The sequence below is a fragment of the Salinibacillus kushneri genome (genome assembly GCF_900111405.1).
GTDB classification, from domain to species: Bacteria; Bacillota; Bacilli; order Bacillales; family Alkalibacillaceae; genus Salinibacillus; species Salinibacillus kushneri.
The window spans coordinates 230,686-288,356 of the sequence record NZ_FOHJ01000004.1; the positions used below are offsets into that span (position 1 = coordinate 230,686).

55 protein-coding genes and 1 pseudogene (2 of these 56 only partly in view) are annotated in these 57,671 nt (G+C 37.2%); 5 read left to right on the forward strand and 51 right to left on the reverse strand.

Annotation, left to right across the window (positions count from 1 at the left end; translation table 11 throughout):
• Together BMX63_RS07755 and acnA are read right to left on the reverse strand one after the other, a co-directional pair.
• On the reverse strand, window positions 1-462 hold the 5' portion of the coding sequence (locus BMX63_RS07755; protein ID WP_177167239.1) for a redoxin domain-containing protein. 138 nt of this gene lie to the left of the window's left edge; 462 of the gene's 600 nt are visible here — the first part of the coding sequence; its start codon is at window positions 460-462; the stop codon falls past the left edge of the window.
• A 114-nt stretch (window positions 463-576) separates the two neighbouring features.
• The gene (acnA, locus tag BMX63_RS07760; RefSeq protein WP_093133711.1) at window positions 577-3,279 is read right to left on the reverse strand and encodes an aconitate hydratase AcnA; all 2,703 of its coding nucleotides are present in this window, start codon (window positions 3,277-3,279) and stop codon (window positions 577-579) included.
• Between the two features lie 254 nt (window positions 3,280-3,533).
• Here acnA and BMX63_RS07765 point away from each other — a divergent pair, with 254 nt between their 5' ends.
• A complete protein-coding gene (locus tag BMX63_RS07765) occupies window positions 3,534-3,665 on the forward strand; it encodes a small acid-soluble spore protein P (protein WP_093133714.1) in 132 nt (43 codons plus the stop codon).
• Here the strand turns inward: BMX63_RS07765 and selA are convergent.
• From selA to BMX63_RS07795, 6 genes and pseudogenes are all read right to left on the reverse strand, one after another.
• Window positions 3,651-5,057, reverse strand: coding sequence for an L-seryl-tRNA(Sec) selenium transferase (selA, locus tag BMX63_RS07770; RefSeq protein ID WP_342732125.1), 1,407 nt, complete (start codon window positions 5,055-5,057; stop codon window positions 3,651-3,653). The genes BMX63_RS07765 and selA overlap by 15 nt on opposite strands.
• A gap of 75 nt (window positions 5,058-5,132) precedes the next feature.
• Window positions 5,133-5,327 (reverse strand): annotated as a pseudogene (locus BMX63_RS18735) (SelT/SelW/SelH family protein); the annotation flags it as partial.
• A gap of 211 nt (window positions 5,328-5,538) precedes the next feature.
• Window positions 5,539-7,443, reverse strand: a complete 1,905-nt coding sequence (gene selB / locus BMX63_RS07780; RefSeq protein WP_093133720.1) for a selenocysteine-specific translation elongation factor — start codon at window positions 7,441-7,443, stop codon at window positions 5,539-5,541.
• A gap of 20 nt (window positions 7,444-7,463) precedes the next feature.
• Complete coding sequence (locus tag BMX63_RS07785) at window positions 7,464-8,594, reverse strand: PAS domain-containing sensor histidine kinase (protein ID WP_093133723.1); 1,131 nt, start codon at window positions 8,592-8,594, stop codon at window positions 7,464-7,466.
• A 246-nt stretch (window positions 8,595-8,840) separates the two neighbouring features.
• Complete coding sequence (gene gndA / locus BMX63_RS07790; RefSeq protein WP_093133727.1) at window positions 8,841-10,250, reverse strand: NADP-dependent phosphogluconate dehydrogenase; 1,410 nt, start codon at window positions 10,248-10,250, stop codon at window positions 8,841-8,843.
• 77 nt (window positions 10,251-10,327) lie between these two features.
• Window positions 10,328-10,828, reverse strand: coding sequence for a hypothetical protein (locus tag BMX63_RS07795; RefSeq protein ID WP_093133730.1), 501 nt, complete (start codon window positions 10,826-10,828; stop codon window positions 10,328-10,330).
• Between the two features lie 211 nt (window positions 10,829-11,039).
• Here BMX63_RS07795 and BMX63_RS07800 point away from each other — a divergent pair, with 211 nt between their 5' ends.
• Window positions 11,040-11,483, forward strand: coding sequence for a DUF2621 family protein (locus BMX63_RS07800; protein WP_093133733.1), 444 nt, complete (start codon window positions 11,040-11,042; stop codon window positions 11,481-11,483).
• Window positions 11,484-11,526: 43 nt separating this feature from the next.
• Here BMX63_RS07800 and BMX63_RS07805 read toward each other — a convergent pair whose 3' ends face one another.
• The 9 genes from BMX63_RS07805 to BMX63_RS07845 all read right to left on the reverse strand — a co-directional run bounded on the left by BMX63_RS07805 (window position 11,527) and on the right by BMX63_RS07845 (window position 17,950).
• Window positions 11,527-12,012 carry a CcdC family protein gene (locus BMX63_RS07805; RefSeq protein WP_093133736.1) on the reverse strand — a complete coding sequence of 162 codons (486 nt, stop codon included), beginning with the start codon at window positions 12,010-12,012 and terminating at the stop codon, window positions 11,527-11,529.
• Between the two features lie 38 nt (window positions 12,013-12,050).
• A complete protein-coding gene (locus BMX63_RS07810; protein WP_093133738.1) occupies window positions 12,051-12,413 on the reverse strand; it encodes a response regulator in 363 nt (120 codons plus the stop codon).
• Window positions 12,414-12,449: 36 nt separating this feature from the next.
• Window positions 12,450-12,872: a Na(+)/H(+) antiporter subunit B gene (locus BMX63_RS07815; RefSeq protein WP_093133741.1), complete on the reverse strand. Its 423-nt coding sequence runs from the start codon at window positions 12,870-12,872 to the stop codon at window positions 12,450-12,452.
• An 81-nt stretch (window positions 12,873-12,953) separates the two neighbouring features.
• A complete protein-coding gene (locus BMX63_RS07820; protein ID WP_093133744.1) occupies window positions 12,954-13,661 on the reverse strand; it encodes a cytochrome c biogenesis CcdA family protein in 708 nt (235 codons plus the stop codon).
• A 264-nt stretch (window positions 13,662-13,925) separates the two neighbouring features.
• Window positions 13,926-14,147, reverse strand: a complete 222-nt coding sequence (locus BMX63_RS07825; protein ID WP_093133746.1) for a YneF family protein — start codon at window positions 14,145-14,147, stop codon at window positions 13,926-13,928.
• Between the two features lie 72 nt (window positions 14,148-14,219).
• A complete protein-coding gene (gene sirA / locus BMX63_RS07830; protein ID WP_093133749.1) occupies window positions 14,220-14,645 on the reverse strand; it encodes a sporulation inhibitor of replication protein SirA in 426 nt (141 codons plus the stop codon).
• Window positions 14,646-14,783: 138 nt separating this feature from the next.
• Window positions 14,784-16,784, reverse strand: a complete 2,001-nt coding sequence (tkt, locus tag BMX63_RS07835; RefSeq protein ID WP_093133752.1) for a transketolase — start codon at window positions 16,782-16,784, stop codon at window positions 14,784-14,786.
• 202 nt (window positions 16,785-16,986) lie between these two features.
• Window positions 16,987-17,220 carry a DUF896 domain-containing protein gene (locus BMX63_RS07840; protein WP_093133755.1) on the reverse strand — a complete coding sequence of 78 codons (234 nt, stop codon included), beginning with the start codon at window positions 17,218-17,220 and terminating at the stop codon, window positions 16,987-16,989.
• A gap of 73 nt (window positions 17,221-17,293) precedes the next feature.
• A complete protein-coding gene (locus tag BMX63_RS07845; protein ID WP_093133758.1) occupies window positions 17,294-17,950 on the reverse strand; it encodes a YneB family resolvase-like protein in 657 nt (218 codons plus the stop codon).
• Between the two features lie 286 nt (window positions 17,951-18,236).
• On the opposite strand from BMX63_RS07845, the gene lexA reads away from it, so the two are divergent.
• A complete protein-coding gene (gene lexA, locus BMX63_RS07850; protein WP_093133761.1) occupies window positions 18,237-18,860 on the forward strand; it encodes a transcriptional repressor LexA in 624 nt (207 codons plus the stop codon).
• A 146-nt stretch (window positions 18,861-19,006) separates the two neighbouring features.
• On the forward strand, window positions 19,007-19,141 hold the full coding sequence (locus tag BMX63_RS18655) for a hypothetical protein (RefSeq protein WP_281242736.1): 135 nt from the start codon (window positions 19,007-19,009) through the stop codon (window positions 19,139-19,141).
• A 53-nt stretch (window positions 19,142-19,194) separates the two neighbouring features.
• On the opposite strand, the gene glnA is transcribed toward BMX63_RS18655, so the two are convergent.
• The 13 genes from glnA to BMX63_RS07915 form a co-directional block, all read right to left on the reverse strand.
• Window positions 19,195-20,532 carry a type I glutamate--ammonia ligase gene (gene glnA, locus BMX63_RS07855; protein WP_093133764.1) on the reverse strand — a complete coding sequence of 446 codons (1,338 nt, stop codon included), beginning with the start codon at window positions 20,530-20,532 and terminating at the stop codon, window positions 19,195-19,197.
• 19 nt (window positions 20,533-20,551) lie between these two features.
• Window positions 20,552-20,965 carry a MerR family transcriptional regulator gene (locus BMX63_RS07860; RefSeq protein ID WP_093133768.1) on the reverse strand — a complete coding sequence of 138 codons (414 nt, stop codon included), beginning with the start codon at window positions 20,963-20,965 and terminating at the stop codon, window positions 20,552-20,554.
• Window positions 20,966-21,066: 101 nt separating this feature from the next.
• Window positions 21,067-22,341, reverse strand: a complete 1,275-nt coding sequence (locus tag BMX63_RS07865; protein ID WP_093133771.1) for a methionine gamma-lyase family protein — start codon at window positions 22,339-22,341, stop codon at window positions 21,067-21,069.
• Window positions 22,342-22,343: 2 nt separating this feature from the next.
• A complete protein-coding gene (hflX, locus tag BMX63_RS07870) occupies window positions 22,344-23,591 on the reverse strand; it encodes a GTPase HflX (protein WP_093133774.1) in 1,248 nt (415 codons plus the stop codon).
• Window positions 23,592-23,610: 19 nt separating this feature from the next.
• Window positions 23,611-24,537, reverse strand: a complete 927-nt coding sequence (locus BMX63_RS07875; RefSeq protein ID WP_093133778.1) for an AAA family ATPase — start codon at window positions 24,535-24,537, stop codon at window positions 23,611-23,613.
• Between the two features lie 192 nt (window positions 24,538-24,729).
• On the reverse strand, window positions 24,730-24,954 hold the full coding sequence (gene hfq, locus BMX63_RS07880) for an RNA chaperone Hfq (RefSeq protein ID WP_093133780.1): 225 nt from the start codon (window positions 24,952-24,954) through the stop codon (window positions 24,730-24,732).
• 32 nt (window positions 24,955-24,986) lie between these two features.
• Entirely contained in the window at window positions 24,987-25,928 is a 942-nt protein-coding gene (gene miaA / locus BMX63_RS07885; RefSeq protein ID WP_093133783.1) for a tRNA (adenosine(37)-N6)-dimethylallyltransferase MiaA, read from the reverse strand.
• A gap of 193 nt (window positions 25,929-26,121) precedes the next feature.
• On the reverse strand, window positions 26,122-27,957 hold the full coding sequence (gene mutL / locus BMX63_RS07890) for a DNA mismatch repair endonuclease MutL (RefSeq protein ID WP_425441464.1): 1,836 nt from the start codon (window positions 27,955-27,957) through the stop codon (window positions 26,122-26,124).
• A 37-nt stretch (window positions 27,958-27,994) separates the two neighbouring features.
• The gene (gene mutS / locus BMX63_RS07895) at window positions 27,995-30,583 is read right to left on the reverse strand and encodes a DNA mismatch repair protein MutS (protein WP_093133788.1); all 2,589 of its coding nucleotides are present in this window, start codon (window positions 30,581-30,583) and stop codon (window positions 27,995-27,997) included.
• A gap of 214 nt (window positions 30,584-30,797) precedes the next feature.
• Entirely contained in the window at window positions 30,798-31,361 is a 564-nt protein-coding gene (gene cotE, locus BMX63_RS07900; protein WP_093133791.1) for an outer spore coat protein CotE, read from the reverse strand.
• A gap of 539 nt (window positions 31,362-31,900) precedes the next feature.
• Window positions 31,901-32,329, reverse strand: coding sequence for a YlbF/YmcA family competence regulator (locus tag BMX63_RS07905; RefSeq protein ID WP_093133793.1), 429 nt, complete (start codon window positions 32,327-32,329; stop codon window positions 31,901-31,903).
• A 1-nt stretch (window position 32,330) separates the two neighbouring features.
• Window positions 32,331-33,905, reverse strand: a complete 1,575-nt coding sequence (miaB, locus tag BMX63_RS07910) for a tRNA (N6-isopentenyl adenosine(37)-C2)-methylthiotransferase MiaB (protein ID WP_093133796.1) — start codon at window positions 33,903-33,905, stop codon at window positions 32,331-32,333.
• A 122-nt stretch (window positions 33,906-34,027) separates the two neighbouring features.
• Entirely contained in the window at window positions 34,028-34,432 is a 405-nt protein-coding gene (locus BMX63_RS07915; RefSeq protein ID WP_177167240.1) for a thiol-disulfide oxidoreductase DCC family protein, read from the reverse strand.
• Between the two features lie 54 nt (window positions 34,433-34,486).
• Between BMX63_RS07915 and BMX63_RS07920 the strand changes: the two genes are divergently transcribed.
• On the forward strand, window positions 34,487-35,404 hold the full coding sequence (locus BMX63_RS07920; protein WP_093133801.1) for a TIGR01777 family oxidoreductase: 918 nt from the start codon (window positions 34,487-34,489) through the stop codon (window positions 35,402-35,404).
• A 129-nt stretch (window positions 35,405-35,533) separates the two neighbouring features.
• Here BMX63_RS07920 and BMX63_RS07925 read toward each other — a convergent pair whose 3' ends face one another.
• The 21 genes from BMX63_RS07925 to dapG all read right to left on the reverse strand — a co-directional run.
• Window positions 35,534-36,400, reverse strand: coding sequence for a 2-oxoacid:ferredoxin oxidoreductase subunit beta (locus tag BMX63_RS07925; protein ID WP_093133804.1), 867 nt, complete (start codon window positions 36,398-36,400; stop codon window positions 35,534-35,536).
• Window positions 36,387-38,150: a 2-oxoacid:acceptor oxidoreductase subunit alpha gene (locus BMX63_RS07930; RefSeq protein WP_093133808.1), complete on the reverse strand. Its 1,764-nt coding sequence runs from the start codon at window positions 38,148-38,150 to the stop codon at window positions 36,387-36,389. Before BMX63_RS07930 ends, BMX63_RS07925 begins: the two co-directional genes overlap by 14 nt.
• 130 nt (window positions 38,151-38,280) lie before the next feature.
• Window positions 38,281-39,201: a dipeptidase gene (locus BMX63_RS07935; protein WP_245732768.1), complete on the reverse strand. Its 921-nt coding sequence runs from the start codon at window positions 39,199-39,201 to the stop codon at window positions 38,281-38,283.
• A gap of 86 nt (window positions 39,202-39,287) precedes the next feature.
• On the reverse strand, window positions 39,288-39,548 hold the full coding sequence (gene spoVS / locus BMX63_RS07940) for a stage V sporulation protein SpoVS (RefSeq protein WP_044157499.1): 261 nt from the start codon (window positions 39,546-39,548) through the stop codon (window positions 39,288-39,290).
• A gap of 199 nt (window positions 39,549-39,747) precedes the next feature.
• On the reverse strand, window positions 39,748-40,545 hold the full coding sequence (locus BMX63_RS07945) for a TIGR00282 family metallophosphoesterase (protein ID WP_093133813.1): 798 nt from the start codon (window positions 40,543-40,545) through the stop codon (window positions 39,748-39,750).
• 195 nt (window positions 40,546-40,740) lie between these two features.
• A complete protein-coding gene (gene rny / locus BMX63_RS07950; RefSeq protein WP_093133816.1) occupies window positions 40,741-42,306 on the reverse strand; it encodes a ribonuclease Y in 1,566 nt (521 codons plus the stop codon).
• Between the two features lie 250 nt (window positions 42,307-42,556).
• A complete protein-coding gene (gene recA, locus BMX63_RS07955) occupies window positions 42,557-43,606 on the reverse strand; it encodes a recombinase RecA (protein ID WP_093133818.1) in 1,050 nt (349 codons plus the stop codon).
• A gap of 186 nt (window positions 43,607-43,792) precedes the next feature.
• Entirely contained in the window at window positions 43,793-45,055 is a 1,263-nt protein-coding gene (locus BMX63_RS07960) for a competence/damage-inducible protein A (RefSeq protein WP_245732769.1), read from the reverse strand.
• Window positions 45,052-45,630 carry a CDP-diacylglycerol--glycerol-3-phosphate 3-phosphatidyltransferase gene (pgsA, locus tag BMX63_RS07965; protein WP_093133821.1) on the reverse strand — a complete coding sequence of 193 codons (579 nt, stop codon included), beginning with the start codon at window positions 45,628-45,630 and terminating at the stop codon, window positions 45,052-45,054. Before pgsA ends, BMX63_RS07960 begins: the two co-directional genes overlap by 4 nt.
• Window positions 45,631-45,702: 72 nt before the next feature.
• A complete protein-coding gene (locus BMX63_RS07970; RefSeq protein WP_093133823.1) occupies window positions 45,703-46,677 on the reverse strand; it encodes a helix-turn-helix domain-containing protein in 975 nt (324 codons plus the stop codon).
• A 6-nt stretch (window positions 46,678-46,683) separates the two neighbouring features.
• Window positions 46,684-47,478 (reverse strand): DUF3388 domain-containing protein, encoded by a 795-nt coding sequence (locus tag BMX63_RS07975; protein ID WP_093133826.1) that lies wholly within the window; start codon window positions 47,476-47,478, stop codon window positions 46,684-46,686.
• Window positions 47,479-48,097: 619 nt separating this feature from the next.
• Complete coding sequence (locus BMX63_RS07980; protein WP_093133829.1) at window positions 48,098-48,358, reverse strand: DUF3243 domain-containing protein; 261 nt, start codon at window positions 48,356-48,358, stop codon at window positions 48,098-48,100.
• A 79-nt stretch (window positions 48,359-48,437) separates the two neighbouring features.
• On the reverse strand, window positions 48,438-49,157 hold the full coding sequence (gene ymfI / locus BMX63_RS07985) for an elongation factor P 5-aminopentanone reductase (RefSeq protein WP_093133832.1): 720 nt from the start codon (window positions 49,155-49,157) through the stop codon (window positions 48,438-48,440).
• Window positions 49,158-49,178: 21 nt separating this feature from the next.
• Window positions 49,179-50,462: an EF-P 5-aminopentanol modification-associated protein YfmH gene (gene yfmH, locus BMX63_RS07990; protein WP_093133835.1), complete on the reverse strand. Its 1,284-nt coding sequence runs from the start codon at window positions 50,460-50,462 to the stop codon at window positions 49,179-49,181.
• Window positions 50,459-51,742 carry an EF-P 5-aminopentanol modification-associated protein YfmF gene (gene yfmF / locus BMX63_RS07995; RefSeq protein ID WP_093133838.1) on the reverse strand — a complete coding sequence of 428 codons (1,284 nt, stop codon included), beginning with the start codon at window positions 51,740-51,742 and terminating at the stop codon, window positions 50,459-50,461. The genes yfmH and yfmF overlap by 4 nt, the downstream gene beginning before the upstream one ends.
• Window positions 51,743-52,046: 304 nt before the next feature.
• Window positions 52,047-52,772, reverse strand: coding sequence for a GntR family transcriptional regulator (locus BMX63_RS08000; protein ID WP_093133841.1), 726 nt, complete (start codon window positions 52,770-52,772; stop codon window positions 52,047-52,049).
• A 279-nt stretch (window positions 52,773-53,051) separates the two neighbouring features.
• A complete protein-coding gene (locus BMX63_RS08005) occupies window positions 53,052-55,418 on the reverse strand; it encodes an FtsK/SpoIIIE family DNA translocase (protein WP_093133844.1) in 2,367 nt (788 codons plus the stop codon).
• Window positions 55,419-55,616: 198 nt separating this feature from the next.
• Window positions 55,617-55,826 (reverse strand): YlzJ-like family protein, encoded by a 210-nt coding sequence (locus BMX63_RS08010; RefSeq protein WP_093133847.1) that lies wholly within the window; start codon window positions 55,824-55,826, stop codon window positions 55,617-55,619.
• Window positions 55,823-56,578, reverse strand: a complete 756-nt coding sequence (locus tag BMX63_RS08015) for a ClpP family protease (protein WP_093133850.1) — start codon at window positions 56,576-56,578, stop codon at window positions 55,823-55,825. The genes BMX63_RS08010 and BMX63_RS08015 overlap by 4 nt, the downstream gene beginning before the upstream one ends.
• Window positions 56,579-56,668: 90 nt before the next feature.
• Window positions 56,669-57,541 (reverse strand): 4-hydroxy-tetrahydrodipicolinate synthase, encoded by an 873-nt coding sequence (dapA, locus tag BMX63_RS08020; RefSeq protein WP_093133853.1) that lies wholly within the window; start codon window positions 57,539-57,541, stop codon window positions 56,669-56,671.
• A 26-nt stretch (window positions 57,542-57,567) separates the two neighbouring features.
• On the reverse strand, window positions 57,568-57,671 hold the 3' portion of the coding sequence (gene dapG / locus BMX63_RS08025) for an aspartate kinase (protein WP_093133855.1). 1,108 nt of this gene lie beyond the right edge of the window; the window shows 104 of its 1,212 coding nt (coding positions 1,109-1,212); its start codon lies off the right edge, out of view; it ends in the stop codon at window positions 57,568-57,570.

Here is a 57,671-nt window from a genome sequence, read left to right on the forward strand (position 1 = left end):
TAAATCCTGATCCAGCGGAATAGGAAAGCTTAGATTAAATTCGTCAATAAAATCCTTTACGTTGTCTTTCGAAGTCTCATAACCTGTGACATTGACAGCTAATATTTTCATCTTATCTCCGAACTTTTCATGAAATGTCTGCATTTCTGGCATTTCTTTTTGACAAGGCTTGCACCACGTTGCCCAAAAATTAAGCATGACCTTTTGGCCAATAAAGTCAGACAATTGGACTTGTTTGCCATCAATCGTTTGTAATGTAAAGTCAGGAGCTGGGTTTCCAATCTCTACAGATGTGGTGTTTTCTGAATCATATTTATCAGGTACAGCTACTGCAACATCATTAAAGTCTTCATCAGATTTTGTATCCTTTTCTTTTGTTTGTTCTTGTGTGAAATTATAAATAACGATGGCAAGCATGAATAATATAATCACAGGTCCAATCAAACGTTTGATAAGTTTCATTTGTCTCCTGCTCCATTTCATCGATAAGTTTCTTTAACAATTGTATCAAATGAGTGTTTTTATACAAGGAAAAGCACCCCTATTTATAGAGGTGCTTACATATCATGAGTTTTTTTATTTTAGTTTATTACGCAATACCATTTGAAGAATACCGCCATGACGATAGTAGTCAACCTCTACATCACTGTCAAAACGGGCAATTACTTCAAATTCTTTCGTATTGCCTTCTTCATCAGTGGCTGTAACTTTAACCAAGTCATGTGGTTTAACCGATTCGTCGATTTGAACATCATACGTTTCTTTACCTGTTAAACCAAGAGATTCAATGCCTTCTTCATCTTTAAATTGAAGAGGCAGCACACCCATCATAACAAGGTTGGAACGATGAATTCGCTCAAAACTTTCTGCAATTACTGTCTTAATACCTAATAGATTAGTACCCTTCGCAGCCCAATCACGGGAACTTCCCATACCGTAATCGTTACCAGCGATAACCATTAAACCAGTGTTATCTTCCTGATACTTCATGGCAGCATCATAAATTGGCATGATGTCTTCTGTTGGCCAATAAGTTGTGTAACCACCTTCAGTACCTGGCGCGATTTCGTTACGAATACGAATGTTACCAAATGTACCACGCATCATCACTTCATGGTTACCACGACGGGATCCATATGAATTAAAGTTACGTGGAGAGACCCCTTTATCAATTAAATATTTACCTGCGGGCATATCCTTTGGAATTGCACCGGCTGGTGAAATATGGTCTGTTGTAACTGAATCGCCAAATTTACCAATTACACGTAAATCATTTAATGGTTTTACTGTTTCTGGGTCCTTCGCTAACCCTTCAAAGAATGGAGGGTTTTGAATATAGGTAGATTGTTCATCCCACTCATAAAGTGGTTCATCAGTTGTATCAATTTCATTCCATTTTTCGTTTGAGTTAAATACTTCCTCATATTCTTTACGGAAGATTTCTGGTGTAACAACCTTGGAAATTTCCTGTTTTACTTCTTCACTGGAAGGCCATATATCTTTAAAGTAAATATCATTACCATCCTGATCTTTACCAAGCGGATCATTTTTAAGATCAATATCCACTGTACCAGCAAGCGCATAGGCAACAACCAATGGTGGTGATGCAAGATAGTTTGCTTTTACAAGTGGATGGATACGACCTTCAAAGTTACGGTTACCAGACAGAACAGAAGCAGCAGTTAAATCACTTTCTGCAATGGCTTCTTCAATTTCAGGAAGAAGTGGTCCGGAGTTACCAATACAAGTCGTACAGCCATAGCCAACCAGGTTAAAGCCAAGTTTATCAAGGTACTCCATTAATCCTGCATCTTCTAAGTAACGTGTAACAACCTTAGAACCAGGTGCTAGTGAAGTTTTTACATATGAAGGTACTTCGAGTCCTTTTTCAACAGCGTTTTTAGCAAGTAAACCTGCACCTAACATTACATGTGGATTAGATGTGTTTGTACAGGAAGTGATAGCAGCTATTGCCAGTGCACCTGTCTTCATAACCGTTGTATCACCATTGTTGAACTTAACGGTAGCCTCTTTATCCTTCTCATTTTCATCTAATCCGAATCCGTGATTACCCGCAGGAGCTGTTAGTGCCTGATTGAACGATTCCTTCATCTTGGATAATGGAATACGGTCTTGTGGACGTTTAGGACCAGAAAGGTTTGGTTCAAGCTCAGATAAATCAATTTCCACAAGGTCAGTAAATTCAGGATCTTCCTGATCTGGTGTATAAAATAATTCATTTTGTTTACAATAAGTTTCAACAAGTTTAATTTGCTCTTCTGTACGTCCGGTTAAACGAAGATATTCCAGAGATTCCTCGTCTACAGGGAAAAAGCCACAGGTTGCACCATATTCTGGTGCCATGTTTGAGATTGTTGCACGATCTGCAAGTGGCATTTCACTAAGGCCAGGACCAAAGAACTCAACAAATTTACCTACAACTTTTTTCTCACGAAGTGCTTGTGTAACTCTTAGGGCTAAGTCGGTTGCTGTTGTACCTTCCGGGAATTTACCAACAAGCTTCACACCAATAACTTCAGGTGCTGGAACATAAGAAGGCTGACCAAGCATACCGGCTTCAGCTTCAATACCACCAACACCCCATCCAAGTATACCCAAGCCATTAATCATGGTGGTGTGAGAGTCTGTACCTACTAGAGTATCCGGAAATGCTTCATACTCACCATCTTCATTTTCGGTAGAATGGACAACGTTTGCAAGATACTCTAAGTTTACCTGGTGAACGATACCCGTTGCAGGTGGAACAGCACGATAATTATCAAAAGCTTTTTGAGCCCAATGAAGGAATTCATAGCGTTCCTTATTTCGATCAAATTCAAGCTCCATATTTAAATTTAGTGCATCTGCAGATCCATATTTATCAACCTGAACAGAGTGATCGATAACTAAATCAACAGGGACTTCAGGATTAATTTGGTCTGGACTTCCTCCCATATCTACCATAGCTTTACGTAAGGAAGCTAAATCCACTACGGCTGGTACACCTGTAAAGTCTTGTAAAATGACACGAGATGGCTTAAATGGTACATCTACATTACCATCCTTCGTTCCCCACTTTGCTAATTTTTCTACATGTTCTTCTTTAATCAAACGACCATCCATCTGTCTAAGAACTGATTCAAGAAGAACACGTACAGAAAAAGGCAAGCGAGAGATTTTTCCAATTCCTGCATTCTCTAGCGCTTTCAAATCATAATAGTGGTAAGTTTTGCCATTAATTTCAAAGTTCTTTCTCGCATTAAAAGCGTTATCTGCCATATCTTTTACCCCCTCTAATAGATTATGTACAGCCATATTGGCTTCTTTTCCTATTAAACTTTCATCCCCATTGGCAGTATGCACTCTCATTTTAAATCAAAATGTTTAAGAAGTAAAACCTTTTAAAAAACTTTCTAAAAACATTTGCTTTTCACATTTATCTACGCTGACTTGAACCTTAAAAACAAAGGTCCTGTATCATGGATATAAATTAAGATCTCTTCATACCCTACAGTTGAAAGGAGGCATTTCATTTGACTGAAGAAAAAAATTCAAAGTTAAATCGACAAGCTAAACAACCATATGGTGTGCCTATGAAAGGTTCTAAAAAAGTAAAGAACCGTAATCATACCAGACAGAAAAAAGGAGCATCACATGACCTTTAATTCCTGATTAAGTTCAGAAAAGGTCTGATGTAATTGTTCAATATCTGATGAATCTAATGTCCTAAAGTCCAAAAATAGCTGTTCATCTAAAAAGCGACCGATAACAGGTGTTCTGTGGTTACGCAATCTATTCTCCAGTTTTTCAGGAGATAACACCTCACATTGTACCGTTACACCAATGCTTTCGATTTGTTCTTCCGGCATGGTCCCCCCGCCAATGGTTGCATAACTATTTCGGATATCAAACGAAAACATGGTGTATAAATGGCTCTTTTTCATAAATGCCTGTACCTGTTCTTTAATTTCCGAAGCAGATCTTAAAATATCTCTTACAGCAGGAATTTGATATAAAGCTGCTTGGGTACCTTTAGCGTATGATTTAAGTGTTGTTTCTAAAGCAGCCAATGTCATTTTGTCTACCCGTAATACTCTTGCCAGCTGATGTTGTTTCAAGCGGTCAATGAGCTCTTTCTTTCCAGCAATAATACCGACTTGCGGTCCACCTAAAAGCTTATCTCCACTGAAAGAAACCAGATGAGCCCCTGCTTCTAATACATCCTTTACAACAGGTTCATCCCCTACTCCTTGATCCTTAAAATCAATTAATGCTCCACTTCCTAAGTCTTCATAATAAATCAAATCATTTTGATCCGCTATTGAGGCAAGTTTTTTTGTTTTAATCTGTTCTGTAAATCCTACTACTTTAAAATTACTTGTATGTACTTTTAAAATCATCGCCGTTTGTTCGCTAATTGCATTCAAATAATCATATTCATGGGTTTTATTCGTTGTCCCGACTTCAACCAAATTTGCATCACTTTCAGACATTATAGATGAAACACGAAAGCTTCCGCCAATTTCTACAAGCTCTCCTCTTGAAACAATCACCTCATGATCCTTAGCTAAAGCCCGTAAAGTTAAATAGACACTCGCTGCATTATTATTAACAACAAGTGCTCCTTCAGCACCTGTTACTTCTTTTATAATCTCTTCTACGATTTGGTGTCTTGAGCCTCTATGACCTTTAGTCACGTTATATTCCAAATTCGAATAATGTTTAGCTACTTTAACTACATGGTCTATGGCTTCTTCTGACAATCTTGCTCTTCCTAAATTTGTATGTAAAATGGTTCCCGTAGCATTTATGGCAGGCTTCAGGTTGTCCTCTCCCCACTCTATACATTTCTTCTTGACCTGGTTAATAATATACTGTTCTAAATCCCCTGCACGAGTTATCTGCAACTTATTTGCAAGGATTAAGTGACGAACATCATCAATTTCTAATTGTATCCAATGCTTTATTTTTTCTCTTGTCAAATCAAGACGCTCCTGTATGGCTATGATGTCGGAATTCCTTTGAATCTCATGAACAGGGGGAATTTGCCTAAGCATCTCTTTCACTGGTATAACCTCCATGTTGAACGATTTAAAAAGCATGCCCTGCCTCACAGATACAGAATGCATGCTTTACAAAAAATTGAATTCCTCTATCCTCCCGATTATTTGTTTAAAATCAGGAAATTGCCCGGCTTCCTTTTTGGAGTATATTTTATGATGATTAACTGTAATTTCGAAAACTCCACCAGAACCAGGAATAAGCTTCATCTCTTTTATCTCATGTCGAAAATAACTAAATAATTCGTCTGCAAAACTCGCAGCTTTCGGTGCATAGTTTCACATCATACAAAATTCAACGGAAATATGTAAAGTCATAACACAAACACTCCTTTATTACTCATATTTTAATCAATCGTATGTAATAATACAAACAGTAAGGAGTATTATTCAAAACATCCAAATCCCTGCGATAAAAAAATAGAGGGGCTACCTTCTATTAGCTATCCTCTATTTTACGCATGGCGTTCAATTAATTTTAGTTTGGACGGCCTATCCATTTACGGTTTCCATCTGCCCTTTCCGTAAATTGCAAGGAATCCATAAGTTCTAATAAGGGAATTAAATATTTTCGCGACACATTCCATACATCTTTAGCTTCTTTAAGCGTAAAGTACTCTTCGGTCTGTTTACTTAATCGTTTAACTTCAGCATGTAATACATTCGCATGGATAATGTGCTTATCAGTTAACAAATAGGCCAGTTGCTGGTTAATTAAAAACGTCTTAAAGTCCTCATGCAATTCTTCAGGAATCCCTTCTTCCTTTAAATAGAATTCCAATTCCTGTACCTGAATTTGATCCTCATATAAATGGTTTATAATATTCTCCATCCTTCTTTTCCACTGGGATGGCATAGATGGGGAGAAGGAATATAAGGAAATATATTGCTTATATTGCTTTAAACGTTTTTCTTTTGTCCATTGGTCCAATAACCATTCAAGTACTTTATTAGGTGTCTGATTAAACTGAAAGAGTTCAGGTTTATTCATTCCTGATTTTAATGGATAACTATGGTGATAATCTTCTAGTCTTCCAAAAATATCGTTCCACAATTCTTCAACAGTCATTGATGAGGCAAAATACCCTTCAACTTGTACAATTCTCCCACTTTCTTTTAATTCATGGAGGATTTCATCCAGTTTTGTTTTAGAGAAGGATAACTTACGCATCAGTTCAGGTTGTTTTAGCCATTTTTCTTCTTGAAGCAGCTGCCTAACAAGAGTCCCTGGTGAACCTTCTTTAAGCTGCTGAAGCCTCTGAATGGTATGGGAACCAAATTTATATTTCTCTCCATTGGGATTCATAATCCAACCACCACCAAGAGTTTCTACTGGTGTTGCACGACGCAGGACAAAACGATCACCGCGATTTACCACAATAGGCTCTTGCAGACGTACCTGACAAAGAATTTCCTCTTTTTTCGGCTGAACTTCATTTCGATCAAAAAATACTATTTTTCCATATACCTCATTTGCTCCAGTATGGAGTTTAATCGGAGTACGTTGCTTAACAGGGTGGTTTATATCTCCTAAGAGTTGAAGAGATACATCAATGATATCCGTTTCATCAAAATATCCAGGATTTTTAACTAACACATTTCCACGATCCAAATCCTCTTTTGAAACACCAGAGATATTAATGGCGGCACGTTGCCCCGCTACTGCTTCTTCTACATCCTGGTTATGAACTTGAATTTGTCTTGCTTTGGCTTCTTTTGCCAAACCAGGCAATACGAAAAAGCGTTCACCCCTTCGAAGGGAGCCTTCATAAATCGTTCCACGAACAACAGAACCAATCCCCTTCATCGTAAATACTTGATCAACTGGCATGCGAAAAGGGCTATGAGTATTCCGTAAAGGAGTTTCTTGTAAAGACTCTACTATTTTCTCCTCCAAATTTGAAATACCCTCCCCTGAAAGACTATCGACAAAAACAATTGGGGATTGACTAAAATTGGTTTCTGTTAAATGTTCCTTAACATCATCAGTGACGAGCTGTAACAGCTCGTGATCCACTTTGTCGATTTTTGTAATCGCAATAATCGCCTGATTTATGTTTAATAGCGATAAAATAGCCATGTGCTCTTTCGTTTGGGGCATAATACCTTCATCAGCAGCAATCGTGATAATAACCAAATCTATCCCCGCCACACCAGCAATCATCTGACGTATAAATTTTTCGTGTCCGGGTACATCTACAATAGATACGTTGGCATCTGTTCCTTTCAGCTTCAAAGGGGCAAAACCTAGCTCGATTGAAATATTTCGCTCTTTTTCTTCCTTCAAGCGATCCGTATCAATTTGTGTTAATGCCTTTGTGAGCGTAGTTTTTCCATGATCAATATGTCCGGCCATGCCTATAGTGTAATTTCGTTTATTCATGCTTCATCACAAACTTCCTTTTACCTTGAATGATTTGGCAGCGTTACATGTATAATGGTACCCTTTTCAGGTGCGTTTGAAATTTCCAAATCTCCATGATGCTCTTTTATAATTTGATTGGTAATCATAAGCCCTAAACCCGTACCATTTTCTTTTGTAGTGAAAAAAGGTTCATGAATTTTATCCAAAATCTGTTCAGGAACTCCAGGGCCTTCATCCTGAACTTCTATAATCAAATTTGATTCTGCTTGAAAGCCTCTTACCTGAATCACTCCACCCTCCTCCATTACTTCAATAGCATTTTTAATTAGATTGATAACAACCTGTTTAATTTGTGAAGGATCGCATTCCAATAAAATTTGATCAGATTCAGTAGTAAGGTGAATATCAATATCATACAGCTTTGCCTGGGAACGCATCAAGGTACAAACATCATTTAGCAAGCTTTGAAGTGATACGGTTTTTCGATGATGGGGTTGGGGTTTGGAGATATATAATAGTTCAGAAGTAATTGATTCCATTTTTTCAATTTCTTCCTTCATAATTTTAAAATATTGTCCATCGACATCTACACCAGCTTCCATCAATTGCAAAAATCCTTTTAAAGAGGTTAATGGATTACGAATTTCGTGAGCAATACCTGCAGCTAATTGGCCAGCAACATTCATTTTTTCAGATCGAGCCAAGTGTTCCGTAGTTTCCTTCATTTTCGAAATGTCTTCAGAATATGCAATAAAATAGTCTTCATTTTTGTATCGTATACGACTAATAACCGATTCGATCCAAATATAATGGCCATCTTTATGCTTAATTCTATAGGTTAGCCTGACCTTACAGTTCGTTTCTTCAGGAACTTTTGAACGTACATATATGTAGTCTTCTGGATGTAACCATGAAAGAATATTGGTGCGCGTAACCTCTCCTTTTTCATAGCCAAGTATTCGATGGATATTGCTGGAAATATAACAAAAGTCCCCATTAATAGCTTTGACGGAAAAAATTTGATTACTTTCCGAATCAATCCATTCTAAGAATGGTATAGGAAGCATACCTACCTGCTGAAAATCCTCATCTTTAACAAGTGCTTCATTACTTTTATGATGGTGAATGTCTGGTAGACTTCCATTCATAATTTGATTACTCTTTTTCATCCTTCTCCCTCCATTCTTTCCATTAATCAAATGAAAAGAAGTATCATTTTCAGCTGTTTATGATAAATGAATGTTTGAAAGAGGGTGTTCCTATTTTCCATTTTTATTTCTATTTTTTACTATTATCTCTCTACAATAAGAAAAAATCAACTATTGCACAACTGAATCATCCATTTGAAACTGGTATTAAGTCCCCTTATGAAAAATCCCCCCCTGCCCATTAACAGAGGGGAACGTTTTATCAGTTTATAACCAATTTGTATGGAAAACTCCTTCTTTATCCTTGCGCTCATAAGTGTGTGCGCCAAAATAATCCCGCTGTGCCTGAATAAGATTGGCTGGCAAGTCTTCTGAACGATAACTGTCAAAGTAAGCAATAGCACTAGAGAAGGTTGGTACAGATATTCCATTTTGAATAGCAATGGAAACCACTTCCCGTAATGCAGATTGATAGCCTTCAGCAATTTCTTTAAAATATGAATCAAGGAGTAAGTTTTCTAATTCTGGTTCACGGTCATAGGCTTCTTTGATTTTTTGTAAGAATTGTGCACGAATAATGCAGCCACCGCGCCAAATCATAGCAATATCTCCATAGTTTAAATCCCAGCCATATTCTTTGGAGGCAGCACGCATTTGAGCAAAGCCTTGCGCGTATGAACAAATTTTACTCATATATAAAGCCTTCCGAACAGCCTCTATAAGCTCCTGTCGATCTCCTTCATAAGCTGAAATTTCAGGACCATTCAAGGTTTTGCTGGCCTTCACACGTTCATCTTTTAAAGAAGAGATAAATCGTGCAAAGACAGATTCAGTAATAAGTGGTAAAGGCACGCCTAAATCTAATGCATTTTTACTCGTCCATTTTCCGGTACCTTTTTGTCCGGCTTTGTCCAGAATAACGTCAAGCATTGGCTTACCGGTCTCATCATCTACTTTGGTAAAAATATCAGCAGTGATTTCTATAAGATAGCTGTCCAATTCTCCCTTATTCCATTCAGCAAAGACTTCATGTAATTCATCTTCATTCATTCCGAGAACATGCTTCAAAATGTAATAAGCCTCTGCTATTAATTGCATGTCCCCATATTCAATACCGTTATGAACCATCTTTACAAAGTGTCCTGCACCATTGGGACCAATATAGGTTACACATGGATCCCCATCCACTTTGGCAGAGATAGCTTCTAATATAGGAGCCACTAAATCATACGCTTCTTTTTGTCCACCTGGCATAATGGAAGGGCCTTTTAGCGCACCTTCTTCTCCCCCGGACACACCTGTACCGATAAAATGAATACCTGCTTCCTCAAGCTCCTTGTTTCGGCGAATGGTATCCTCATATAAGGTATTGCCACCATCAATAAGGATATCCCCTTTATCCAGATGTGGTAATAAGGCTTCAATGGTTGTGTCAGTTGCTGGTCCAGCTTTAACCATTAAAAGAATCTTACGAGGTCTTTCAAGTGATTGAACAAATTCTTCTACACTTCTGGTCCCGACAAAATTTTTGCCTTTCGCCTCGTTATGTAAAAAGTCATCGGTTTTCTCGGCAGTACGATTATAAACTGAAACAGAGTACCCTCTGCTTTCAATATTTAAGGCTAAATTCTTACCCATAACCGCTAGCCCAATAACACCAATTTGTTGTTTTGACATTATCCTTCAAATCCTTTCTGCGATGTATTGTAATGTTGGTGAAAACGCCTAAATCTTAACTCTATTTTATTGTATCACTACACCTTAAACGAATACAAAATAGACGATTGTCCTTTTTGTGTTTCATGGGGTAAAACATGATTATATTCCTGCTCATGTTCTGTAAATCCAGTCTTTTTTACTGCTTCCGTTAGGCAAAGCAATCCCAGAGTAACAAAAATAATTGAATATAAGTTGAATTCTCCTAATGTGATATAATAAAAAAACTTCGCAAAAACGACGGCAGGATATACCATTCCAAAGATTAGAAAAACCATTGGTGTTAATACTTTCGAAGGAATCATAAAAGGTCCTGTATGATTTATCTGTCTAATCATTTGCAGCGTGTTCCATTGTAATAAAAGAATAGCCATTAAATAAATCGTAAATAGGTTAATATAATGAATTATCATAACCGGCAGTTCCTCAGAAAACGGAAATCTCACATTCTCTTGAAGCTTTATATAGCATAACCATTCGCCAAGACCAAAACCTATTATACCCAAAATATACCCCACTGCATTCATTTTCCCCTTCACCATTTTACCCCTTTTGTATTGTAGTACACTCTACTTAAAAAGCTATATTCAGTTTAAACCGATTTATTACCTAAAATTTTCATATCATAGATTTACATAATGTTATTATAGTTTACTATAAGTGGTATTATAGAATTTAAAAAGAAAATATGCTATATTATTTAAATAAAGATAAGGAGAAATAATACATAAATAAATTGTAGGTGGGAGCATGTCTGACTTATTTATTACCTTTATCATTATCTGGACATTTATATTGTTGGGATTAATGGGTATTGGCGGATTTTTCATGTTTCGAAAGTTTTTGAAGCGGTTACCTAAAGAAGATGGAAAATCAACGCTTGATTGGGAGGAATATTATGTTGAACAAACCGTTCATTTATGGGAAGACAAGGAGAAGGATTTGTTAAATGAACTAGTATCCCCTGTTCCCCAGTTATTCCGGGATGTAGCAAAACAAAAAATAGCCGGAAAAATTGGACAATTGGCGTTGGAAAGAAATTATAAGAAAATCACCGAAGATATCCTGATTGAAGGATACATATTAGCTACACCAAAACGTGATCATAAATTTTTAATGAAGAAATTAGATGAAAAAAACATCGATTACACCCCATACTTATCACTTTTGGAGCCGAATTATAAGAGCCATTAATTAAGCCCGTTACATTTTCGTGTAACGGGCTTAATTATATCCTTTATATCATGATGCTTTTCTTTTGTTCGAGCGTCTTTTTTAATTTTAAATATTTGATAAGCATGGCTATGCGCCAGGACAAAATCATACCAAAGGCTAATATAAAGAACATACCACTAGTCTCACCAAAAGAAATGGTTTGCCCAATGATTGTTTTTAATAATAATCGAAGAATTAAGAGACCAAATAAAATCAATACAAAGGCCTTTGAAGGAACGAGATAAATGTCATCTTCTTGAATTTCAAATTTTGATGTCATGATTAAAAACACCGAAAAAATCGCACCTACAACAAAAGCCTCTATCAATTGCATCCAACTAATATGGAATACAGGTAAAACAAACATCAATGCTCCCGTACTCATAAATAAAGGAGGCAAAATAATCTTTTTAATGGATGCCGGTTTTTTCGCTGCTTTCATTCGTACAAAAATCATTGTAGTTGCCATTATAAAAGCAACAACCGTACTTGAAACAATCCAGAACATTTTTTTCACTCTTTCCGTACGAACTCTACTTATTGATCCTAACCATTTAATACCCTATCAATAGTATCTAAAACCCGGGATTCATCAAAAGGCTTAACGATGAAGTCTCTTGCTCCTAATTGAATAGCCTGTACGACCACTCGTTGCTGTCCTACAGCTGAGCACATAATAATCTTCGCACCCGGATTTTTTTCTATAATGGCCTCTGCTGCATCCATACCATCCAAGTTTGGCATTGTGATATCCATTGTAACGAGATCAGGCTGTAAATTCTTATAAAGTTCAATCGCTTCCTGTCCATCAGCAGCTTCACCAACTACCTCATGTCCACCTTTTGTTAAAATATTTGATAAGGTTAATCTCATAAACTGAGCATCATCCACTATCAGGACTTTTCCCATACGAATCTCTCCCCATTATTTCCCATCTATTTCTCTTTATTCATCCCCTGCTATCGTTAGCATAATCGTTAACGTGACACCTATAACCGTTAAGTAAACTCCCAAATCAAATAACATAGCTGTTGCAAGTTCGATATCCCCGAAAAGTGGCAAATGAAAGTGTCCATATGTTTGACTTAGAAATGATTCTCCGAATACAAACGATCCTACCCCAGTTAAGGCCGCAATTAGTAATCCTGCTGGAATCATCAATTTAAAATTAACCGGAATAATCTTTGCTATGGGCTCTAAACCGTAAGCCATATACATGAGTACAATGGCTGCAGATGTCATCAATCCCCCAATAAACCCTCCGCCAGGTGATTGGTGTCCGGCTAAAAATAAATAAATGGAAAAACCGAGGAGTATAAAAGCAATAAGCGCTGTTGTCGTTCTTAGTATTAAATCGTTTGTTCTCATGACAAACCTCCCTACGTTTTCCTTCTAAATTCTATCTTAATATAAAATTAATCATTTTAACAACTTTTTTATCTAATAGTATTAAAAACCTTGAAAGTCAAAAAGACCTGATAAATAAGCGGTTATTATTCTCATCCAATCGAAAAAAAGTGCTATTCCCATAACAATCATAATGTATCCGCCGATTTTTACAATTCTGGCACTATTTCGTTTAATCCAGCCTAATTTGCCTATAAAGAAAGATAGAAGTAAAAATGGAATAGAAAAGCCTAATGAATAAGCCGTCATTAAAATAACTCCTGTGTCTGGATTTGTTGCCGCTAAACCGATGACTGCCGCTAAAATCGGTCCGGTACAAGGTGTCCAGCTCATGGAAAAAGCCATCCCAATCAGAACAGAACCTATATAGCCGGTTGGTCTGTTTTTGAATGATACTTTACGTTCTTTCATTAAAAATTCAAAATTAAATAAACCAACCATTACTAAACCAAAGAATACCATTAGTATGGCACCGACTTGACGAATATAATCCCGATATTGGATTAACAGCTCTCCTAAAGTAGTGGCTGCAAATCCTAAAACGACGAATATAGCTGAAAATCCGATTAAAAAGGAAATTGTATGTAATAAACTTCTTTTGGTCAGCATGGCATTCTCAGACTTTAATTCATTCACGCTCATCCCTGTTACGTAGGAAAGAAAAACAGGATATAAAGGTAAAACACACGGAGATATAAAGGATAAAAATCCAGCCCCAAAAGCTAATAATATGTTTACATCTTCAAGCATTGTCGTATCTCTCCTTTAACGAAAACACTATCACAAAACTATTCTATCAAACGAATGATTACATATATCTTTGCAAGCCCCATCAAACATGACAATTGTGTGACAAAGAATCCCTTCTATAATAATTACACCTTGTGTTTGAAAAGTATGTACATTAAACAACGTCTGGATACGATTCGAACAAGAAGATTGTATAAATACACGCAGGATAAAATATGTTACACATTAAAATAAATCCTTCTTCCAGTGAAGAAGGATTTACCCCTATTTGTCCATTTGATTGTTCATAGAACGCATCATTTGTTTTATCTTTTTCTGAGATGGTTTTTGTCCCATTTGCATCATCATCGTACGAAGCATTTGTTCATTAATTGGTGGATTTTTCTTTAAGTAGTTCATCATGTATTTTCTTGCAATAAAAAATCCAAGTGCAACTCCGGCAATTAATGCAAGAATGGCAATAAGTACAACCCATAACGTACCCATAAAACGTTTCCTCCTTCGTGTTGTTTCTCATACAGTATAGTAAAAACGGCATCATATGACAATAGTCGCGTGTTAAATCATCAAGCTTTTTTGCTGTGGGGATAACCAGCCGAACTGTTGGCTTGCTCTATTGATAACAAAAAATGATGAATAAAAAAATCTTAAATGTTCGAAAATGGTTTTTTCAACCTCATGTAGAGAACTTCCCTCAATAATACATTCTCTGGGTTGAACCGTCATTTTAAACTGATTATCTGGAAAATTTATGTATAGCTCATTCGGACTTACTCTTACAGAATGGTCTGGATATTGCTGCTGAATAAACAAAATCAGTTCATTTGTTAACATGCTTTCTGTAATAAAATGAAATTGCTTTAAATAAACTTCATCTTCTACAGAAGATGAATACCTTCGTAAAAAATGATACAGAATATCACTTTTATGATAATATTGATCAGCAATAGGCTCCTTAATTAAGTATAATGAGAATTTCTGCATAGCTAGTCCTCCTTATTAAAGTCCAGTCTAACAGAAATATCAAAAAAGTCCGTCAATTTTAGTCGAATATTTTTATAAAATTAAGGGATATTTCAACAGGAAGCGACGCCATAAGTTTATGGCGTCGCAGTGAAAAAATTAGTTGAGTAAATCTTCTACTCGTTTAACTACATTTTCTACTGTGAATCCATATTCAGCTACTACTTTATCTCCAGCAGCAGAAGCACCATATCTATTAATGCCCAATACGCTTCCTTCATCTCCTACATAACGCTCCCAACCAAACGGAGAAGCCATTTCTATACCTAAACGCTTCTTCACATTCTTAGGAAGGACTTGTTCTTTATATTCATCAGGCTGTTGTTCAAATCGATCCCATGAAGGCATACTTACAACAGATGCTTCAATGTCTTTTGTTTTTAACTCTTGTTGTGCTTTTACAGCTAATTGAACTTCTGAACCTGAGGCAAGTAAAAGGACATCCGGTTCTTTTTCCGCCTTTGAAAGAACATAAGCCCCTTTCTTCACACCTTCATAGGCCTTTTCTTTCGTTCCTTCCAGCGTTGGTAATCCCTGTCTGGTTAATACAAGTGCCGTAGGATGGTCTTCTGCTTCAAGTGCTAATCTCCAAGCTGCATTGGTCTCATAACCATCAGCAGGTCTAATTAACGAAAGATTTGGCATAGCACGTAAAGATGGTAGCTGTTCAATCGGCTCATGTGTCGGTCCATCTTCACCAACCGCAATAGAATCGTGTGTAAATACATACGTAACAGGGACATTCATGAGTGCAGATAGTCGAAGAGCCGGACGTAGGTAATCACTAAACACAAAGAAGGTACCACCAAATACTTTAAGCCCCCCATGTAATGTCATTCCGTTAATCGCAGCTGCCATTCCGAATTCACGTACGCCAAACCAGATATTACGTCCACTATGATCTTTAGGGGAAAAATCAGCCTCACCCTTAATTGTTGTCTTATTTGAACCAGCCAAGTCTGCACTTCCACCAATAAAATACGGAATACGTTTAGCTATTGCATTCAAAGCTGACCCTGAAGCAGCTCGTGTAGCTGGTGAATCCTCACCTGCTTTATATTCGGGTAAGTCATTGTACCAGCCTTCAGGAAGTTCACCCCTAATAGCTGTTTCTAATTCTTTAGCTAATTCGGGATAATGTTCTTTGTATTTTGCAAAGCGTTCGTTCCATTCCGTTTCTTTTTGGGTACCATCCTCTTGAACTTTATGCCTGAAGTCCTCATAAACTTCATGAGGTACATGAAAGGTATCATGCTCCCACTGATAGTATTCCTTGGTTAGTGTAATTTCGGTCTCACCTAATGGTGCACCATGAGCATCCGATTTTCCGGATTTATTTGGAGCACCAAAACCAATTACCGTTTTAACTTCTATTAATGTAGGCTGCTGTGTATTTTTCCTAGCTTCTTTAAGAGCCTTACGTATACCCTCTAAATCATTTCCATCTTCTACACGAATAACCTGCCATCCATAGGCTTCAAAACGCTCTTGAACATTTTCCGAAAAAGAACGATCTAAATCACCATCTAAGGAAATATCATTCGAGTCATAAAGCATGACAAGTTTACCAAGTTTAAGATGCCCCGCTAATGATGCTGTCTCATGAGAGATTCCTTCCATTAAATCACCATCACCACAAATGGTATACGTATAGTGATCAATCATATTAAAGTTTTCACGATTATATTTCCCAGCTAAGTATTGCTCGGCCATTGCCATTCCAACAGCCATTGATAGTCCTTGACCTAAAGGACCAGTTGTAGCTTCTACACCATTTGTGTGCCCGAATTCAGGGTGACCTGGAGTTCTTGATCCCCATTGACGGAAATTTTTAATATCCTCCATTGTCACATCATAGCCTGATAAATGTAATAAAGCATATAAAAGCATGGAACCATGACCTGCGGAAAGTACAAAACGATCACGGTTAAACCAGTTTGCATTTTTAGGATTTTGATTCATAAATTCAGTCCATAATGTATATGCCATAGGAGCTGCACCCATCGGCATTCCCGGGTGACCTGAATTAGCATTTTGAACAGCGTCAATTGCTAATGTGCGAATCGTATTTATCGATTTTTCTTCAATAGTATTGGACATGTCGTTAGTACTCCTTTCACTCCTATAATATGTACTCCTCAATCTTTATCGTATAATGAAAAAACAACGGATACAAGCAAAATGGTTATTTTGATTGTACGAGTAAATCTCTTATTATTATCAATTAAAAGTACACTTTTATACTGAATTAAATAAAAAACAGCCCTATCCACAAGTTATGGATAAGGCTTTTGAAATCCCTTTAGTGCTTCTTTTTTCGTTCCTTTTCGTCTTTTACTTTTTGCGGGGTAACATCATTCCCTAGTGGATCAACCACTTTCATAGAAGTAAGCTGACTCTTAAATGATTTCCGTAAGTTTTTTAAATAAGCTTGTCTTAGCTCATTTTGCTCCTCTTTCTCTTCTTTGGTTAATCCTTCTTGCTTTGATTTATTAGCTAAATAATTGATACGATCAATTTTTTCTTTTGATAACATGTAAACGCTCCTTTAAAGAACATTAAAAATCAAAAAGCAAGAGTCCTAATAGACACTTGCTTACTTTCTAATATTACATGGATTGGTTATGATTTTCAAGCGTATACTCCTGAAACCTTCTATGAACAGTTGCTTTTGAAACATCATATCCCATACCTCTTAATGTTGAAGCGATCTCAGAGAAGGTTAACCCATTATTCCTAAGTTTAACAACTTCTTCAATCGGGAATGTTTTACGCTCTCTGCCAGGTGATTCGTGAATATTAGACAGGTTATTTTCAGGTCGATATCCATCAGATACCGCTTTTTTCATCCCTCGTTTGATTTTTATATTATGTAGTTTTCGTTGATATTCTTCTACGATTGATACAATTTGCAAAACCATGGAGTCAGATTCTGACAATTGAATTTCACCCTGATGGGAAATCGTATAAATAGGTATATTCAGCTTTTTAAGCTGATGAAGTAAGGCTATTTTTGTGTTTCCTCTTCCCAGCCTAGTTTCGTCCTGAATAAAAAGCACATCAGCTTTGCCTGATGAAAATAGCTCCAGCATCGTGAAAATACCATCTCGCTCGATTTCGTATCCACTTTGTTTTTCTTCTATGATTTTTACAATTTCGTAATGATTCTGGTTGGCTAACTGAATGAGTTCTTCTTTCTGCCTCTTAATAGATGTTGTCTGTTCTTCTTTGTCTGTACTCACACGACAGTAGATAACCGCGTTCAATTGTTCCACCTCTTAACTATTTTAAAAGCTTTTCAGCTAATGGATAATGCATAATATAAGATTACTAAAGTTAGTCCAAAAAGTGAATAAAATGCTAAGTCGATTTTTGAGATTTTATTAAACATAAAAACCGCCCCCTTAATAGAACTTTTGTTCGCCCTTTGTTAATTCCATTATACTAGAACATTTGTTCCTGTCAACATTTTTCCCGAACGAATGTTTGTTAAATGTGGAAAATCATGCTATAATACAGACAGTTGATATATATGTACGAGGTGAGATAAATATGACCAAGCTATCCAAAAGACAAGAAGCAATCCTGGAATACATAAAAGAACAAGTAACCGCTAAAGGATATCCTCCATCTGTTAGAGAAATTGCACAGGCAGTCGGTCTTGCATCCAGCTCTACTGTTCATGGACACTTATCACGTTTAGAAGAAAAAGGCTTTATTCGAAGAGACCCTACCAAACCGAGAGCAATTGAAGTTTTAGAACTGGAAGAGGCGCAAAATGTTCCCAAAACCGATGCATTATACGCTCCGGTTATTGGTAAGGTTACAGCTGGTGAACCAATTACTGCGATTGAGAATATTGAAGAATATGTACCCGTACCCGAACACTTAGCGATTTCTGAAGATGATGTATTTGTATTAAATGTACAAGGAGAAAGTATGATTGAGGCTGGTATCCTTGATGGGGATCGCGTCATTATTCGTAAACAGCAAACCGCTCAAAATGGTGAAATTGTAGTAGCGATGACAGAAGATGAAGAAGCAACGGTTAAACGTTTCTTTAAGGAAAAGGATTATATCCGCTTGCAGCCTGAGAATGCTACAATGGAACCAATTATCGTTAATGATGTAACCATTTTAGGAAAAGTGATTGGTCTGTTTAGAGAAATTCACTAATCATAAATCAAATTAATAGTTTTATAGATTAGGCCATTATTCATCAGGTGATGAGTAATGGCCTAATTATTTGGGATATAAGCTAAAGATGTGTTTGTATAGGTTTTAAAATCGTTCATATACTAAGTAAAAAAGTGGTGAAAATAATGAATCAGATAAGTCGATTACTTAAAATTAACAATGGATTAAATATAGTGATTATCATAATGACAATTATTCATCATTTTATGATTAAGAATTCCATTGATAGTGGTAATAATCAGGGAAATAATGATGGTTGACTTATGACTGTATAAAAAATTCCTTGACGCTGTGCGCCAAGGAATTCGTAAAATTAATACGTCTGTAAATACTGCTCTCTTTCCCAAGGATGTACCTGTGTACGGAACATATCCCACTCGATTTCTTTTGCTTCTACAAAGTGTTCAAACAAGTGTTCACCTAAAGCATTTACAAGCACTTCGTCGCTCTTAAGCTCTTGAAGGGCATCATATAGGGTAGCTGGCAAATCTTTAATACCTTTTTCTTCCCGTTCTTCTCTTTCCATTACATAAATATTTCGATCAATTGGCTCCGGAGCAGTTAAATCATTTTTAACACCATCAAGTCCTGAAGCAAGTAATACACTCATAGCTAAGTAAGGATTAGCTGATGGATCAACACTTCGAACTTCAATTCGTGTACTTAAACCACGTGAAGATGGAACGCGAATCAATGGACTGCGGTTTTTACCTGACCAGGCAACATAACTAGGAGCTTCAAATCCTGGTACCAGTCGTTTGTAAGAATTGACTGTTGGATTCGTAACAGCCGTAAAGCTTGTTGCGTGTTTTATAACACCTGCAATAAATTGATAAGCGGTTTTACTTAATTCTAAATCACCGGTAGAATTATAGAATGCATTTTCACCGTCCTTAAATAAAGACATATTGGAATGCATTCCAGAACCATTCATACCAAATAGTGGTTTAGGCATAAACGTTGCATGCAATCCATGTTTTCTCGCAATGGTTTTTACTACTAATTTAAAGGTTTGAATATCATCACAGTGCTTAAGTGCATCAGCATACTTAAAATCAATTTCGTGTTGTCCAGGTGCTACCTCATGGTGGGAAGCTTCAATTTCAAAGCCCATTTCTTCAAGCTCTAATACAATATCGCGACGGCAGTTCTCACCCAAGTCAGTAGGCGCTAAGTCAAAATATCCGCCTTTATCGTTTAATTCCATTGTTGGTTCATCTTTTTCATCCAATTTAAATAAGAAAAATTCTGGTTCAGTACCGATATTGAATGCATTAAAACCTAACTCTTCCATTTTCTCAACATTTTTCTTTAAGTTGTAACGTGGGCATCCTTCAAAAGGTGTCCCATCCGGATTATAGATATCACAAATGAAACGTGCTACTTTACCTTTCTCAGAAGTCCAAGGGAATACAACAAACGTATCTAAATCTGGATAGAGCAGCATATCTGATTCTTCAATGCGCACAAATCCTTCAATGGATGATCCATCAAAAGTGATTTTGTTATCCAGTGCTTTTTCCAATTGGCTTAATGGGATTTCAACATTTTTAATAGTCCCAAGCAAATCTGTGAATTGTAAGCGAATAAATTTTACATCTTCTTCTTCAATCCTTTTTAAAATCTCTTCTCTTGTAAATTTTGTCCCCATAAGTATCCTCCTATATTTTTTAATGGAAGAATCTTGATAATTCTCCCTGTCTTAACGAATTCTTGTTCAACCTTCCCGCCTCTAACAATTCCTTACGCAGAAGATTTCGTAATTCTCTGTCGGATAACGCTTGTTTTACTTCCACTTCCAGTTTCTCTTCTTTAGGTACTTCTTCTGTTTCTGTCTTGGTGGTTTTGTTAGAAAGCATCTCTTTGATACCTGCTAAGTTTACTCCCTTATCAATTAAATCCTTTATTTCCAGTAAACGATCAACATCGTTAAAGGAAAATAAACGACGATTGCCTTTGGAGCGTGCAGGGTGTACTAATCCATTTTCCTCATAATAACGGATTTGTCTCGCTGTTAAATCAGTCAAAGAAGTAATGATGCTCATTGGGAAAAGAGGCGTTGAGCGTCGATTGAGATCACTCATATTAGCACCTCCAATCTTTAATTTAAATTTATTATACTTTTCGTACAATTATCTGTCAACACGTGTAAGGAAACTTTACATAAAATGTTCATATTTTTTTATCATCCACTTACTGATTGAGTAAATGAAATATCAAAACCCTTTTCCACCATGGTTTCTATAGCTGATATAACAGCAATTTTTACATGCTCATAGGTCAATCCACCTTGAATATAAGCTGTATAAGGGGGTCTTATGGGGCCATCAGCTGATAATTCTATACTTGCTCCCTGAACAAAAGTCCCTGCTGCCATAATTACATCATGTTCGTATCCGGGCATCGGACTTGGGTAAGGGACAACATGAGAATTTATAGGGGATGCTTTTTGAATGGCCTGACAAAAAGCAACCATCATTTCTTCGTCAGGAAAATTTACTGACTGAATTAAATCAGTTCGCCATTCTTTATATGATGGTTTTGTATGAAATCCACATTTTTCTAATATACGTGACGTAAAAATCGCACCCTTTAACGATTCTCCTACTATATGGGGAGCCATAAATAATCCTTGGAACATCTCCTGAAGACTGTAAAGAGTTGCACCGGCTTCTTTACCAAGCCCTGGCGCAGTGAGACGACTGGCACATTTCTCGATTAAATGTTGACGCCCTACTATATAACCACCTGTTTTGGCCAATCCTCCTCCAGGGTTTTTGATTAATGATCCAGCCATCAAATCGGCACCTATATCCGTAGGTTCATCTAGTTCAACAAATTCTCCATAGCAATTGTCAACAAAAACGATACACCTTGGATTCATTGACTTCACAAAATCAATCATTTCCCTCATTTCCTGTACCGTAAAAGACGGGCGATTGTCATAGCCCTTCGATCGTTGAATCGCAATCATTTTAGTGTGTTCATGGATGGATTCCTTTACCATGTCATAATCAACATAGCCGTTTTCCTTTAAATCAATATGCTGATAATGAATTTGAAAATCCTTAAGGGATCCTTTTCCCTCTCCTCTAACACCGACGATTTCCTCCAAAGTATCATAAGGTTTGCCGGTTATATAAAGAAGTTCATCCCCTGGTCTTAGTACACCAAATAAACTTAATGTGATGGCATGTGTGCCGGAAATGATTTGAGGCCTTACTAAAGCATCTTCTGTTCCAAATACATCAGCAAAAACCCTCTCTAATACCTCCCTTCCTAAATCATCATAGCCGTATCCTGTAGTTGGATTAAAGTGGGTATCGCTCACTTGATGCTTCTGAAAAGCATTTAACACTTTTCTTTGATTAGCTTCCACAATGGTCTGTACTTGTTGATGATATGGCGCGATCTCTGTTTCTGTTAGTTCAACAGCCTTGTTTATTGCTTCTCTTTCCATAATTATTGCTCCTTATTAATATAATGTTCATAAATGGGATGACTTGGATCTACATAACCAGTTAACGTGAAGTCTTCTGTGTCCGGTTCAAAATTTTCTGTTTCCACTATGGTATGATTTTTAATTCGGTGTAATAGTCTACCATCGTGAATCGGCACATTTAACTTGTAATATTTCCATTCTGATTTTACGACTTCCTCAATTTTCTCAAGAAGTCGATTCAGGTCTTGGTTGTCAAATGCGCTAATCGTAATGTATGGATGAGAATTCGGAATAAAATCTGCCGGAAATTGATCCCGTTTATTATAAACTGTTAACGTTGGCAGTCTACTTGCGCCAAGTTCTTCTAACAGGTTATAGACTGTTAGCTCGTGATGTGGAAAATCTTCATTTGAACCGTCTACCACATGAAGAATAAAATCTGCTTCAGTTACCTCTTCTAACGTAGAACGAAAGGCCGCCACCAGGGTTGTAGGTAAATCCTGAATAAATCCAACTGTATCTGTCATAATGGCTTCAAACCCATTAGCTAAACGAACTCTTCTTGTTAAAGGATCTAGTGTAGCAAATAACTGGTTTTCTTCTAATGACTCACTTTTGGTTAAACGGTTAAATAATGTAGATTTCCCTGCATTGGTATACCCAACAATGGCAATTTGAAAGGCCTGGTTTTCTTTTCTTCGTTTACGGTACTGACTGCGCTGGTTCACGACAGCTCCTAATTGTTCCTTAATCTCTGTTATCCTGCGTCTAATATGGCGCCGATCTGTTTCTAATTTTGTTTCACCTGGTCCTCTCGTTCCAATCCCTGCACCTAAACGGGACATTTCAGTACCTTGTCCATACAATCGTGGCAGTAAATACTGCATTTGTGCAAGCTCCACCTGAAGCTTTCCTTCCCTTGTCTTAGCTCGTCCAGCAAATATATCAAGAATAAGCTGTGTACGATCAATCACCCGGGCATTCAGACGGTCACTTAGATTTTTTAACTGCCCAGGTGATACCTCGTCATTTAATATGACGAGGTCAACAGGATTCTCTTCTAGCATTTGCTGAATTTCATCCAACTTTCCTTCTCCTATATAGAGTGCAGAATGAACTTTGTCACGTTTTTGTACAATAACATCAACAACTTCTCCATTCGCCGTTTCAGTCAGTTGTTTCAGTTCTTCAAGGGATGTGTAAAATCGCTGTTCTTTAGTCCCTTTAATGTGACAGGCAATTAATAATACCTGTTCCTTATTGTTCATAACATCATAACTCCTTTAATTACGGGTAAGTTTCATTCTTAAAATCAAAGTCCTCCGGTTTTAATGAAACTAAATCTTTTGCACCAAACCGATTAGTTGCAACAAGGCGCAGAGCCTGCCTCCTGATTGCTTCTTCTACCTTATTTCGAACGTACCTTCCATTTGAAAAATTATCCTTTTGAAGATCCTGCAATTCCCTTAAATGATTTCTAAATTTAAAATAAGCAGATTGAGTCAATTCATATTGTTTTCGCTCAGTTATAATTTGTGCAATTTCCAACAATTCATCAACTGTATAGTCTTTGAAGTCTACAATAATCGGAAATCTTGATTTTAATCCAGGATTGAGGAATAAAAAGTGATCCATTTCATTTGGATAACCTGCCAGAATCAAGACAAAGTCCTGATGGTAATCCTCCATGTGTTTAACCAATGTGTCAATGGCCTCTTTACCAAAGTCCTTTTCTCCGCCTCTTCCTAGAGAATAAGCTTCATCTATAAATAATACGCCGCCCATGGCCTTCTTAATTAAATCTCTGGTTTTCTGAGCAGTATGTCCGATATATTCACCAACGAGATCAGCACGTTCAGCTTCAATCAAATGACCTTTTGACAACAAATTCATTTGATGAAATAATCGAGCGATCTCCCTTGCAATTGAAGTCTTTCCGGTACCGGGGTTCCCTTTAAAAAGCATATGAAGCATTTGCTGTTCAACTTTTAATCCTTCTTCTTCTCTTTTTCGATTCACAAGAACTTTCGCATAGATTTCCTTTAATGTATGCTTTAAAGTTTCCATTCCAATATATGAAGAAAACGCCTGATCAATAAAACGGAAACGCTGATCTTTATTATGGGTAATTTCATAGGATTTTAATGTGTTTGGATTCTCCTGATCATGTAACACAACATTGATCTGACCCTTCCGCTTCGCCTGTAAATTCAATTCACTTCACCCCTTATCTACGATTACTATACGTAAACAAAGGATTTTTGTGACACCAGCCTATTAAGAAAAGCGAAGGCGACTGATTAGGTCAGGCGGCATAAGCAGAATTCACGTAGTGGTGCGCCTTTCACCACGACGTAACTTGGACACAATAAAACGGATGCTCCTTATGCATCCGCTATGCTCATCTTATTCTTTTTCCAGAGTGACTTGCTTAACCGGTGCGAAGGTTGAAATCGCATGTTTAAAAATTAATTGCTGCTTACCATCTACTTCCAAAAGAACCGTAAAATTATCAAAAGACTTTACTACCCCTTTTAATTGAAAGCCATTTGTTAAAAAAACGGTGACCGGAGTGTGATCTTTTCTAATTTGGTTTAAAAACTGATCTTGGATATTCACAGATTGTGCCATGAAATTTTCCTCCTCTAATTATCTATATTTGATTATTTCGTGAAATTTTGAAGCATTCCTTCTAAATCCTGAAAAATTAATGAAAAAGTTTCCTGAATAGTGGACTCAGAAATCGAGTACCAATGGACATCCATTTTATTACGAAAATATGTGTACTGACGTTTCGCATACCTTCGAGAATTTCGTTTTAACCGTTCAATGGATTCATATAAGGTCCACTCTCCATAAAAATAAGGAACAAATTCTTTATATCCTATTCCCTGCATCGACTGAGCATTCTTAAGCCCTTTATCATAAAGCTTTTTGGCTTCCTTTAAAAGGCCTTCCTCCATCATAAGATCGACTCTTTGATTAATTCTTTTATACAATTCCTCCCGTTCCATTGAGAGCCCAATTAAAATAGGATTGTAAGGAGACTCATCTGCTTGTTTCTGTTGTAACTCGGACATGGTTAACCCAGTGTTTTCATAAACCTCTAAAGCACGGATAACCCTCCGTCGATTATTCGGGTGAATTTTTTTTGCTTGTTCCGGATCAACCTTCATAAGTTTGTTGTAAAAAGGTTCAATCCCCTTTTCATTAATGGCTGCAATCATCTTCTGTTCAAATTGATCATCCCTTTTATGAGACGAAAAATTAAAATTATATAAAGCAGATTGTATGTATAAACCTGTTCCTCCAGCTAAAATAGGAAGGAGTCCACGTTCATGGATAGTATCAATATAATATTGTACATGCTCCTGAAAATCGGCAACCGAAAAATCTTCATACGGATCCCTGATATCAATCATATAATGAGGAATTCCCTGTCTTTCTTCTTCGGTTACTTTTGCTGTTCCGATATCTAAACCTTTATAAATCTGCATAGAATCTCCGCTGATTATTTCTCCTTTAAACCGCTTAGCCAATTCTACACTGAGCTTCGTCTTTCCAACGGCAGTAGGTCCGACTACAGCAACGACATTTGTTTTCATTTCGCAGACCTCCAGATGCCTAAACAAGCTATTACACTTACTAAAAGTACAATCACTTGTTTCTCATATTATACACGATGTGGATCTATATGCAAAATTTTACAAAAGAGATTTTTAACGTGTAAAAACCAATCAAAAGAGAGATACCTGAACGTATCTGCTCATTTTGGTTGGGTAAGTATAAAAGGATTCATTACATAACACGTTTAAACATTTTCTCAAGTTCATATTCAGAGAAAAAGATAATTATAGGGCGACCATGAGGACATGTGAAAGGATCCTGACACTGGCGTAAATCTTCCAGCAGTCGGAACATGTCATCATAATTAAGATGATGATTAGCTTTAATCGATCGTTTACACGACATTAAAATAGCGGCATCCTCACGTAATTGTTTAATATCTACCTTTTGATTTTCCAGCACTTGATCGACCATATCCCGAATCGTCTCCTCTTCTTCTCCTTTTGGCAGCCACTGAGGATGGGACCGAATAATGAAGGTATGCTCTCCAAATGGCTCAAAAAAGAGTCCCACTTGCTTTAACTCCTCCTGATGAGCTTGAATAAAAATGGCTTCCTGTTTTGAGAATTCAAATGTTAACGGAACGAGCAGCTGCTGGAGCTCTTCTGTAACTATGCCCACCTTTTCACGATAAAACTCATATTTGATGCGTTCCTGAGCAGCATGCTGATCAATTAAATACAAGCCTTGATCGTTTTGTGCTATGATATAGGTTCCGTGAGCCTGTCCAACAGGGTATAACACAGGTACACGTTCTTTTTCATCCTTCTGTGTTTCAGGAACATAATCGTCTTCCAAGTTTTCTTCGGAAGCTGAATACCATGACTCCTGAACGGAAGGAGACTCAGTGTCATCCATAGAATAATCCGTTTCAGAAAAATCTTTCTGTCTCTCAGGAAATTCTTCTGTTTTTGTCAGTAAATCATTCCAGGGAATATCCGGGGCTGTTGATTCCTTGGAACGCTGATTATCAAAGGTGAAATAGCTTTGCTCCGTCTGGTCCTTTTGTGATTGTTTTGGTACTGGTTCAGGTATTAACGTTTCCTGTTTAAACACATCTTTTATTGCTGTTTCAATAGCCGAAAACAATTCCTTTTCCTTACTAAATCTTACTTCTAATTTACTTGGATGGACATTGACATCCACCAGATAAGGGTCCATGTCAATATTAATGACGACAAGCGGATAACGGCCTATCGGTAGCAACGTATGATATCCCTTTAGTATGGCTTTATTAATCATAGGATTTCGAATAAAACGTCCGTTAATTATACTGGAAATATAATTGCGATTTGCTCTTGTTATTTCAGGACGAGCTGCATAGCCGGTTATTTTGAAATCCAGGGTTTCATGTTTGATCGGCAGCATTTTTTTAGCCGTTTGCATCCCGTAGATTTGACCAATAACCTGGCGCTGGTCTCCTCTCCCGGAAGTGTAAAATAAACGTTTCTGATTGTGAATACACTCAAAACGAATATGGGGATAGGATAAAGCGATTCGATTTAGTACATCTGTAATATGCCCTAGTTCTGTATGAATAGTTTTCATATATTTTAAGCGAGCTGGTGTATTAAAGAAAATATCTTTAACAAGGATATCTGTCCCTTTTCTAGCATCGCTCTTTTCACGAGAGATGAGTTTACCGCCTTCAATTTCTAATTGTGTACCTGCTTTTTTCCCATTTGAAGTACGGACACTTAACCGGCTCACAGCTGCAATACTGGCTAAGGCTTCCCCGCGAAATCCCAGTGAACGAACCCGGAATAAATCTCCTTCTGATGAAATTTTACTCGTTGCGTGACGAAGAAAAGCTTTTTCACAATCTTCAGCAGACATCCCATCGCCATTATCACTCACCTTTATACCGGATAAACCAGCTTCCTCAAGTTCGACCTTAATCCACGTACTATTGGCATCAATACTATTTTCAACCAGTTCCTTAATAACGGATGCTGGTCTTTCTACTACCTCACCAGCTGCTATTTTGTTAGCAAGCTGATCAGGCATTAGCTGGATATTGCCCAATCCCATTACCTCCCTTCTTCTACTTTAATTTCTGTTGAATAGAGAATAAGGTGTTCATCGCTTCCATTGGTGTCATATTCATTAGATTTATGCCTTTTAATTCATCCATAATTGCTTTCTCTTTACTAGAAACATCATTTTTCTGCTTAGTTTCTCCTTTTTTCTCAGAAACTTCCTCTGCAGCAAAGAAGTTTAGCTGTTCTTCCTCTTTCGTTGATGCTTTTTGCTGATATACTGGTTGTTCAAAATGTTTTAAAATCTCATAAGCCCGTTCAATTAAACCTGAAGGTAGCTCGGCCAGTTTAGCTACATGAATTCCGTAGCTTTCATCTGCAGCACCATCCTGTATTTTATGAAGAAAAACGACATTTCCATCATGCTCTTCTGCTTTTACATGCACATTACTTAACCTTTTCAATGAATCGCTTAAAGAGGTTAACTCGTGATAATGGGTTGAAAATAATGTTTTGGCATGAATATGATTATGAATATATTCCACAATTGCCTGAGCGAGGGACATTCCATCGTATGTGCTTGTCCCTCGTCCAATCTCATCGAGTAATATTAAACTATTTTCTGTTGCTTTCGTTAGCGCATGCTTTGCTTCCAGCATTTCGACCATGAATGTACTTTGACCTGCCACCAGGTCGTCAGCTGCACCTATTCTAGTGAAAATCTGATCAAAGACAGGAATTTCAGCATAATCAGCAGGAACAAAACAGCCTACCTGTCCCATAATAACAATTAGAGCAAGCTGACGCATGTATGTGCTTTTACCAGCCATATTCGGGCCTGTAATTAAAAGGATGTCGCGCTCTTCATCCATCCGCACGTCATTGGGAACAAAATGATCATCATTCATGACCTGTTCAACTACTGGATGACGTCCGTTTTCAATATGAAGTCTATGTCCATTGGTAAACGAAGGTTTGATATAGCGATTTTCATCACTTACTACAGCAAAGCTTTGTAACACATCCAATTGACTCATTTGATCTGCCAGCTGTTGTAACTGAGGGATATATGATTTTACCTGCTCTCGAATATCTATGAAAATCTCATATTCAAGTTCAACACTTTTTTCTTCTGATTCCAAAATCAAGGATTCTTTTTCCTTTAATTCAGGTGTAATATAGCGCTCTGCATTACTTAACGTCTGCTTCCTCTCATAACGACCTTCAGGAATGAGATGAAGATTGGCTTTGGTCACTTCAATATAATATCCAAATACTTTATTGTAGCCGACCTTTAATGACTTAATGCCCGTTTCTTCTCTTTCCTTCTGTTCAAGCTCAGCAATCCACTGCTTACCATTTCTTGATGCATCACGATATTGATCTAACAGCTCATGATAGCCATCCTTAATAATATCTCCCTCTTTAATAGAGAGGGGTGGTGTTTCTGCTATACTACGCTCCAGTAAATTTTTTAAAGGATCAAGCGGATTAATCGAATCGGCCAGTTCAGCAAGTTCCTCCTGCCGAAATTCTTTTAGAACCTGAACAATTTCAGGTGTCTGTATAAGAGATTTCTTTAACTGAATTAAATCCCGTGCATTGACATTTCCGTAGGCCACTCTACCAGACAAGCGTTCTAAGTCATAAACCTCTTTCAAAGCGTCTCGTAGTGTTTCCCGTTCAAAATATTGCTCAAGCAGCCCTTCTACCTGTGATTGGCGTTTGGTAATTTCCTTCGTCGATAATAAAGGACGATCAATCCACTTTTTCATCATTCTTGCACCCATAGCCGTTACCGTTTTATCTAATACCCATAGCAGAGAACCTTCCTTACCTTTTTTACGGATGGTTTCGGTCAGCTCCAGGTTACGCTTTGAATACATATCCAGTTTCATATATTGACTGAGTTCAACGTATTGTACAGGCTGCAAATGGGTCATGGCCCGTTTTTGAGTACGAGCTAAATATTGAAACAACCGTCCAAATCCCATCACTAAATCCTGCTGGTTTAAATGACGAACTAAATCAAAATTTTCTTCCGGGATATCTACTCTATCTTCCTTTGAGATGGTTACATTTAATCGCTGCGTTAGCGTTTCTGTCCATTTTTCATTAAAATCCGGTGGTATGACAATTTCCTTCACGGGCCGATTAAAAAATTCGCTTAGCACAGATTCGAAGCCATCAAGTATAAAAGAAACGCTATTTTCACCAGTAGAAAGATCATTATAAGCAATTACAAATTGCTCGTTGCCAATTGGAGTAAGTGAAGCTATAAAGTTATTTTCCTTTTCATCTAACAAATCTCCTTCCATCACAGTACCAGGAGTAATAACTTGGATAACTTCTCTTCGAACAACACCTTTTGCCTGCTTTGGATCTTCAACTTGTTCACAGATTGCCACTTTATAGCCTTTTTCTATCAGGTTTTTAATATAATTGGCAGAGGAATGATAAGGAATTCCACACATCGGAATTCGTTCCTCTCCCCCGTCTCTACTCGTCAAAGTGATTTCCAGTTCTTTGGAGGCTAATAAAGCATCATCAAAAAACATTTCATAGAAGTCACCTAAACGAAAAAATAGAAATGTATCTTTATATTGTTCTTTAATATTTAAATATTGCTGGATCATTGGCGTATAGTGAGCCATTATACTTCCCCCACATTTATGCTTGCGTTTAATCTATTTCTACATCTATTTATTATAGCATATCTATTCGTATTCTTTAGAGACTCAAGCAAAAAGAAATAATGATTTATACAAAAGGCTGTTTTCTAACAGATTGTTGCAGAACAACATACACTGCGAAAACAGCCAAAAAGAAAAACCCGGCTTTTGTAGAGCCAGGTAAATAAGGGAATGATTAATCATTTTTACTTGTATGGGACGATGAAACATCAGGATCTACGTCAGCAAGTTCAGCTTCTAATTCATCATATTCAAAATCATCATGATCTACATAACCATGTGGGTCCAGTTTAACGACCACTTTGGTTTCTCCGATAACTTCAACAACAAATTCTCTTTCTACTTCTACAATAATTCGATTGCCCTCTTCATTAATTGTACATTCTAAGCAGTTTGGCTGCTGTGTTGCACGTGCAATAACCTCTAAATCATCTGAAATACTGTTTTCATCTTTAATAACAAGAGGAATGCGATCGGTATAATTTATACGGTCACTAACCACTTCGGTTTTTGTATTATTATTATAGGAATACCAAACATTCGCTTCGTAGCTTCCAGAAACTTCAACAAAATCCCCTTTTTTCCTTGCTTTATATTGATGGTTTATAACCCAGCAACCTAAGATGCTTGATGGACTGTGGTGCGGTGTTATTGTATGTGTTGCTTCTTTGAATTTCTTGCCTTTCCCAATCACTGCTTTCGTAATAATCTGGCGTGTTTCTTTATCAACCATTGACATGTACGTTTACCCTCCTTCAATTTGATTCCATGACATTTTATTCAAGGCATCCGCCCGAAGTGCATCAATCTTGAATAAATCATTTTTTAATAACTAGTTATCTGTCTACTAAAGCTTATGCAGATATGGGTGATTGTGTGTATAAAGAAAAGGAAGGTGACATAAGCCAAATTCAAACGAATCAATCATCATTTTCCGGAAATCATTACTGAATACCATAATAAAGCTGAAATCACATTTATTTCTGCCAGTAAGAAAGCTTTTTATGCCTGCTTTGAAATTTTTTGATCCTGATTTCAAAATTTTAAAACCTCTTTTTAAGAAGATTAAGCGAATAGTTCTATCATGAAAATTATAAGTTAATTCAGCATCATTTCCCTTTTTATCCTTCTTAAACTATAAATATGCCGATGGTTAAAGTTTCGCCAGCCGTATCTATATAAATGTAAAACAACAAAATTTAAACCGCTAAAATAGAATAAAAACGGGGAACAACATCCTTTTATCATTAAAAAAAGCCAGCAATAAGGCTGACTTTTTTAATGATGGTGGCTTAAGCTATTTTCTTGTTGGGCTTTGGTTTGACCACTTAGAACATTTCCACCTGTGGACCGGACAATTTCATTCGTCACTTCACGAGCAATGGTACCTGTAATCATTTGCAGTATATCATTCACTACAACCTGGATTTCTTTAAATTCAGCTACAACCGGAATTTCATCTAACTCATTCTGAAGACGTTCTAATTCTTTTTCAGCTTTCTGTTGAGCTTCCTTTTTGCCATAATGTTGAAGATTTACGGCTTGCTTTTGCATCGCTTTAATTCTTCTAATTAAATCCTGTACTTTTTGATTTTCATTCAGTTTGGCTTCAATTTTCTTAAAACGATCAATTTCTTCAATATTCGCCAGCATATTGGCAAGCTTATTTGCTTCTTCTACAACTTCTTTACGTGTATATTCTGCCATATTATTTCACCTCTACAGCTTCCTCTATCATTTCTCCATCAAGAGTCCAGCTTTTTGTATTTGTAATTTTCACTTTTACAATCTGGCCAATTGCTGATTTAGGTCCTTCGAAATTCACAAGTTTACTTTCAGGAGTGTATCCAGCCAACACATCCGGGTTGTTTTTGCTTTCTCCCTCTACAAGAACATCAACAATTTTATCCTGATACTTTTTCAATGCTTCACGAGAATATTTATTGACCCGTTCATTCAATCGATATAGACGTTTCTTTTTCACATCCATCGGTACATTATCTTCTTTTTTAGCAGCAGGAGTACCTTCACGTGGTGAGTAAATAAATGTATAAGCCCCTTCAAAACCAACTTCTTCATAAAGAGTCATAGTCTCTTCAAACTGTTCTTCGGTTTCATTCGGGAAACCAACAATAATATCAGTTGTTAAGGCTGCGTGTGGAATCGCTTCTTTAATTTTACGAACCAGTTCCAGATAGCTTTCTCTCGTATATTTACGATTCATTCTTTTCAGTACTTCAGAGCTTCCGGATTGTACCGGTAAATGAATGTAAGGCATGAGGTTACCTCCTTTAGCGAGTACCTCGATTAAACGATCATCAAAATCTCTAGGGTGTGATGTGGTAAAACGAACCCGCGGGATGTCGATTTTTCGAATTTCATCCATCAAATCCCCTAATCCATACTCCAAGTCTTGTAAGTCTTTTCCATATGCATTAACGTTTTGACCTAATAATGTAACTTCCTTATAGCCCTGTGCAGCCAGGTGTCTAATTTCCTGGATGATATCTTCAGGTCTTCTGGAACGTTCTTTACCACGGGTCATGGGTACAATACAGTACGTACAAAATTTGTCACAGCCATACATGATATTAACCCATGCTTTTGTTTTTCCATTTCGGGCCTTTGGAAGATTTTCGATGACATCTCCCTCTTTCGACCAGACTTCCACTACCATTTCCTTACCAAAAATGGCCTCTTGAATAAGTTGAGGAAGACGATGAATATTGTGAGTACCAAAGATTAAATCAACATGCTGATGCTTTTCTAAAATCTTATTGACAACGGATTCCTCCTGGGACATACAACCGCATACACCTAAAATCAGGTCTGGTCGATTCTGTTTAAGTGGTTTTAAATGTCCTAGCTCACCAAACACCTTGTTTTCCGCATTTTCGCGGATAGCACATGTATTCAATAAAATAATATCTGCATCATTGGCGTCACTTGTTGATTCAAAGCCTAAGTCAGTTAAAATACCTGCCATAACCTCAGTATCATGCTCATTCATTTGACAGCCATAGGTTCGTATTAAGTATTTTTTACCCTTCCCGATGTTCTGAAGTTCTTCAGGGATGGTAAAATCTTCATGATATTTTACATCTTGCTTTCCACGTTTTCTTGCTTTGTTTAAATTTGGAGTTTCGTATGTAGTTTGGAAATATTTTACAAAATCATCAGAATTCTTTTTCTTTAAGCGCTCAAGATTATCCTGGTCGGATTTTACGTCCGCTGGATTTCCTTGACGTATTTGCGACATTTCTTTACGCTGTTGCTCGTTCATTTCAAAACTCCTTTCCATAAACCTTCTAACTGTATTATTATATCAGCCCAATGATAAAAATGAAAATGTTGTTTTGTCTATCTATTCATACTTTTTAGCAGAATCTTATAAGTATCCGTTTTTTACTCTTCCTTATAATGAATAGTACAGGTCTCATCTTTACATTTACCTACTGGAACAATCTCCCGTTTAGATGCAATATAGTCATATACTTTTTGTCCTAATCCAAGTACAATGGACATATAAAGTAAAGGGACAAAGATTTTGTATTTAGGAAGGCGTTTGGCAATTTCTAAAATCGTATGGATTCCCGAAAATGCTTTACCATCCGATTTTCGAACGCTGTAAATACGCTCCTCTACATTTTTTCCACTCAAGTCATAATGTTTATATATCACTGGATCACGAATGGATAAAAGCTTAATTTGATGTTGTTTATCGTTTTTTTCAATCTTTGTTTTGGCCTTTAGACAGATTGGGCACCAACCATCATAAAATACGATTAAGTCTTGATGGACCTTTTGCAAATCATACGCCTCCTCTATTAAGTCTATACCTGAACATGAAAGGAGTCTTTGTGTGTGAATGTATTAATAGCTGGTGGAACAGGATTTATTGGTCACCATCTTGTGCAATCCATGATTCAACAGGAACACCATATTTATATCCTCACAAGATCATACGGTAAGAGGGAAAAATCTCCTTTCCTTCACTATATCACATGGTTTACCCAGGATGAACATACATTGCCTAACCTTCCTCAAATAGATGTGATTATCAATCTAGCTGGTGAACCAATTAATAAAGGAAGGTGGACTTCGAATAAGAAGAAAAAGATTTATGAGAGCAGAAAGCAAACTACACGTAAAATGATTCGGATTATGAAGGAACTTGAAACAAAACCCAAAGTATTTATCAATGCTTCTGCTATAGGGATTTATGGCTATTCTTATCATAAAGAATTTACTGAAGAATCAGATTCGCTTCAAAATGGTTTTCCTGCCAGAGTTTGCAGGATGTGGGAACAGGAGGCAAGCCAGGCTGAACAATTAGGAATTCGAACAGTTATAGCGAGGCTGGGTATCGTATTGGGGGATGATGGAGGGGCGCTTCCGCGTATGATGATGCCCTATCATTTATTTGCAGGTGGCAAAGTGGCCTCTGGTGAACAATGGGTGTCATGGATACATATGAATGATCTAGTACGCCTGTTTCATTACATTATTCAGCAGGAAACCATTAAGGGACCAATAAACATTACAGCTCCCCACCCTGTTCAAATGAATGAATTAGGGAAACGTATTGGTCAGGCATTACGAAGACCACATTGGTTCCCAGCCCCAGCTTGGATGTTAAAAATGGTTTTTGGTGAAATGAGTGAATTTCTGACAGAAGGACAAAAGGTAGTTCCGAAAAAAGCGTTAATGTATGGATTTGAGTATCGATATTCAACATGTAAACAAGCCCTCCAACAGATTTTAGCCACCAAAGAAGGTTGACTTCAAAGGGAAGCCAACCTTCTTTTACAGTTCCTGAATTTTGTCGGAAAACCGAAAATATTTATCTTTTTGCTCACATTATGCGCTTTCCCCGGAAATATGAATCAATTCCGATTAATCAAAAGTTCTTTAGATAAATTGCTGAACGAGTTCATTAAACTTTTCACGATCCATATTCAATTCGGCATCCTTAAGCGGTTCCTCTTTATAGCCTTTCACCATTTCCTGATACGATTTTCTCACTGTATCCTGATAGATTAAACCGGTAACAAGACTATCATGCTCCATTAGTGTTTTCATAGCCATCCCCCGATCACTTGGGTCGTAATCTTCAATAGAAGAAAGCTTTACCAGATTTTCTTTAAACCAATCATAGGTGTTAACTTTATTATAAGTTACACATGGGCTAAATACATTAATAAGCGAAAATCCCTTGTGTTTTACTCCTTGTTCGATAATAGATGTTAAATCTTTTATATCACTGGAAAAGCTTTGCGCTACAAATGTGGCACCAGAGGACAGTGCCATTTCCATTAAATTTACAGAAGGTTCAATGGAGCCTTCTGGAGTACTTTTTGTTACAAAGCCAGACTCACTACGAGGGGATGTTTGACCTTTGGTTAATCCATAAATTTGATTGTCCATAATAATATATGTGATATCAATGTTCCTTCTAATGGCATGAATAGTATGCCCCATCCCAATCGCAAGACCATCTCCATCACCCCCGGCAGCAATGACCGTTAAATCCTTGTTAGCCATTTTAACCCCTTGTGCGATGGGCAGCACCCTCCCATGTGTACCATGAAACCCATAGGCATTTACATAACCAGAGATTCTACCTGAACACCCAATTCCTGAAATTAAGGCCAAATCATCCGGTTCTAATCCTAAGCTGGCACACGCTCGTTGTATGGATGCCTGTACAGAAAAGTCACCACAACCTGGACACCAATTCGGCTTCACATTATTTCGAAAGTCCTTAACCGTTGCCATAAACAACCACCTCCTGCATACATTTTTCATAAATTTCACCAGGCAAAAACGGTGTACCATCGTATTTTAAAATGCTCGAGATTTTGTCACCATAACCTGCGTTCATCTTTATAATATTGGCTAACTGGGCTGTAGCATTATGTTCAACAACTATTACCTGTTTTGCCTCCTCAATTAGTGGTTTTACTTCTTCAGTCGGGAATGGATGGATCAATCTTATCTGGGCGTGATTGACTTTTAATCCTTCTTGTTCTAATCGTTCTATTGTTTCTTCTATAGCCCCTCTGGTAGATACATATCCAACGAATAAGAGGTCAGGATTTTTATGTTGTAAGTTGAGAGCAACGGGTGAAGGGAATTTATTTGGCAGGTCTTGTAATTTGCGAAGTCTTTTTTCCATTTGCTTTTTACGGTTTGGAGCTTTTTCTGATGGTTTACCTGTTTCATCATGTTCAACACCGGTAACATGAAAAATACCATTTTTGGTTCCAGGTACTAATCGTGGAGAAATGCCTGAATCGGTAATTTTATAACGTTTAAAATATTCACCTTTTTTAAGTTCTGGTAAATCGGGTTCGAGATTAAGATCACCCCTTCTAATTTCAATTTGATCGTAATCAAGGGTATCAATGGTTTGTTTTCCTAAAGATAATTGCAAATCAGACAATAAAATAACCGGACATTGATATTCTTCCGCCAGATTTAAGGCTTCCACGGCATCATAAAATCCTTCTTCAACTGTACTAGGTGCTATGACAATTTTTGGTATTTCTCCGTGGGTCCCATAAATCATTGCCATTAAGTCTGATTGCTCCTGCTTCGTTGGAAGTCCTGTACTCGGGCCACCACGCTGGGTATCGATAACCACAAGGGGCGTTTCCGTCATGCCGGCTAAGCCGATGGATTCCATCATTAATGAAAGTCCTGGACCTGCAGAAGCAGTAACAGCCCTTACTCCCGCATAATTAGACCCAATCGCCATAGTCGCTGCTGCCATCTCGTCTTCTGTTTGAATGACTGTACCTCCATAATCGGGTAAATGTTTAATCATAAATTCCATAATCTCAGAGGCTGGAGTAATAGGATAGGCAGCCATAAATCGGCATCCACCGGCTAATAGACCAAGTGAAATAGCGTCATTTCCAATCAGAAACATTCGTTTTCTTCCGTCTGCAGGCATTAGTTTTAATTTCGAAGGCTGTCCTTGTGATTGAGATTGAACAAATGCCGCTCCTTTCTCAATCGCTTTCATATTATTTTCAACTACTTTATCCCCTTTTCTTCCAAAGGTTTGACTGACAATTGTATAATATTCTTTTGCGTCCAAATCTAAAATGGCGCCGGATGCTCCTATTGCAACCATGTTTTTCATTAATGAACTTCCTAATTCTCTTGCTATTTCTGTAAAAGGTACTGCATACAAGGTAGCATTCGAGCCTTCTGGTATGACCGGTTTAAACTTCGCATCTGCAATGACAATACCATCATCATGAAGCTCATCAAAATTCACATCAATTGTTTCTTGATCAAAAGCCACTAAGATATCTAAATCATCTTGCAATGAACGAACAGGACGTGTCGAAACTCTTATTTTATTATTTGTATGCCCCCCTTTAATACGTGATGAAAAATGTCTGTAACCATAAAGATAGTAACCTAAGTGATTCATGGCTGCTGCAAAAATTTCGCCAGTGCTTTCAATTCCTTCCCCCTGCTGCCCTCCTACTTTCCATGAAAGTTGGCTAATCATTGAATAAGACACCCCCTTAATTAATTTCAGAAGGAACACCCCATTCTTCCTATTACATGAATAAACGGGATGCTCCGATGGAAGTAATAAATGAGAATATAATAGAATAAGCTATAAGGCTTATTACAAACTATTTTGGTAATACTTTAAGAAAATTTTCATGACTAATCTTTTGGACAAAGTCTGCAGAGAATCTTCCTTTTAATTCCTGAATAAAAGAATTATAGTCTGAATAATTTTCCAGTCCTTCTACAATTCCATCTGTACCATCAAAGTCAGACCCCAGACCAACAATATTTTCGCCACCTAAAGTTAGTATTTTTTCAATATGGTCAATAACATCCTTCGTTGTGGCCTGATTCGCTCCTGTTAAAAATTCTGGAACAAACGTCACACCCATAAAAGCATTTCTGGAAATTAATGCTTTAATTTGTTTGTTATCGAGATTTCTTCGGTGTGCACAAACTTTGAAGCTGTTTGAGTGACTGGCAATGGGATAGTAAGCCTCATCCATAACCTCCCAGAAACCTTTATAGGATAAATGCGAAACATCAGTTAATACTTCATATGTATTCAATACATCCACAACTTGTTTTCCGAACTTTGATAAACCTGCTCCTCTCACTTCTCCAATTCCATCACTAACTGCATTTCCATTATTCCAGGTAAGTCCTGCAGCTTTAACCCCCAAGTGGAGTAATGTTTTTAATTTGATGATGTCGTGACCAATAGGATGTAATCCCTCTAAAGTAAGCATTGCTCCTTTCTCGTCATCTTTCAAATTATCAATATCTTCTCGGGACTTTACCATTTTAATGTTAGGATAGGGCTTAAGAATTTTTTCATAAAATATATCTACCATTTTAAGTGCACTATGAAATTGTAAATCTTCAGGTACATCAGGAGGTACAAAAATAGCAAAGCATTGAACCTTTACATCATTATTTATCCATCTATTATAATTCACTCTTAACTCTTCCTGATCGTTAAACGACCATTCGGGATTTTTCCATAATTGATATAATACATCGCAATGTCCATCGATAACCATGTTGATTCCCCCTATGATGAGTTAGATTAACAGTCTTTTAAAATAAAAACCTGTTTGCCCGCTTAGCAAACAGGTTCATACTACATTTATCTTGGTTCAACAATCAACTTGATAGCCGTACGTTCCTCATTATCAATCATAATGTCTGTAAAGGCTGGAATACAAATGAGGTCTACACCACTAGGAGCAACAAAACCTCTTGCAATTGCTACCGCTTTAACTGCTTGGTTTAACGCACCTGCTCCAATTGCTTGAATTTCCGCGGACCCACGCTCGCGTAAAACGTTTGCAAGAGCACCTGCTACAGAGTTAGGATTTGATTTTGCTGAAACTTTTAATATTTCCATTACTAGTTCCTCCTTTTTTTACTATAATTCTTCCATAATTACTATATTCACTATTTTTTTAGATATTCCTTTTTATTATGAAGGATTTTTCTGAAAAATTCAAATTTTGACCTAAATAATGGGAGCGTTTCCATTTTGTTGAGAGGAAAGGATAAAGCCCCTTCACCTCTTACTAAGAATATAGCGAAAGCATGTTTATCTAATGGAAAAAAGGATGGTCATCATTGATGAGAATACGTTCTATTCGTTTAGCTATCCCATTTTCCTTATTTAATTCAATCAATACACCACTTAGTTGATTTCTTCCATCTGAAGCAACTTCAAAGCGTACGGGTAATGCTGTGTGAAATCTTCTAAGAACACTATCTTTTTCCATTCCCAATATCCCGTCATAAGGACCAGTCATCCCAACATCTGTGATATAGGCTGTTCCATTGGGTAAAATGCGATTGTCCGCTGTTTGCACATGTGTATGTGTCCCAACAACTCCACCTACTTTACCATCTAAAAACCAGCCGATTGCCTGTTTTTCGCTAGTAGCTTCTGCATGGAAATCTACAAAAATATAAGGAGTTCGTTTTTTCGCTTCGTTAACAAGCTCATCTACTACTCGAAAAGGATCCTCAATAGGAGGTAAAAACGTCCTTCCTTGTGCATTAATCACAGCTAATTCTTTTTGACCGAATTTATAGAACGTTAACCCTTTACCTGGTGTATCCGGAGGAAAATTAGCCGGTCGAATCATGTCATCAACATCATCGATAAATTCAAATATTTCTTTTTTATCCCAGGCGTGATTGCCAAGTGTGATGACATTGGCCCCCCATTCTTTTATTTGTCGGTAAATTTTTTCCGTTATTCCTTTTCCGTGTGCTGCATTTTCACCATTTACTACTGTTACATCAGGATTATATCGCCTTTTAAGGTGTGGTAAGTTTTCCTTTAGCATATCTCTTCCTGGTGACCCCACTACGTCTCCGATGAATAAAATTTTCATGTCGCAATCCTTTCTAAACTATTATGTAGTAATTATACGTTTAGTTTTACATATTAGGTATTTCTTGTCAAAACCCAAAACCTTCTGAACTGGAACTGTACAAATCAGTTCCTTTACTATAGTAGTTACTGCCGGATGCTAAATTAAGAGTATTTATCATGTAGACAAAAAAGAAAGCGACCCTTTAAGGATCGCTTATTTGGCATATTCAACTGCCCTTGTTTCCCGAATCACAGTAACTTTAATGTGACCTGGATAATCTAATTCGTCTTCAATTTTCTTACGGATATCTCTAGCAAGAATTAAGGATTCATCATCTCCAATTGAATCAGGACGAACCATTATTCTAATCTCCCGTCCAGCTTGAATAGCATAGGACTTTTCAACACCTTCATATGAATCAGATATTTCTTCTAATTTTTCAAGACGTTTAATATAGTTTTCCAACGTCTCGCTTCGTGCACCTGGGCGTGCAGCAGAAAGTGCATCTGCAGCAGCTACAAGGATGGATATAATTGATGTTGGTTCCTCATCACCATGGTGTGAAGCAATAGAATTTATAACCACCTCATGCTCTTTATATTTCTGAGCAAGCTCTTTTCCAATCTCTACGTGGCTACCCTCTACTTCATGGTCAATGGCTTTACCAATATCATGCATTAATCCAGCGCGACGTGCTAATCGTTCGTCTTCACCTAATTCTGCAGCTAACAAGCCAGCTAAATACGCGACTTCCATTGAATGTTTCAACACATTTTGACCATAGCTTGTACGATATTTTAGTCGACCTAAAATTTTGACTAAGTCTGGATGTAAACCATGTACGCCAATTTCAAAGGTTGTCTCTTCTCCAACTTCGCGAATATATTCATCAATTTCACGACGAGATTTTTCGACCATCTCTTCTATACGAGCCGGATGGATACGTCCATCCTGTACTAATTTTTCAAGTGCTAAGCGTGCTGTTTCTCTTCTAATGGGATCAAATCCAGAAAGAATCACAGCCTCTGGTGTATCATCAATAATTAAATCAATACCTGTTAATGTTTCTAAAGCTCGAATATTTCGTCCTTCTCTTCCGATGATTCGGCCTTTCATTTCATCGTTTGGTAAATTCACGACTGAAACCGTTGTTTCGGCGACATGATCTGCTGCACATCGTTGCATGGCCAGCGATAAGACTTTTTTAGCTTTCTTATCCGCTTCTTCTTTGGCACGATTTTCAGCATCTTTTATCATAATAGCCGTTTCGTGTTTAATTTCTTTTTCCACACGCTCTAAAATAATTTGTTTAGCCTGATCAGTTGTGTATCCAGAAACGCGTTCAAGCTCAGCTTGCTGTTCATTCATCAACTCTTCCACTTTGCTTTCCATTTCTTCAATTTGTTGTTGTTTTTCAGCAAGTGATTCATCTTTACGTTCTAACATGAGCTCGCGCTTATCCAGAGATTCAGATTTTCGATCCAAGTTTTCCTCTCGTTGTAATAAACGATTCTCCTGGTTTTTCACTTCCATTTGTCGTTCACGAAGTTCGTTCTCTGTTTCTTGACGTAATCGATGATTTTCATCTTTCGCTTCTAAAAGCGCCTCACGTTTTGCAGATTCAGCATTCCTCCGACCTTCTTCGACAATTTGTTTTGCCAAGTCCTCAGCGCTCGAAATTTTCGCCTCTGAAATAGACTTGCGAATTAAATAACCAACAACAATACCGACAACTAGGGCTAGCAAAGCGGAGATGATTATGGTGACAACTGTTTCCATTTTGTTCACCTCCTCTTGCTGTAATGCTCGTACTATTTCAAGTCGGCATGTACAAAATTTCAAATTTTAAGTCAGCATTTCAAAAATTTGTTGAAATATAAAAATAAAATTATACATGTTAATTTTAAGCGTGCCCCATTTCATTGTCAAGGTCAGGCTCTATAAGATAGAGAAATATTATCCATTTCATTGATCAAAACAGTCAAAAATGCTGTCCTTCTTAAGGACAGCATTTGCTTATTAATCCCTATTAAACGTCTAACATTTCCTGCGCTGCATCATTTGAGGTTTCTTCACCCTCATCTTCATTTCCCTCGTCAAGATTGTGATGTTTTCGAATTGCGTTTTTTACCTCTTCAGCAATATCTTCATTTTCACGCAAAAATTTCTTCGCATTTTCTCTGCCTTGCCCCATCTTTTCATTGTTATAAGAGTACCATGCACCACTCTTTTGAATAATATCTAAAGAAGCTCCTATATCGAGCAATTCTCCTTCTTTAGATATTCCTTCTCCATACATAATATCAACTTCAGCCGTTTTGAATGGCGGGGCCACCTTGTTTTTCACCACTTTAATTTTGGTTTTATTCCCTACCATGTCATTTCCTTGCTTAAGTGTTTCTGCTCTTCTTACTTCCAAACGAACGGAAGAATAGAACTTTAAGGCACGGCCACCTGGAGTTGTCTCAGGATTTCCAAACATAACGCCAACTTTTTCACGAATCTGGTTAATAAAAATGGCTGTTGTTTTCGATTTATTAATGGCGCCAGATAATTTACGCAAGGCTTGAGACATGAGTCGCGCCTGTAAACCGACATGGGAGTCCCCCATTTCACCTTCAATTTCAGCTTTAGGTACTAGTGCTGCAACAGAGTCAACAACAACCATATCAATCGCACCACTCCGAACAAGAGCTTCGGCAATCTCCAATGCCTGTTCACCAGTATCTGGCTGTGATAATAGTAATTCTTCTATGTTTACTCCCAATTTTCTTGCATATACAGGATCTAATGCATGCTCTGCATCAATAAAAGCCGCTTGACCGCCATTTCGCTGTGCCTCTGCAATGGCGTGTAAAGCTACTGTTGTTTTACCAGAGGATTCCGGACCATAAATTTCAACCACACGGCCCCGTGGATAACCTCCAACACCTAATGCAACATCCAGTGTAATGGAACCACTTGAAACGGTTGATACTTTTTGCCCCTCTTGTTCTCCCAGTTTCATAATGGAGCCTTTTCCAAATTGCTTTTCTATTTGTTTTAACGCCATATCAAGCGCCTGCTTACGTTCGCTCACAGTTTTTCCTCCTTTAACAATCTATCATCGTTACTTCTATCATAACCTTTTTTCATTCATTTGCCAACAGAAATGCGAATAAATGTTCTGTTAATTTCATGAAAATAACATAGCTGAAAAATGAAGTTTAATGACAAAACTTTAGAAAAATGATTACCATGTACCAGAATAAACATGATTTTTATATTATTTTTGCAATACGTCCTTAAGCGTATTAAATAATAATTCCATTCCTTTTTTTACAGTACGATTACGAATGTTCTCTCTGCTCCCGCTAAATTGAAAGGCTTTTACAACGGTATCCTGATTCCCGATTTTAAGTCCTATATAAACTGACCCAACTGGTTTTCCCTCACTGGCATTCGGGCCAGCATTACCTGTAAAACTAATACTAATCACTGACTGCATTTGCTTTTGAACTTGTTCGGCCATCTCCCTGGCACATTGTTCACTTACTGTCCCCTTTTCTTCAATAAGGGATTTAGGGATATGGAGTACATTTTCTTTCGCTTGTGTCTGATAGCTAACGACTGATCCTGCTATAACCGCTGAAGCACCTGGAACTGATATGAATTGATCAATAAAACGACCACCTGTTAAACTTTCTGCTGAAGCAAGGGTATATGAGTTTTCTTTAAGGATTTCTAAAATTTTCTGCTGCAGCGATTCATCATCTTTTCCATAATAGTAATCGCCTATTCTCATCATCAACTGCTCTTGCAGAGATGATATAGCGGTTAAGGCCTCTTCATTTGTTTTAGCTTTAGCTGTTAACCGAAGTGTAACTTCCCCTTCTCCTGCTAGAGGAGCAATGGTAGGATTGGTTTGTGCTTCCATTAGGTCAAAAATACGATCTTCCAGAATAGATTCTCCTATACCAATAAATTTCAGCACACGTGAAACGATTTGTTCGTTAACTGGATAGTATTCCCTCATAAAAGGAACGATACTTTCAAGAAAAATAGACTTCATTTCCCGAGGTACACCGGGAAGAAAAATCCATCCAGTTTGATTAAATTCTACAAACATGCCCGGTGCCATTCCTTCATTATTAGGGAACACTTCACCTTCTTTCAACACAAGAGCTTGTTTTTGATTATTTTCTGTCATCGGAATATCTCTTAGCTCAAAAAAAGTTTGGATTTTCGCTAATACCTGTTGATTAGTTTCAAGCTGTTGATTTAATACATCAGCTCCAGCCTCTCTCGTTAAATCATCCTCAGTTGGTCCAAGCCCCCCTGTAACAAAAACAAGATTAGATCGATTATTAGCAAGCTTCATAACGTCCTTTAAACGAGAGTAATTGTCACCAACAGTATGATGAAAATATACATTGATGCCTAAGTGAGCTAATTGTTGAGATATCCATTGTGCATTGGTATCTGCGATTTGGCCTAATAAAAGTTCTGAACCAACCGAAATAATTTCTGCATTCATTTCCTTATTCATTTAGAATCCCTCATCACGTGCCAGTTTTTCACAAAATATTCAACGCCAGAAACAACCGTAATAATCATAGCAGCATATAAAGCGATAAGGTCAAAAGGAAAACCTAAATACGAAAAAGGAAAATTGTGAAGTAATAGAGCTGAAACAGCTATTATTTGAATCCACGTTTTTAATTTTCCCATCTGACTGGCAGCCAGAACAATACCTTCTCCTGCGGCTACAAGTCTCAAACCTGTGATGGCGAACTCTCTGCTAATAATTATGATGACAATCCATGCTGGTGCTAAACCCTGTTCAATTAATAGAATAAATGCAGCAGATACAAGTAATTTGTCTGCTAACGGATCCAGGAATTTCCCTAAATTCGTAACTAAATTGTATTTTCTGGCATAATAACCATCGATCCAGTCTGTTGTTGATGCAATAATAAACAGGATTGCACTCACCAAATGGGAAACTGGTAACACACGCTCACCAATAGTAAGTTCTCCCCAATCCAGTGGAATGACAAGTAAAAGAATAAAAAACGGAATTAATAATATACGTGATAATGTAATTCGATTTGGGATATTCAATTTTAACGCCCTCCTGCTAACGAAATAAAGAGTCATCGGGAACACGATGACTCCATTTTTTATCCATCTTTTTTATTGTACCACTTTTAGTGTAATATCTTGAACAAAATTTTTAGGTTTTGTCGGGTCAAATGCATATTCTAATTTCTCTTCATTAACAGTTACATCAACAACTCCTGCCTGACCAATTCTCATCGTCACTTCTTTTTGATCAGCAAAATCAAATTCTTCTGGTGATTTGTCGGCTGTTAACATATCATCATAAATCACTTGTCCCTCTGCATTTCTTACAGTCAACCAGCTTTGGTCTGTTGCTGTTAACGTTACTTTAAATTCATCATCTTCGGGGAGTGTTACTTCATATTCAGCAGAAAGTCCGCCACTATTTGATTGATCGGCTAAATTAAGCTCAGTTTTAGATTCTTCTTGTTGACTTGCTTCATTCTCAGCATTTTCATTGCCTTCAGTATTTCCTGCATTTCCATTACCTTCATCTTTATTCTCTTCATTCGCTGTGCCTTCTGCATCAGAATTAGAATCTGATTCGTTTTCTTCTGTATTGTTGTTCTCCTGTGCTTGATTTCCACGTGTAATTTCCACCTCATCAGGATTTTCTTCATTTGGTGATTCTTCTGGTTCAATGGTCTGTTGATAAAAAAAGTAAGCAAATACCACAATAGCAACAATTAAAAGAACCGTTAAAATTTTGGGGATGACAGAAAATAACATGGAATGTTTCTCAGAAGATGGTTGTTTGCTATGCTTCTGAACTCGACTTATCCGTTCATATTCCTCCTGTTCAGAGGATGGAAGTTCTTCTTCATATTCTTCTAATAATTGATCTGCATTTAGTCCAACGGTATTGGCGTATTCACGTATAAATGCTCTAGTATAAAAAGTTCCTGGTAAAACGCTTAATTGGCCTTCCTCAATGGCTTGTAAATAGCGCGTTTGAATTTTTGTCATTTCTTGTATATTAGAAAGAGAAAGGCCTTTTTCCTCTCTAGCCTCTTTTAATCTTTGTCCTAATTCCATCTTTAACACCATCCATCCTTAAAAGTCAAACATTGAAAAACCATCATTTTGAGAAAAAGTAGGACGTTCAACACTTTCATACGTAATTTCTTCATCCTCTTCTGTTCTTAGTTCAATAATATAATCAAAATCTTGTAACGTATATTCTGTGTGCTGAACAAGAATGTCAGGATGTTCAACAACCTTTGTAGCTGACATACGCATTATCTCACGAATTAATTGCCAGTGTTTTTCACTTGCTCGTTTAGTTGATACAATACCATCTATAATAAAAAGGTTATCCTCATCATACTCATCTCTAATGAGCTGATTGCGTACCGTTTGTTTCAATAAGGTGCTAGAAACAAATAGCCATCTCTTGTTAGCACAAACACTTGCTGCTACAATTGACTCTGTTTTCCCAACTCTAGGCATTCCTCTTATCCCGATTAGTTTATGCCCTTCCTTTTTATATAATTCAGCCATGAAGTCAACAAGAAGTCCTAGTTCATCCCGAATAAAACGAAATGTTTTTTTATCATCAACATCACTATGTATGTAGCGCCCATGTCTAACAGCTAAACGATCCCGTAATTTGGGCAGTCGTAATTTTGTAACCCTAATGGTTTCCATTGTATCAAGAATGGATTTTAGACGTTTTATTTGTTCTTCATGCTTACTGAGTAGAAGCATCCCTCTACGGGAATTTTCAACACCATTAATGGTCACAATATTAATCGACAGCATGCCTAATAAAGAAGATATATCGCCTAATAAACCAGGACGGTTCGTTTGAATTTCGTACTCTAAGTACCATTCTTGTTTTTCCTCCATAGCCAAACCCCTTTATCATCAGGAATCATCAAAACCCATATTAATTACTATGATAAATGATTTTTCAATATTAGAAAAGGATATATTTCGCATAATTCTACAAATTATTAAGAAAAGCGAAGGCGACTGGTTAGATTCCACAGCATAAGCAGAATACACGCAGTGGTATGCCTTTCACCACGTAGTGAATTCTGCTTATGTCTGCTTGAATCTAGGAGCCATAGCTGGACAAAGAAAAGCGAAGGCGACTGGTTACGTCAGGCGGGATAAGCAGAATACATGGAGTTATACGGGTTTAGCTACCGAATGGCTAAATAACCGAAGACACTGTCCCGATGCCATAGTAGTTGGTTTGAAGGACATTTTCATACCATATACATTAATTTTGTCCTTCATATCCTTTATGAAGGACAATTATCATAGATTTTTCTTTATTTTGCTTTTCAAAAGCATTAGGAAGGACATTTTAGGTGAATTTTTACTTTTATTTGTTCTTCATTTCTCTCATGAAGGGGATTTCCTCTACTCCATTTACAGATATTGGCCACCATCTTCTTACGCATATCGTACGTAATGAAATTTCACGAAAATAAAACAAGAGGGTAAACTCCCTCTTGTTTTATTGCATCGTCCCATCATTTTGTACCATCTTAACCATCATGTTCGCAATTGCGTGCTTTTCATCATTAGAAGCGACATTCCATAAATCTCTAAGAATCGCTTCCTGATCATTTTTTGCGTCCACTTGGGTTGCTAAATAATCGCCAACCTCATAAGCTAGGTCACTAATTTCCTGCTGGGATAATCCTTGACCTTCTGCATTATGCATCTTGTCACCTAAAAAGTCTTTCCATGAATCAAAATTATCTAAGATGGACATGTTAGTTCCTCCTTCAAATTGGACCTTTCATGATTAGTGTGAACCGGATAAGGCTGATTATTCACAAAAGGAATGCATTTTAAGAGGAAAAGCCTCCATTAACATTAATAATTTGTCCATCTATATATTGTGCACGCTCACTCAACAAAAATTGAACAGTATTCGAAACATCCTGCGTGCTTCCAAATCTTTTTTGTGAAATTTTATCAATCAATGCATTTCGTTCTTCATCTGCTAAATGTTCATTCATTTTTGTATCAATCACACCCGGACTAACAGCATTAACACGAACGCCGCTAGCAGCAACTTCTTTTGACAGCGCCTTTACAAAACTATTTTGAGCTCCCTTAACTGTTGAATACATGACTTCATAACTCGCCCCTATATCTCCCCAGATCGAACTTATAAGCAAAATGCTGCCGCTTTTTCTTCTAATCATATCTGGAAGAAGCTGGCGAGTAATTTTCATAGGTGCCTGCACATGAAGCATCATCATTTCATCCATATCGTTATCCGTTACATCCTGAAATAGACCAAACATGGCTTTACCACTCGCGTGAACAAAGGCATCAATCTGGAAATGAAGCTTATCAAGTAACGATTGAATGCCTTCCAGCGTTGATAAGTCCGCCTGAATAAAGGAAAGAATAGATTCAACTGGTAAATTTTTTGCTTGGCTTCTTAAACGTTCCAAATTCTGATTGCAATGTAAAATCACCTGCCAGCCATTCTGGACAAGATCTTCAGCAATTTTTCCTCCAATTTCTCCACTAGCCCCTGTAATTAAACATGTTTTCATCTTTCAAAGTTCCTTTCTCTATTACTCAGGAAGGATATAACACGTACTAATGCGATCCTCACTAATCCAGCTTTGTACGATTTCTTCAAAGTCTTCTTTCGTCATAGCATGTAACGTTTCATAAAGATCAAAATAATTTAAGCCTAGCTGGTGGTAATCGATAAATTGATTAGCCGTTCCTTCTAATGAATTTAATGTTTTAAGGAGATCCCCCATTTGTTTACGCTTCATTCGGGCAAAACTTTCCTCACACCATTGTTCAGTTTTAATTTTTAACAGCATCTCCTGTAATTTTGCTGATAGTTCCTTTGGTTTTTGGGTGTTTCCGCCTACAAAGGAAAATGCAAAGTTTTCTTCAATATGAATTTCGTAATCAAAACCATCTTCAATGAGATCTTCATTATATAATTCCTCATAGTAAGGACCACTCTTGGAAAATAAAGAGTCATAAACCATTTGGGTTACTAATTTTAATTTAGGGAGGTGATCATAGGTTAACTGGGACGGGTCTTCTTTTATCCCTACTAAGCATTTTGAAATAGAGATAGGCATATGAATTTCTTCTTCTTTCTTCGCTACCTGAACCGGTTCATCTGGAAAAGATCGTTTAATTTCTCCTGCTGGGCGGAAGGATTTGTTTTGTTGATTTTCTTTAATCTTTTTCATCATTTCCTCCGGCTCAAACTTACCCGTTACAAACAATATCATGTTAGAAGGATGATAAAATGTTTCGTAGCACGTATATAAATCATCCTTTGTAATTTTTTGTATGGAATCAACCGTCCCGGCAATATCAATTTTTACTGGGTGATTTTCATACATAGATCCAATCATACCAAAGAACAACCGCCAATCCGGCTGATCATCGTACATGTTAATTTCTTGAGCGATGATTCCTTTTTCTTTCTCAACGGTTTCTTCTGTAAAATAAGGATCCTGAACAAAATCTAAAAGAGTTTTCACATTTGCATCTACATTCTCTGTTGAAGAAAATAAATAAGCTGTACGTGTAAAAGATGTGAATGCGTTGGCAGATGCACCTTGCTTTGTAAATTGTTGAAACACATCACCATCTTCCTTTTCGAACATTTTATGCTCTAAGAAGTGGGCAATGCCATCTGGAACGGTCACATATTCATCTTTATCAAGAGGGGTAAACGTATTATCAATGGACCCGTATTTTGTGGAAAAAATGCCAAAAGTTTTCTCCATTTCATCTCTAGGTAAAAGATAAACATCTAAACCATTATCTAACGTTTCATAATATAGGGTTTCCTGAATTTGATTTAACGTTTTGGATTTCATTTATTATCACCTTCACTCGTTAAAAAGTAAATGGTATCTAAATCAACCTTTTCGGCAAAGGAAATTAAGTCCTCTTTCTTTACCTGTTCCACTCCATTAAACATGTCACCAGGGGATCGTTTTTGATCGGCTAAAACCTGATGGTACATGAGTTCAATAATTCCGACTGGATGATCAAAGGTTTCTTTTAGCTGATGAATGGTTAATCGTTTCGTCTCCTCGACTTCCGTATCCGTAAAGTTACCCTTTTTCATTTCCTCGAACTGCTTTATAATAATGTCTTTTGCTTTACCATATGCTTCAGGAGCAATTCCGCTAAATACAAGTAAAAGCCCTTTGTGACTTTCAAACCTTGAAGCAGCATAGTAAGCAAGCTGATGTTTTTCCCGAACATTCACAAATAATTTTGAATGAGGAAAACCTCCGAACAGTCCATTAAACACCTGCATGGTAAAATATTCAGAATCTTTAAAGGTTGTATTCGTTCGAAAACCCATATGCAGCTTACCCTGCTGTATTTTCTGCATTTCTGTCACTTCCTGATAGTTTTTCCTGGAAGATGTTTCTGTTACAATCGTCGGTTTATGAACAGGCTGTCTGTCAAAACTTAGAGCATTTTTCATTGCTTGCTTTGTCTGATCAACATCCACATCACCTAAAAAAAACACATCCATATGATCCTGTTTTAACATGTTATGGAAGGTATCATATAAATTTTGACCATCAATGGAATCTAAGTCTTCTAAGTAACCATGTACATGTGTTTCATATGGTTCATCCTTGCACATCTCATCAATTAAGCGCATGTTAGCATAGCTCATTTTCTGATCTTTGATGGATTCTATTTTTTGTCTAAGTGTATCCTTTTCTTTTTCAACGACTTCTGATTTAAATCCGTTTCCATCAGTATCTGGTTCAAAAAGAAGCTGTTGAACAAGCTGCAAAACCTCATCCATTAAGGAATCTTCTTCTGGTAAAAACTTTTCATTAACAAACGAAATACGAATGGTGATTAAATGATTTTCGCCCTTTTTAGAAACATCAATATTTAAATCAGCACCATATAATTCATCCAGTCTTGTTCGTAACTTTCTCTCACTAGGATATTGCCTGGTTCCTTTTTGTAAAACAAAAGGAAGTAAGGCTCGCTTTGTGGCTGTATCCCGTTCTAAAGGAGCGAGAAAACGAACAACCAATACATTTGTTTTAAACTTTTTAGTTGGAATTACATGTAATTGATATCCTTTCATATCAAGCTGATGTTCCACTAATTCAGCCATTCCTTTTACCTCCTTAAACATACAATCTCTCATTTAGCTTATCATGAAAAAGAAAAAGTATCCTTGTTAAAGCATTAAGATTGAAAAAGGCCCTTTACTGTAAAATACAATAAAGGACCTCTATTCTCATTTCATTTGATTCAATTTAAAGGTTTTCTGAACGCTAAACGAATTAAATGGTAAACTAAGCAGACCTTACACTATAAATAGGGTCCCTTGTTTAACATCTATGTTGGACAGTAAATTAATCCTTATTCAAAAGCGTTAGCGTTTCACAACCACCACCTTATGTTAAACACATGTTTTATACTCTTTTTCTAACGACGTAAAAGCTGAATTTATCTGCTCTAAAGAAATTTTTAGAGAATAAAACAGGCTCATCATTTTCATTATAGTGGATCTGTTTTAATAAAAGAAGAGATTGGTCCGGCTGACAATCCAGCAGTAAAGAAGCCTTTTCATGAAAACTAACGGGCTCTATTTTGGTTACTGCGTACATAATCTTCATTCCTGTATAATCTTCTATAACTTTGAGAAGTGAAGTATGCTTATGAACCCTTTCCAACGGGATATACTCAGGAATAATATGGTCAATACAATAAATGACTGGTGTGTCATTTGCTGTTCGTATCCGTTCGACTTCAACGATTTCTGATAATCTTATCTGATTAAACTGAATCTTATCTTCCTTTGAGGGTTCAATCACTTCAGTTGAAAGAAATCTTGAGCCTGGTTTCATTCCTGTTTGGGCAATCATATCCGTTACACTGTATAGTTGCTCAATTCCTGAGGAAAAAACAGACTTTTCTTTAACATAGGTGCCTAGTCCATGCTTTCTTATCACGATGTTATCTTCTTCTAAAATACGCAGTGCCTCTCTTAAAGTGGCCCGGGAAACACCTAATTGCTTTGATAATTCAAATTCAGATGGAAGTTTTTCACCTTCACGATATTTTTCCTTATCTATATCATCTTTAATTTGATCAATAACTTGTAAATATAAATGACGCGAATCATCACGAATCGACATTGCGTTCACCTCAAAAACACTTAATTAAACATATTAATCTTCACTAACTATATCATTATTCGACAAGCAATTAAACATTACGTTGAAAATTCATTAAGTATTTTTATATTTCATAATGATTAGCTCACATAAAATAAACGTGGAAACGTCCCATTAGCGATGTACGGACTGGATAAAAGCTCAGGAAATGGACGTGGCCATTTCTGTAATCATTTTTACCCACAGAGCCCCAATTTTATCATTTCCTATAACATAAAAAGCCTTCGCTGTGGAAGGCTTTTAAGATGTTTGTTCCTCTTCTACGTTACTTGCTAACACTTTTCTTGGCTTACTTCCTTCATAAGGACCGACAATTCCCCTATCTTCCATTGCATCAATGAGTCGGGCAGCCCGGGTATAGCCAATTCGAAATCTTCTTTGCAGCATTGAAACACTCGCACTTTGCATTTCTAAAACAAGCTGTACCGCATCATCATAAAGTTCATCATCTACTTCCTGTACGACTTCTGACTCTTCTTCAGGAATCATATCCTCCTGATATTGAGCCTTTTGCTGTTCAACACAATGATCTACAATACGTTCGACCTCTTCATCTGATAGAAAGGCACCTTGAATACGTGTTGGCTTAGAAGCCCCTACTGGAATAAAGAGCATATCCCCACGACCTAATAATTTTTCAGCTCCACCTGAATCAAGAATTGTTCTTGAGTCTGTTTGAGAGGATACACTAAAGGCTATTCTGGATGGAATGTTAGCTTTGATGACACCTGTAATGACGTCTACAGAAGGCCTTTGAGTTGCTATAATTAAATGAATTCCGGCAGCTCTTGCCATCTGGGCTAAACGTGTAATAGCATCCTCTACCTCACTAGAGGCGACCATCATAAGGTCTGATAACTCATCAACCAATACGACAATATAAGGTAATAAAGGCTGTTCCTCTTCCTCCGAATTAATGCTGTTCATTCTTTTCACATATTCGTTATACCCCTCTATATTACGTGTACCCGTTTCTGAAAATAAATCATAACGGCGTTCCATTTCCGCAACAACTTTTTTTAATGCTCTCGATGCTTTTTTAGGGTCTGTAACAACAGGTGTTAGTAAATGAGGAATGCCATTATAAACATTTAGTTCTACCTTTTTCGGATCAATCATCATCATCTTCACTTCATGGGGCTTCGCACGCATCAGAATACTTGTAATAATTCCATTTACACAGACACTTTTACCGCTTCCTGTAGCACCGGCAATTAACATATGTGGCATTTTATTTAATTCTGCTGTAATCACTTCACCAGAAATATCTCTGCCTAGTCCAAATAATAGTTTTGAAGGGCTGTCTTTTGGATAGGCATCCATAACCTCTTTTAAAGAGACCATCGCAATTTCCTGATTTGGAACCTCAATTCCAATGGCAGATTTTCCGGGAATAGGTGCTTCAATCCGCAAATCCTTAGCAGCTAAAGCTAAGGCTAAATCATCATGCAAATTCACAATTTTACTAACCTTAACCCCAGCGCTTGGATATACCTCATATTTGGTTACAGACGGACCTACGTGAACTTTGGAAACTCTCGCTTTAACACCAAAGCTTTCAAACGTTCTTTCCAGTTTACGAACCGTAGCCTGAATATGAGATTTCTCCTGCTGCTGTGAATTTTGAACAGGTTCTGCTAATAAGTCAGGAGACGGTAAAATATATTCGATATTCTCCTTCTCAGCTAACGGTAATGATTCATCTAATTCGGTTTGATCATCTTGTGATTCAGACGTATCCTTTACACTTTTAGTTTTTTCCGGCTTCGAATTGGTCTTCTCCTCTTGTGCATCGCCAGGATCTGGCTCATTAAAATCATGCGTATGATAGACTGCGTCAGTAAAATCTTCAATGATTGGCTCAGCTTCATTTTCTACTAAATTGGGACTGGCTTGTCCGGCTTGTCCCATCTCAATCTCAGGAGTAGTATCCTGTTCATTGGAAGCAGCTTTTTTTTCCAGTTTAGCCGCTTTATGTTCGTACCATTTTTGCTGGATATTCTGTTTATATTCCAATCCTTTGTTCCTGGTTTTTTCATAGATTTTTTTCAAAACATCTCCTAAAGATATTTGTGTCAGGAACAATATCCCAATGAGGAAACCGAAAACCGATAAGATTCGGGCCCCACCTGGTGAAAATAAATAAAAACTAAAAGCATAGAAGCTTGCCCCAATCAAACCACCACCTAAATAAGCTGCTTCCAAATCCCCGCTTAGATAGCCGGTAAAGTGACTCCAGGTAGTCTTAAGTATAGATGGCTCGGCTGCTGAAGCCATAATAGGCTCAAAGGTTTGTACATGGGTAAATAATAAAAGGGATGAAAAAATAATATAACCACCAACAAGTTTTGTTTGAAAAAATTGAGGCCATTTTCGCTTAACCATAATAGAAATGCCTAATCCAAATAGAAAAATAGATGGAATCACAAACCAAATGCCGAAAAATAGCCGCAATAAATGTTCAAGTCCTCGTGGTATGAATCCCGCACCAATGGCACTTATACCACTTGAAAAAATGGCGAGCGCTATAAATAATAAACCGAGCAATTCAAACTTTAATCCTCGCTTCATCGACTTTTTTCTTTTTCTTCGTTTTTTCTTGGCCATAGATGTTCACCTCATTATTGATACACGATTTATCTATTCAACAAACCATACCGTAGCAAATGACAATACTAAATCGAATAAGTCCGAAGTACCATTTTATTCATGTATGTAAAATATAAGCAGCCAAACATCATGGCTGCTTTTTCCATCATAACTATTATATCACAGTAGAGACTAGCTTAAAATCATGAACCGAACTTATAATCGGATACGAGTGCCTGGTGTGAATTGGTTATTTAAATAATCATTTGGATCTGTTGAAAGGGTTTGCAAAATCTCATACGTCCCGTCTTTTAAATCTTGTACCTTCATGACGCGATTTTCAACAGTTACCCATTTATACTGATTATATTCCTCCTCATCTGGCGGGAAGATATCGTGTTCACTTAAAGGAGTGTAAAGAATCATTGAATCACCTGACTTTCATTATCGTCATCCTTGTTTTTATCTATCATTTCGTTTAACTTTTCCATCGCTTCTTTCACACCACCAATTTCGTCAATGAGTCCATAATTTACGGCATCAGTGCCTACTACATTTGTGCCAATATCTCTTGTTAAATTCCCTTTTTCAAACATCAATTCCTTAAATTTTTCTTCCTCAACATTTGAATGTCGGGTTACAAAATTAATCACTCGATCTTGCATTTTATCTAAGTATTCAAAAGTCTGTGGTACACCGATAACGAGTCCATTTAATCGAATTGGATGTATCGTCATTGTTGCGGTTTCCGCTATAAAAGAAAAGTTGGTTGAAACGGCGATTGGAACTCCAATTGAATGACCACCACCTAATACGATAGAAACAGTTGGTTTGGAAATCGATGCAATCATCTCGGAAATGGCCAATCCAGCTTCTACATCGCCTCCCACTGTGTTTAGGAGTACAATTAATCCTTCTATTTTAGGATTTTGTTCTACAGCGATAATTTGAGGAATTAAATGTTCATATTTGGTTGTTTTGTTTTTAGGCGGTAATTGTACATGACCTTCTATTTGTCCAATAATGGGAAGGATATGGATGTTAGAATCAGGCGTTGCCGCTACGTTCGTTTGTCCCAGCTGCTGTAATTTTTGAACGAGACTATTGCTATTTTGATCATTACCTTGTTGTTGTCCGTCCTGATTCCCATCTTTTTGCGGATTTTGTTCGTTACTCACTCTACCTACGCCCCTTTTCTATATTTAGGTCTTATTATGACCGGCAGAGCGAATTCCCATGCAAAAAGCCGGCATAAAATACTGCCGGCTTTAATAAATTCCTTTTAATAAGCTTTCTAATTGTTTATTTTCTTCATCCGTTAACGGTATAATCGGCAATCTTACACTACCCGCATCAATGCCTTTCCACTTTAATGCAGCTTTTACAGGAGCCGGAGAAGGAGCTAAAAAGACTCCTTTCATTACAGGTAGTAAATGACGATGCAGCTTTGCTGCCTGCCTTACATTTCCTTGATCAAAGTAATTTAACATCTCTTGCATTTCGTTTCCGATAATATGAGCGGATACGGAAATCACGCCCTTACCACCAATAGCTTTTGTTGGGAGTGTGAGACTATCCTCTCCTGTATACAACACAAAATCATCATCCGTTTGTTCGATGATTTCAGCCATTTTATCTAAATCTCCACTTGCATCTTTAATAGCAACAATATTATCGATTTGTGACAATCTTACAACGGTATCCGCATTTAAACGGACGACCGTTCTGCCAGGTACATCATACAAAACAATGGGCAATGACGTCGAATCGGCTACTTTCTTAAAATGTTCATATAAACCTTGTTGACTTGGTTTATTATAATATGGGCTCACAAGCATGATTCCGTCTACACCTAATGGCTCCACTCTTTTGGTTAATTCAACAGAAGCCTGCGTGTTATTACTACCCGTTCCTGCAATTACAGAAACTCTTGAATCAACCGTTTTCACTACATGATGAAATAACTCTACTTTTTCATCTACTGATAACGTTGGTGATTCGCCTGTTGTTCCAGCCACAACCAAACCGTCAGATCCGTTAGCGATTAAATACTCGACTAATTCAGTAGTTTTGGAAAAGTCAATCCGACCATTTTCGTCAAAAGGAGTAACCATAGCCGTTAATATTCTGCCGAAACTCACGAAAAAGACTCCCTTCTCTCCTAATCTCACCCTAGTTGAAATGTATCATGTAATGCAGTGACTGCCTTTTTCAAATCATCCTCACGAATCAGAACCCAAATGGTTGTATGACTGTCAGCGGATTGTAAAA

What these genes read in the sequence shown, in the direction of transcription:
- acnA (WP_093133711.1), bottom strand. Translation starts at nt 3,279, where the DNA reads ATGGCAGATAACGCTTTTAATGCGAGAAAGAACTTTGAAATTAATGGC.
- selA (WP_342732125.1), bottom strand. Translation starts at nt 5,057, where the DNA reads ATGCTTAGGCAAATTCCCCCTGTTCATGAGATTCAAAGGAATTCCGAC.
- selB (WP_093133720.1), bottom strand. Translation starts at nt 7,443, where the DNA reads ATGAATAAACGAAATTACACTATAGGCATGGCCGGACATATTGATCAT.
- BMX63_RS07785 (WP_093133723.1), bottom strand. Translation starts at nt 8,594, where the DNA reads ATGAAAAAGAGTAATCAAATTATGAATGGAAGTCTACCAGACATTCAC.
- gndA (WP_093133727.1), bottom strand. Translation starts at nt 10,250, where the DNA reads ATGTCAAAACAACAAATTGGTGTTATTGGGCTAGCGGTTATGGGTAAG.
- BMX63_RS07800 (WP_093133733.1), top strand. Translation starts at nt 11,040, where the DNA reads ATGTCTGACTTATTTATTACCTTTATCATTATCTGGACATTTATATTG.
- BMX63_RS07805 (WP_093133736.1), bottom strand. Translation starts at nt 12,012, where the DNA reads ATGTTCTGGATTGTTTCAAGTACGGTTGTTGCTTTTATAATGGCAACT.
- BMX63_RS07810 (WP_093133738.1), bottom strand. Translation starts at nt 12,413, where the DNA reads ATGGGAAAAGTCCTGATAGTGGATGATGCTCAGTTTATGAGATTAACC.
- BMX63_RS07815 (WP_093133741.1), bottom strand. Translation starts at nt 12,872, where the DNA reads ATGAGAACAAACGATTTAATACTAAGAACGACAACAGCGCTTATTGCT.
- BMX63_RS07820 (WP_093133744.1), bottom strand. Translation starts at nt 13,661, where the DNA reads ATGCTTGAAGATGTAAACATATTATTAGCTTTTGGGGCTGGATTTTTA.
- BMX63_RS07825 (WP_093133746.1), bottom strand. Translation starts at nt 14,147, where the DNA reads ATGGGTACGTTATGGGTTGTACTTATTGCCATTCTTGCATTAATTGCC.
- sirA (WP_093133749.1), bottom strand. Translation starts at nt 14,645, where the DNA reads ATGCAGAAATTCTCATTATACTTAATTAAGGAGCCTATTGCTGATCAA.
- tkt (WP_093133752.1), bottom strand. Translation starts at nt 16,784, where the DNA reads ATGTCCAATACTATTGAAGAAAAATCGATAAATACGATTCGCACATTA.
- BMX63_RS07840 (WP_093133755.1), bottom strand. Translation starts at nt 17,220, where the DNA reads ATGTTATCAAAAGAAAAAATTGATCGTATCAATTATTTAGCTAATAAA.
- lexA (WP_093133761.1), top strand. Translation starts at nt 18,237, where the DNA reads ATGACCAAGCTATCCAAAAGACAAGAAGCAATCCTGGAATACATAAAA.
- BMX63_RS18655 (WP_281242736.1), top strand. Translation starts at nt 19,007, where the DNA reads ATGAATCAGATAAGTCGATTACTTAAAATTAACAATGGATTAAATATA.
- glnA (WP_093133764.1), bottom strand. Translation starts at nt 20,532, where the DNA reads ATGGGGACAAAATTTACAAGAGAAGAGATTTTAAAAAGGATTGAAGAA.
- BMX63_RS07860 (WP_093133768.1), bottom strand. Translation starts at nt 20,965, where the DNA reads ATGAGTGATCTCAATCGACGCTCAACGCCTCTTTTCCCAATGAGCATC.
- BMX63_RS07865 (WP_093133771.1), bottom strand. Translation starts at nt 22,341, where the DNA reads ATGGAAAGAGAAGCAATAAACAAGGCTGTTGAACTAACAGAAACAGAG.
- hflX (WP_093133774.1), bottom strand. Translation starts at nt 23,591, where the DNA reads ATGAACAATAAGGAACAGGTATTATTAATTGCCTGTCACATTAAAGGG.
- hfq (WP_093133780.1), bottom strand. Translation starts at nt 24,954, where the DNA reads ATGGCACAATCTGTGAATATCCAAGATCAGTTTTTAAACCAAATTAGA.
- miaA (WP_093133783.1), bottom strand. Translation starts at nt 25,928, where the DNA reads ATGAAAACAAATGTCGTTGCTGTAGTCGGACCTACTGCCGTTGGAAAG.
- mutL (WP_425441464.1), bottom strand. Translation starts at nt 27,957, where the DNA reads ATGCCTGATCAGCTTGCTAACAAAATAGCAGCTGGTGAGGTAGTAGAA.
- mutS (WP_093133788.1), bottom strand. Translation starts at nt 30,583, where the DNA reads ATGGCTCACTATACGCCAATGATCCAGCAATATTTAAATATTAAAGAA.
- cotE (WP_093133791.1), bottom strand. Translation starts at nt 31,361, where the DNA reads ATGTCAATGGTTGATAAAGAAACACGCCAGATTATTACGAAAGCAGTG.
- BMX63_RS07905 (WP_093133793.1), bottom strand. Translation starts at nt 32,329, where the DNA reads ATGGCAGAATATACACGTAAAGAAGTTGTAGAAGAAGCAAATAAGCTT.
- miaB (WP_093133796.1), bottom strand. Translation starts at nt 33,905, where the DNA reads ATGAACGAGCAACAGCGTAAAGAAATGTCGCAAATACGTCAAGGAAAT.
- BMX63_RS07925 (WP_093133804.1), bottom strand. Translation starts at nt 36,400, where the DNA reads ATGGCAACGGTTAAGGACTTTCGAAATAATGTGAAGCCGAATTGGTGT.
- BMX63_RS07930 (WP_093133808.1), bottom strand. Translation starts at nt 38,150, where the DNA reads ATGATTAGCCAACTTTCATGGAAAGTAGGAGGGCAGCAGGGGGAAGGA.
- BMX63_RS07935 (WP_245732768.1), bottom strand. Translation starts at nt 39,201, where the DNA reads ATGGTTATCGATGGACATTGCGATGTATTATATCAATTATGGAAAAAT.
- spoVS (WP_044157499.1), bottom strand. Translation starts at nt 39,548, where the DNA reads ATGGAAATATTAAAAGTTTCAGCAAAATCAAATCCTAACTCTGTAGCA.
- BMX63_RS07945 (WP_093133813.1), bottom strand. Translation starts at nt 40,545, where the DNA reads ATGAAAATTTTATTCATCGGAGACGTAGTGGGGTCACCAGGAAGAGAT.
- rny (WP_093133816.1), bottom strand. Translation starts at nt 42,306, where the DNA reads ATGGAAACAGTTGTCACCATAATCATCTCCGCTTTGCTAGCCCTAGTT.
- BMX63_RS07960 (WP_245732769.1), bottom strand. Translation starts at nt 45,055, where the DNA reads ATGAATAAGGAAATGAATGCAGAAATTATTTCGGTTGGTTCAGAACTT.
- BMX63_RS07970 (WP_093133823.1), bottom strand. Translation starts at nt 46,677, where the DNA reads ATGGTGTTAAAGATGGAATTAGGACAAAGATTAAAAGAGGCTAGAGAG.
- BMX63_RS07975 (WP_093133826.1), bottom strand. Translation starts at nt 47,478, where the DNA reads ATGGAGGAAAAACAAGAATGGTACTTAGAGTACGAAATTCAAACGAAC.
- BMX63_RS07980 (WP_093133829.1), bottom strand. Translation starts at nt 48,358, where the DNA reads ATGTCCATCTTAGATAATTTTGATTCATGGAAAGACTTTTTAGGTGAC.
- ymfI (WP_093133832.1), bottom strand. Translation starts at nt 49,157, where the DNA reads ATGAAAACATGTTTAATTACAGGGGCTAGTGGAGAAATTGGAGGAAAA.
- yfmH (WP_093133835.1), bottom strand. Translation starts at nt 50,462, where the DNA reads ATGAAATCCAAAACGTTAAATCAAATTCAGGAAACCCTATATTATGAA.
- yfmF (WP_093133838.1), bottom strand. Translation starts at nt 51,742, where the DNA reads ATGGCTGAATTAGTGGAACATCAGCTTGATATGAAAGGATATCAATTA.
- BMX63_RS08000 (WP_093133841.1), bottom strand. Translation starts at nt 52,772, where the DNA reads ATGTCGATTCGTGATGATTCGCGTCATTTATATTTACAAGTTATTGAT.
- BMX63_RS08005 (WP_093133844.1), bottom strand. Translation starts at nt 55,418, where the DNA reads ATGGCCAAGAAAAAACGAAGAAAAAGAAAAAAGTCGATGAAGCGAGGA.
- BMX63_RS08010 (WP_093133847.1), bottom strand. Translation starts at nt 55,826, where the DNA reads ATGATTCTTTACACTCCTTTAAGTGAACACGATATCTTCCCGCCAGAT.